At 60.1% G+C, this 55,842-nt stretch carries 59 protein-coding genes (2 of these 59 only partly in view); 33 read left to right on the forward strand and 26 right to left on the reverse strand.

The features are described from left to right. The 6 genes from QMK47_RS22200 to acs all read right to left on the reverse strand — a co-directional run. Positions 1-275 carry the beginning of a GlxA family transcriptional regulator gene (locus QMK47_RS22200; protein WP_018612661.1) on the reverse strand. The gene continues 706 nt to the left of window position 1, outside the view, so 275 of the gene's 981 nt are visible here — the first part of the coding sequence; it begins with the start codon at positions 273-275; the stop codon falls past the left edge of the window. A gap of 113 nt (positions 276-388) precedes the next feature. After that, on the reverse strand, positions 389-1,153 hold the full coding sequence (locus QMK47_RS22205) for an ABC transporter ATP-binding protein (RefSeq protein WP_018612663.1): 765 nt from the start codon (positions 1,151-1,153) through the stop codon (positions 389-391). Positions 1,154-1,209: 56 nt separating this feature from the next. After that, a complete protein-coding gene (locus tag QMK47_RS22210) occupies positions 1,210-1,908 on the reverse strand; it encodes an ABC transporter permease (protein WP_014339810.1) in 699 nt (232 codons plus the stop codon). Next, the gene (locus QMK47_RS22215; protein WP_003204800.1) at positions 1,905-2,594 is read right to left on the reverse strand and encodes an ABC transporter permease; all 690 of its coding nucleotides are present in this window, start codon (positions 2,592-2,594) and stop codon (positions 1,905-1,907) included. The genes QMK47_RS22210 and QMK47_RS22215 overlap by 4 nt, the downstream gene beginning before the upstream one ends. Before the next feature lie 90 nt (positions 2,595-2,684). After that, complete coding sequence (locus QMK47_RS22220) at positions 2,685-3,458, reverse strand: ABC transporter substrate-binding protein (RefSeq protein WP_003204802.1); 774 nt, start codon at positions 3,456-3,458, stop codon at positions 2,685-2,687. A gap of 752 nt (positions 3,459-4,210) precedes the next feature. Then, entirely contained in the window at positions 4,211-6,166 is a 1,956-nt protein-coding gene (gene acs, locus QMK47_RS22225) for an acetate--CoA ligase (RefSeq protein ID WP_003204805.1), read from the reverse strand. A gap of 443 nt (positions 6,167-6,609) precedes the next feature. Between acs and QMK47_RS22230 the strand changes: the two genes are divergently transcribed. The 6 genes from QMK47_RS22230 (at position 6,610) to QMK47_RS22255 (ending at position 10,725) form a co-directional block, all read left to right on the forward strand. After that, positions 6,610-6,873 carry a DUF2790 domain-containing protein gene (locus QMK47_RS22230; RefSeq protein WP_253477339.1) on the forward strand — a complete coding sequence of 88 codons (264 nt, stop codon included), beginning with the start codon at positions 6,610-6,612 and terminating at the stop codon, positions 6,871-6,873. Positions 6,874-6,902: 29 nt separating this feature from the next. After that, positions 6,903-7,118 carry a hypothetical protein gene (locus QMK47_RS22235; protein WP_253477341.1) on the forward strand — a complete coding sequence of 72 codons (216 nt, stop codon included), beginning with the start codon at positions 6,903-6,905 and terminating at the stop codon, positions 7,116-7,118. Between the two features lie 491 nt (positions 7,119-7,609). Further along, positions 7,610-8,860 (forward strand): ribonucleotide-diphosphate reductase subunit beta, encoded by a 1,251-nt coding sequence (locus tag QMK47_RS22240; RefSeq protein ID WP_018612669.1) that lies wholly within the window; start codon positions 7,610-7,612, stop codon positions 8,858-8,860. Positions 8,861-9,252: 392 nt separating this feature from the next. Further along, positions 9,253-9,762 (forward strand): Bro-N domain-containing protein, encoded by a 510-nt coding sequence (locus QMK47_RS22245; RefSeq protein ID WP_320389332.1) that lies wholly within the window; start codon positions 9,253-9,255, stop codon positions 9,760-9,762. A gap of 293 nt (positions 9,763-10,055) precedes the next feature. Then, positions 10,056-10,427, forward strand: coding sequence for a type II toxin-antitoxin system RelE/ParE family toxin (locus QMK47_RS22250; RefSeq protein ID WP_253477345.1), 372 nt, complete (start codon positions 10,056-10,058; stop codon positions 10,425-10,427). Continuing rightward, positions 10,405-10,725 carry a helix-turn-helix domain-containing protein gene (locus tag QMK47_RS22255; protein ID WP_046062559.1) on the forward strand — a complete coding sequence of 107 codons (321 nt, stop codon included), beginning with the start codon at positions 10,405-10,407 and terminating at the stop codon, positions 10,723-10,725. Before QMK47_RS22250 ends, QMK47_RS22255 begins: the two co-directional genes overlap by 23 nt. A 168-nt stretch (positions 10,726-10,893) precedes the next feature. Here QMK47_RS22255 and QMK47_RS22260 read toward each other — a convergent pair whose 3' ends face one another. Then, positions 10,894-11,262 carry a helix-turn-helix transcriptional regulator gene (locus QMK47_RS22260; protein ID WP_320389333.1) on the reverse strand — a complete coding sequence of 123 codons (369 nt, stop codon included), beginning with the start codon at positions 11,260-11,262 and terminating at the stop codon, positions 10,894-10,896. Between the two features lie 317 nt (positions 11,263-11,579). Here QMK47_RS22260 and QMK47_RS22265 point away from each other — a divergent pair, with 317 nt between their 5' ends. Then, positions 11,580-12,572: a hypothetical protein gene (locus tag QMK47_RS22265; protein ID WP_320389334.1), complete on the forward strand. Its 993-nt coding sequence runs from the start codon at positions 11,580-11,582 to the stop codon at positions 12,570-12,572. Here the strand turns inward: QMK47_RS22265 and QMK47_RS22270 are convergent. Then, complete coding sequence (locus QMK47_RS22270) at positions 12,569-13,765, reverse strand: RsiV family protein (RefSeq protein WP_320389335.1); 1,197 nt, start codon at positions 13,763-13,765, stop codon at positions 12,569-12,571. The two genes, QMK47_RS22265 and QMK47_RS22270, sit on opposite strands and share 4 nt — an antisense overlap. Positions 13,766-13,890: 125 nt before the next feature. After that, positions 13,891-14,706 carry a sulfite exporter TauE/SafE family protein gene (locus tag QMK47_RS22275; protein WP_253477355.1) on the reverse strand — a complete coding sequence of 272 codons (816 nt, stop codon included), beginning with the start codon at positions 14,704-14,706 and terminating at the stop codon, positions 13,891-13,893. Between the two features lie 111 nt (positions 14,707-14,817). Between QMK47_RS22275 and QMK47_RS22280 the strand changes: the two genes are divergently transcribed. After that, on the forward strand, positions 14,818-15,594 hold the full coding sequence (locus QMK47_RS22280) for an AraC family transcriptional regulator (RefSeq protein WP_253477358.1): 777 nt from the start codon (positions 14,818-14,820) through the stop codon (positions 15,592-15,594). Between the two features lie 82 nt (positions 15,595-15,676). Beyond that, on the forward strand, positions 15,677-15,994 hold the full coding sequence (locus QMK47_RS22285; RefSeq protein WP_003204826.1) for a helix-turn-helix domain-containing protein: 318 nt from the start codon (positions 15,677-15,679) through the stop codon (positions 15,992-15,994). A gap of 17 nt (positions 15,995-16,011) precedes the next feature. Here QMK47_RS22285 and QMK47_RS22290 read toward each other — a convergent pair whose 3' ends face one another. Next, complete coding sequence (locus QMK47_RS22290; RefSeq protein WP_320389336.1) at positions 16,012-17,070, reverse strand: MBL fold metallo-hydrolase; 1,059 nt, start codon at positions 17,068-17,070, stop codon at positions 16,012-16,014. Between the two features lie 189 nt (positions 17,071-17,259). On the opposite strand from QMK47_RS22290, the gene QMK47_RS22295 reads away from it, so the two are divergent. Beyond that, positions 17,260-17,868, forward strand: a complete 609-nt coding sequence (locus tag QMK47_RS22295; protein ID WP_320389337.1) for a TetR/AcrR family transcriptional regulator — start codon at positions 17,260-17,262, stop codon at positions 17,866-17,868. 23 nt (positions 17,869-17,891) lie between these two features. Here the strand turns inward: QMK47_RS22295 and QMK47_RS22300 are convergent, their stop codons facing one another. Both QMK47_RS22300 and QMK47_RS22305 read right to left on the reverse strand, forming a co-directional pair. After that, on the reverse strand, positions 17,892-18,425 hold the full coding sequence (locus QMK47_RS22300; protein ID WP_320389338.1) for a DUF1003 domain-containing protein: 534 nt from the start codon (positions 18,423-18,425) through the stop codon (positions 17,892-17,894). 93 nt (positions 18,426-18,518) lie between these two features. Continuing rightward, entirely contained in the window at positions 18,519-19,466 is a 948-nt protein-coding gene (locus QMK47_RS22305) for a LysR family transcriptional regulator (protein ID WP_320389339.1), read from the reverse strand. A 14-nt stretch (positions 19,467-19,480) separates the two neighbouring features. Here QMK47_RS22305 and QMK47_RS22310 point away from each other — a divergent pair, with 14 nt between their 5' ends. Continuing rightward, the gene (locus QMK47_RS22310) at positions 19,481-20,191 is read left to right on the forward strand and encodes a CTP synthase (protein WP_320389340.1); all 711 of its coding nucleotides are present in this window, start codon (positions 19,481-19,483) and stop codon (positions 20,189-20,191) included. After that, complete coding sequence (locus tag QMK47_RS22315) at positions 20,188-20,502, forward strand: antibiotic biosynthesis monooxygenase (protein ID WP_320389341.1); 315 nt, start codon at positions 20,188-20,190, stop codon at positions 20,500-20,502. The genes QMK47_RS22310 and QMK47_RS22315 overlap by 4 nt, the downstream gene beginning before the upstream one ends. A gap of 214 nt (positions 20,503-20,716) precedes the next feature. Here QMK47_RS22315 and QMK47_RS22320 read toward each other — a convergent pair whose 3' ends face one another. After that, complete coding sequence (locus QMK47_RS22320) at positions 20,717-21,043, reverse strand: DUF2025 family protein (RefSeq protein WP_135846825.1); 327 nt, start codon at positions 21,041-21,043, stop codon at positions 20,717-20,719. 245 nt (positions 21,044-21,288) lie between these two features. Here QMK47_RS22320 and QMK47_RS22325 point away from each other — a divergent pair, with 245 nt between their 5' ends. Next, positions 21,289-22,416: a glycerophosphodiester phosphodiesterase gene (locus tag QMK47_RS22325; RefSeq protein ID WP_214509480.1), complete on the forward strand. Its 1,128-nt coding sequence runs from the start codon at positions 21,289-21,291 to the stop codon at positions 22,414-22,416. Positions 22,417-22,538: 122 nt separating this feature from the next. After that, entirely contained in the window at positions 22,539-22,844 is a 306-nt protein-coding gene (locus tag QMK47_RS22330) for a PepSY domain-containing protein (RefSeq protein ID WP_018604552.1), read from the forward strand. Positions 22,845-22,923: 79 nt separating this feature from the next. On the opposite strand, the gene QMK47_RS22335 is transcribed toward QMK47_RS22330, so the two are convergent. Further along, on the reverse strand, positions 22,924-24,549 hold the full coding sequence (locus tag QMK47_RS22335) for a methyl-accepting chemotaxis protein (RefSeq protein ID WP_320389342.1): 1,626 nt from the start codon (positions 24,547-24,549) through the stop codon (positions 22,924-22,926). A gap of 258 nt (positions 24,550-24,807) precedes the next feature. On the opposite strand from QMK47_RS22335, the gene QMK47_RS22340 reads away from it, so the two are divergent. The 4 genes from QMK47_RS22340 to QMK47_RS22355 all read left to right on the forward strand — a co-directional run bounded on the left by QMK47_RS22340 (position 24,808) and on the right by QMK47_RS22355 (position 27,695). Beyond that, a complete protein-coding gene (locus QMK47_RS22340; protein ID WP_018604547.1) occupies positions 24,808-25,830 on the forward strand; it encodes a transporter in 1,023 nt (340 codons plus the stop codon). Positions 25,831-25,972: 142 nt separating this feature from the next. Further along, positions 25,973-26,116, forward strand: coding sequence for a hypothetical protein (locus tag QMK47_RS22345; RefSeq protein WP_003204853.1), 144 nt, complete (start codon positions 25,973-25,975; stop codon positions 26,114-26,116). A 37-nt stretch (positions 26,117-26,153) separates the two neighbouring features. Next, on the forward strand, positions 26,154-26,384 hold the full coding sequence (locus QMK47_RS22350) for a hypothetical protein (protein ID WP_320389343.1): 231 nt from the start codon (positions 26,154-26,156) through the stop codon (positions 26,382-26,384). Positions 26,385-26,486: 102 nt separating this feature from the next. Next, positions 26,487-27,695 (forward strand): MFS transporter, encoded by a 1,209-nt coding sequence (locus tag QMK47_RS22355; protein WP_320389344.1) that lies wholly within the window; start codon positions 26,487-26,489, stop codon positions 27,693-27,695. Here QMK47_RS22355 and arfB read toward each other — a convergent pair. Further along, positions 27,692-28,105, reverse strand: a complete 414-nt coding sequence (arfB, locus tag QMK47_RS22360) for an alternative ribosome rescue aminoacyl-tRNA hydrolase ArfB (protein WP_013694088.1) — start codon at positions 28,103-28,105, stop codon at positions 27,692-27,694. The genes QMK47_RS22355 and arfB overlap by 4 nt on opposite strands. A gap of 266 nt (positions 28,106-28,371) precedes the next feature. After that, positions 28,372-29,793, reverse strand: coding sequence for an amino acid permease (locus QMK47_RS22365; RefSeq protein ID WP_320389345.1), 1,422 nt, complete (start codon positions 29,791-29,793; stop codon positions 28,372-28,374). A 658-nt stretch (positions 29,794-30,451) separates the two neighbouring features. Between QMK47_RS22365 and QMK47_RS22370 the strand changes: the two genes are divergently transcribed. Both QMK47_RS22370 and QMK47_RS22375 read left to right on the forward strand, forming a co-directional pair. Beyond that, positions 30,452-30,589 carry a hypothetical protein gene (locus QMK47_RS22370; RefSeq protein ID WP_003178782.1) on the forward strand — a complete coding sequence of 46 codons (138 nt, stop codon included), beginning with the start codon at positions 30,452-30,454 and terminating at the stop codon, positions 30,587-30,589. Positions 30,590-30,681: 92 nt separating this feature from the next. Next, positions 30,682-31,647: a leucyl aminopeptidase gene (locus tag QMK47_RS22375; RefSeq protein ID WP_214509475.1), complete on the forward strand. Its 966-nt coding sequence runs from the start codon at positions 30,682-30,684 to the stop codon at positions 31,645-31,647. Between the two features lie 254 nt (positions 31,648-31,901). On the opposite strand, the gene rluB is transcribed toward QMK47_RS22375, so the two are convergent. The 5 genes from rluB to QMK47_RS22400 form a co-directional block, all read right to left on the reverse strand. After that, entirely contained in the window at positions 31,902-33,137 is a 1,236-nt protein-coding gene (gene rluB, locus QMK47_RS22380) for a 23S rRNA pseudouridine(2605) synthase RluB (protein ID WP_214509474.1), read from the reverse strand. Between the two features lie 324 nt (positions 33,138-33,461). Then, positions 33,462-34,391, reverse strand: coding sequence for an SMC-Scp complex subunit ScpB (gene scpB, locus QMK47_RS22385; protein WP_320389346.1), 930 nt, complete (start codon positions 34,389-34,391; stop codon positions 33,462-33,464). 11 nt (positions 34,392-34,402) lie between these two features. Further along, complete coding sequence (locus QMK47_RS22390) at positions 34,403-35,101, reverse strand: segregation and condensation protein A (protein ID WP_214509807.1); 699 nt, start codon at positions 35,099-35,101, stop codon at positions 34,403-34,405. Positions 35,102-35,233: 132 nt separating this feature from the next. Continuing rightward, entirely contained in the window at positions 35,234-35,863 is a 630-nt protein-coding gene (locus QMK47_RS22395) for an L-threonylcarbamoyladenylate synthase (protein WP_014339843.1), read from the reverse strand. Between the two features lie 13 nt (positions 35,864-35,876). Then, on the reverse strand, positions 35,877-36,740 hold the full coding sequence (locus QMK47_RS22400; protein ID WP_018605009.1) for a PHP domain-containing protein: 864 nt from the start codon (positions 36,738-36,740) through the stop codon (positions 35,877-35,879). 87 nt (positions 36,741-36,827) lie between these two features. On the opposite strand from QMK47_RS22400, the gene QMK47_RS22405 reads away from it, so the two are divergent. From QMK47_RS22405 to QMK47_RS22455, 11 genes are all read left to right on the forward strand, one after another. Further along, on the forward strand, positions 36,828-37,424 hold the full coding sequence (locus QMK47_RS22405; RefSeq protein ID WP_253477401.1) for a septation protein A: 597 nt from the start codon (positions 36,828-36,830) through the stop codon (positions 37,422-37,424). A gap of 1 nt (position 37,425) precedes the next feature. Further along, positions 37,426-37,725, forward strand: a complete 300-nt coding sequence (locus QMK47_RS22410) for a YciI family protein (RefSeq protein ID WP_258689174.1) — start codon at positions 37,426-37,428, stop codon at positions 37,723-37,725. A 107-nt stretch (positions 37,726-37,832) separates the two neighbouring features. Continuing rightward, positions 37,833-38,243, forward strand: coding sequence for a translation initiation factor 2 (locus QMK47_RS22415; protein ID WP_214509469.1), 411 nt, complete (start codon positions 37,833-37,835; stop codon positions 38,241-38,243). Between the two features lie 7 nt (positions 38,244-38,250). After that, a complete protein-coding gene (locus QMK47_RS22420; protein ID WP_003204879.1) occupies positions 38,251-38,928 on the forward strand; it encodes a response regulator transcription factor in 678 nt (225 codons plus the stop codon). Positions 38,929-39,257: 329 nt separating this feature from the next. Further along, the gene (locus tag QMK47_RS22425; protein ID WP_214509468.1) at positions 39,258-39,695 is read left to right on the forward strand and encodes a Spy/CpxP family protein refolding chaperone; all 438 of its coding nucleotides are present in this window, start codon (positions 39,258-39,260) and stop codon (positions 39,693-39,695) included. A gap of 65 nt (positions 39,696-39,760) precedes the next feature. Beyond that, positions 39,761-41,101, forward strand: a complete 1,341-nt coding sequence (locus tag QMK47_RS22430; protein ID WP_320389347.1) for a HAMP domain-containing sensor histidine kinase — start codon at positions 39,761-39,763, stop codon at positions 41,099-41,101. Between the two features lie 284 nt (positions 41,102-41,385). Further along, complete coding sequence (locus QMK47_RS22435; RefSeq protein WP_320389348.1) at positions 41,386-42,813, forward strand: di-heme oxidoredictase family protein; 1,428 nt, start codon at positions 41,386-41,388, stop codon at positions 42,811-42,813. Between the two features lie 28 nt (positions 42,814-42,841). Continuing rightward, positions 42,842-43,906, forward strand: a complete 1,065-nt coding sequence (locus QMK47_RS22440; protein ID WP_320389349.1) for an imelysin family protein — start codon at positions 42,842-42,844, stop codon at positions 43,904-43,906. A gap of 2 nt (positions 43,907-43,908) precedes the next feature. Beyond that, on the forward strand, positions 43,909-45,006 hold the full coding sequence (locus QMK47_RS22445) for a DUF1513 domain-containing protein (protein ID WP_320389350.1): 1,098 nt from the start codon (positions 43,909-43,911) through the stop codon (positions 45,004-45,006). A 155-nt stretch (positions 45,007-45,161) separates the two neighbouring features. After that, positions 45,162-46,310: an efflux RND transporter periplasmic adaptor subunit gene (locus tag QMK47_RS22450; protein WP_258689177.1), complete on the forward strand. Its 1,149-nt coding sequence runs from the start codon at positions 45,162-45,164 to the stop codon at positions 46,308-46,310. Positions 46,311-46,323: 13 nt separating this feature from the next. Beyond that, positions 46,324-49,350: a multidrug efflux RND transporter permease subunit gene (locus QMK47_RS22455; protein WP_320389351.1), complete on the forward strand. Its 3,027-nt coding sequence runs from the start codon at positions 46,324-46,326 to the stop codon at positions 49,348-49,350. A gap of 196 nt (positions 49,351-49,546) precedes the next feature. Here QMK47_RS22455 and QMK47_RS22460 read toward each other — a convergent pair whose 3' ends face one another. The 5 genes from QMK47_RS22460 to colR all read right to left on the reverse strand — a co-directional run bounded on the left by QMK47_RS22460 (position 49,547) and on the right by colR (position 53,239). Further along, a complete protein-coding gene (locus QMK47_RS22460; protein WP_214509462.1) occupies positions 49,547-49,774 on the reverse strand; it encodes a hypothetical protein in 228 nt (75 codons plus the stop codon). 2 nt (positions 49,775-49,776) lie between these two features. Next, positions 49,777-50,487 carry a lipopolysaccharide kinase InaA family protein gene (locus QMK47_RS22465; protein WP_214509461.1) on the reverse strand — a complete coding sequence of 237 codons (711 nt, stop codon included), beginning with the start codon at positions 50,485-50,487 and terminating at the stop codon, positions 49,777-49,779. 4 nt (positions 50,488-50,491) lie between these two features. Further along, positions 50,492-51,160: a class I SAM-dependent methyltransferase gene (locus QMK47_RS22470; RefSeq protein WP_258689178.1), complete on the reverse strand. Its 669-nt coding sequence runs from the start codon at positions 51,158-51,160 to the stop codon at positions 50,492-50,494. A gap of 128 nt (positions 51,161-51,288) precedes the next feature. Continuing rightward, the gene (locus QMK47_RS22475) at positions 51,289-52,566 is read right to left on the reverse strand and encodes a sensor histidine kinase (protein WP_214509459.1); all 1,278 of its coding nucleotides are present in this window, start codon (positions 52,564-52,566) and stop codon (positions 51,289-51,291) included. Then, on the reverse strand, positions 52,556-53,239 hold the full coding sequence (colR, locus tag QMK47_RS22480; RefSeq protein ID WP_320389352.1) for a two-component system response regulator ColR: 684 nt from the start codon (positions 53,237-53,239) through the stop codon (positions 52,556-52,558). The genes QMK47_RS22475 and colR overlap by 11 nt, the downstream gene beginning before the upstream one ends. Positions 53,240-53,447: 208 nt before the next feature. On the opposite strand from colR, the gene QMK47_RS22485 reads away from it, so the two are divergent. Next, positions 53,448-55,397, forward strand: coding sequence for an LTA synthase family protein (locus QMK47_RS22485; RefSeq protein ID WP_320389353.1), 1,950 nt, complete (start codon positions 53,448-53,450; stop codon positions 55,395-55,397). 53 nt (positions 55,398-55,450) lie between these two features. After that, positions 55,451-55,842, forward strand: partial view of a phosphatase PAP2 family protein gene (locus QMK47_RS22490; protein ID WP_320389354.1) — the 5' portion only. Its footprint extends 352 nt past the window's final position; only the first 392 of its 744 coding nucleotides appear in the window; the start codon lies at positions 55,451-55,453; the stop codon falls past the right edge of the window.

Genomic DNA, 55,842 nt, shown 5'->3' on the forward strand with positions numbered 1-55,842 from the left:
AGTTGCTTGAGGGCGCTGCTCAGGGGTGAGGCCAACGCAGTCGGCGGCTCATCGGCCAGCAGGAACAGCTTCTGGAAGCCTTCGAGCTTACCGGCCCAAGGCTCGCCCGGCAGTTGCCAGGCGCCGTCGGCCGGCGGTTCGGCCTGCAAGAACGACAGTTCGTAGACCACATCCGGATGCACCCGCTGAGCAACACGCAAGGCCTCCTCGGCCAGCGCCAGCGTCAAGGCTTTAGTGCTGGGCCAAATCAGGAAACCTATTCGATGGGCAGTCATGGCGAGCAATCCGAAGCGAAAACAGTGTTAAAGCCAAAAGCGGCTGCAACCAAATTAGACCATCTGGCGCGCGGTGCGCAGCATGACCCAAATCAGGTGCGTAACGGGAGCGATTACTTGAGGCTGCCCGAAAGAAATTGTTGCAAGCGCTCGGATTGCGGATTGACCAGCACTTCGCGCGGGTTGCCGCTTTCTTCGACGATGCCTTTGTGCAGGAACACCAGTTGGTTCGACACTTCACGGGCAAAGCCCATTTCGTGGGTCACCACCACCATGGTCCGGCCTTCCAGGGCCAGGGCCTGCATCACCTTGAGCACGTCGCCTACCAGCTCCGGGTCGAGGGCCGAGGTCGGCTCGTCGAACAGCATCACCTCCGGCTCCATCGCCAGCGCACGGGCAATCGCCACACGCTGCTGCTCGCCGCCGGACATATGGCCCGGGTAGGCGTCCTTGCGATGGGCCACGCCAACCTTGTTCAGGTAGTGCTCGGCCTTCTCCCGCGCTTCAGCCTTGGCCACGCCCAGTACATGCACCGGCGCTTCCATGATGTTTTCCAGCGCAGTCATGTGGGACCACAGGTTGAAATGCTGGAACACCATCGACAACCGCGAACGCATGCGTTGCAGTTGCTTGGGGTCCGCGGCCTTCAACGCGCCGTCCTTGCCGGCGACCAGCTTCAACTCTTCGTTGTTGAGCAGGATCTTGCCGGCATGGGGTTGCTCAAGCAGGTTGATGCAACGCAGGAAAGTACTCTTGCCGGAGCCACTGGAGCCGATGATGCTGATCACATCGCCAGCGGCGGCTTTCAGGGACACCCCCTTGAGCACTTCGTGACTGCCATAGCGTTTATGCAGGTCTTGGACTTCAAGCTTGTACATGCGGTCGGTTCTCACAAAACGTCAGTCGTTGAGCAGTCGATCGGATCGATGCGTTATCAGTGCTTGCGCGGGGCCAGGTAACCCAGCCAGCGGCGCTCGGCCAGTTTGAACAGGCGCACCAGGATGAAGGTCAGGCACAGGTAGAAAACGCCGGCCGTGATGTAGGCCTCGAACGGCAAGTAGTACTGCGCGTTCACCGTGCGCGCGGCACCGGTGATGTCGATCAGGGTCACGATGGATGCCAGGCTGGTGGTCTGCAACATCATGATCACTTCGTTGCTGTATTGCGGCAGCGCCCGACGCAAGGCCGATGGCAGCAGGATCCGGCGATACAGCTTGTAGCGCGACATGCCCATGGCCTTGGCCGCTTCGATCTCACCGTTGGGCGTGGCCCGCAGGCTGCCGGCGATGATTTCGGCGGTGTAGGCGCTGGTGTTGATGGCGAACGCCAGGCACGCACAGAAGGTCGCACTGGACAGCCACGGCCAGAGGAAGCTTTCGCGAACGATCGCGAACTGCGCCAGCCCGTAGTAGATCAGGAACAGCTGGACCAGCATCGGCGTGCCGCGGATCACGTAGGTGTAGAGCCAGGCCGTCATGTTGACCGCCGGCTGCTTGGACACCCGCATCAGCCCCAGGGGCAACGCCGCCAGCAGGCCGAAGAACAGCGACAGGGCCAGCAACTTCAGGGTGGTCAACAAGCCACTGAAATACAGCGGCAAGGCTTCATAGATGACGTTGTAGTCGAAGATCATAGATCAGCCGCCCTTACGCCTACCGAGTAGCGCTTCTCAAGGTGACGCAATGCCAGTAACGAGACACTGGTGATCACCAGGTACATCGCCGCCACTGCGAGGAAGAAGGTGAAAGGCTCGCGCGTGGCATCTGCCGCCTGCTTGGCCTTGAACATCATGTCTTGCAGGCCCACCACCGAAATCAGCGCGGTGGCCTTGGTCAGCACCAGCCAGTTGTTGGTGAAGCCCGGGATCGCCAGGCGAATCATCTGCGGCACCAGCACCCGGAAAAACACCTGGAACCCGTTCATGCCGTACGCCATGCCCGCCTCGGCCTGACCCTTGGGGATCGCCATGAAGGCACCGCGGAAGGTTTCCGACAGGTAGGCACCGAAGATGAAGCCCAGGGTGCCGATACCGGCCGCCAGCGGGTTCAGGTCGATGTAATCGTCGTAGCCGAGCATCGGCGCCACGCGGTTGAGCAGGTCCTGGCCGCCGTAGAAAATCAGCAGGATCAGCACCAGGTCGGGAATACCGCGAATGACCGTGGCATACAGGTCGCCCAGCCACGCCAGCCAGCGCACCGGAGAGAGGCGCAACGCAACGCCGATCAACCCCAGGACGATGGCCAGGGCCATGGACGACAAGGCGAGCTCAAGCGTCAACCATGCGCCATCGAGGATGACAGCCCCGTAGCCTTTCAACATGATTCAGGTCCTCGAAAGTGGGATGAAAAAATGGCGCAAACCGCAGAGATCCTGTTGCTTGCGCCATTTCGCACGAGTGGCGGGACGTCGTTACTTGCCGTAGATGTCAAAAGCGAAGTATTTGTCCTGGATTTGCTTGTACTTGCCGTTCTCGCGAATGGCCGCGATCGCGCCATTGATCTTGTCCTTCAACGCGTCGCCCTTGCGCACCGCGATGCCGACGCCGTCGCCGAAGTACTTGACGTCGGTAAAGGCCGGGCCGACGAACGCGAAGCCCTTGCCGGCATCGGTCTTGAGGAAGCCGTCATCCAACAGCGTAGCGTCTGCCACGGTGCCGTCGAGACGACCAGCGGACACGTCCAGGTAGATCTCGTTCTGCGAACCGTATGGCTTGATCTCGGCACCCAGCGGGGCCAGGACTTCACGGGCGAAACGCTCGTGGATCGAACCACGCTGCACGCCGATGTTCTTGCCCTTGAGCTCGGCCAGGCCGTCGCTGACCTGGGTACCGGCCTTCATCACCAGACGGGCCGGGGTGTTGTAGTACTTGTTGGTGAAATCAACCGACTTCTTGCGATCTTCGGTGATCGACATGGACGACAGGATCGCGTCGATCTTGCGGACCTTGAGCGCCGGGATCAGGCCGTCGAACTCTTGCTCGACCCACACGCACTTGACCTTCATCTCTTCGCACAGCGCATTGCCGATGTCGTAGTCGAAACCGACGATGCTGCCATCCGGGGCTTTCGAGGCGAACGGAGGGTAAGCCGCTTCGATACCAATCTTCAGGGGCTTCTCATCAGCGAAGGTCGGCAGGGACAGCACGGACAGTGCCAGGGCGCCAAGCAGCACAAGTTTCTTCATCTTGGGACTCCATCGGTAAAGGGCAAAAACGGCAGAGTGAGCAACAGCCCAATATGCGAATGGGTGAAACGAACTTTGGTGCTGCGTCCTAGGAAGCTCACGTTTTATTCAACACGAGCCACGACGAGCGAGTGATCGGCATTCTAACGACAGGCCCGAAGCCGATATTTCTTCAATGCGACAACAAATTACAGAAGCACCGAGAAAGCTGTTCGAGCGCATTGACAGCCCCGCAAATTCATGCAAGAGCAAAAGAAGGGAAACCGATCTATGCTGCAAATAGCGGGCCCATTATTCGCAAACCCTTCTAATCCGGCAAGCACAGCGTGTCGGCTTATTTTTGGAGAGGCCTGCAAGCGCCCTGTATCGGGGCTTGGCGTTTCACATCGCCCCGTTGTGGCGCCTTTTGTTACACATTTCGAAACACCGGTAACGTTCAGACACTTCCTAGTTTAAACGCCGATATTTATTCATTCGCCAAACCTGTGGCGAGGGAGCTTGCTCCCGCTGGGGGTAGGAGCTGCCGAAGGCTGCGATCTTTTGATCTTGATCTTTCGCTTGGGACTCAATTGTCTGGGGCAAGATCGCAGCCTCGTTGCACTCGACAGCTCCTACACAGCTCCTACAGGCGCAGCCGAGCGGGAGCAAGCTCCCTCGCCACAAAGGCACCACACTTCAAGCCCTCCCAGCGCGCCCATAAAAAAGCCCCGCTCGGCACTGCCGGGCGGGGCTTTCGGTTTTACGGGTTACCGTCAGGCGACGTTCATGGTCTTGTGCGTCTCGATCAGATGCGCCACCACACCCGGATCGGCCAGGGTGGAGATATCACCCAACCCGTCGTACTCCGCCGTGGCGATCTTGCGCAGGATGCGGCGCATGATCTTGCCGGAGCGGGTTTTTGGCAGCCCCGGCGCCCACTGGATCACATCCGGCGAAGCAATCGGACCGATCTCCTTGCGCACCCAGTTCTTCAGTTCCAGGCGCAGGGCCTCGCTGGTTTCTTCGCCGGCATTGAGGGTGACATAGACATAGATGCCCTGCCCCTTGATGTCGTGCGGCACACCGACCACCGCCGCTTCGGCGACTTTCGGGTGGGCGACCATGGCGCTCTCGATCTCGGCCGTGCCCATGCGGTGGCCGGACACGTTGAGCACGTCATCCACCCGACCGGTGATCCAGTAGTAACCATCCTCGTCACGACGAGCGCCGTCGCCGGTGAAGTACATGCCGCTGAAAGTCTTGAAGTAAGTGTCGACAAAACGGTCATGGTCGCCGTACAGCGTACGCGCCTGGCCTGGCCACGAATCGAGGATCACCAGGTTGCCTTCGGCGGCGCCTTCGATCAGGTTGCCGAGGTTGTCCACCAACGCCGGCACCACACCGAAGAACGGACGCGTGGCCGAACCTGGCTTCAATGCCGTAGCGCCTGGCAGCGGGCTGATCAGCACGCCACCGGTTTCGGTCTGCCACCAGGTGTCGACGATCGGGCAGCGTTCCTTGCCGACATTCTTGTAGTACCAGTCCCAGGCCTCCGGGTTGATCGGCTCACCCACCGAGCCCAACAGGCGCAGGCTGCTGCCATCGGCGCCTTCGACAGCGGCGGTGCCCGAGGCCATCATCGCGCGGATGGCGGTCGGTGCGGTGTAGAGGATGCTGACCTTGTGCTTGTCGATGACCTTGGCCACCCGGGTGATGTCCGGGTAGTTCGGCACGCCTTCGAACAGCAGCGTGGTCGCGCCATTGGCCAGCGGGCCGTAGACGATATAGCTGTGGCCCGTGACCCAACCCACGTCGGCGGTGCACCAGTACACCTCGCCCGGTTTGTAGTCGAACACTCGCTCATGGGTCAGCGCCGCGTACAGCAAGTAGCCGGCCGTGGTGTGCTGCACGCCCTTAGGCTTACCGGTAGAACCGGAGGTGTAGAGGATGAACAGCGCTTCCTCGGCACCCATTTCCTTCGGCGCGCAAACGGTGCCGGCCACTTTCATCAGGTCTTCGTACCAGATGTCGCGGTGCTGGTTCCACTTGATGCCGCCACCGGTGCGCTTGCACACGATGACCTTCTGGATGCTGCTGGTTTCCGGGTTGGTCAACGCATCATCGACGTTGGCCTTGAGCGGGATCTTCTTGCCGGCGCGAACGCCTTCGTCGGCGGTGATCACCACTTTGGATTTGCAGTCGATGATCCGGCCGGCCAGTGCTTCAGGGGAGAAACCGCCGAACACCACCGAGTGAATCGCACCGATCCGGGCACAGGCCAGCATCGCGACCACGGCTTCAGGGATCATCGGCATGTAGATGGTCACCACGTCGCCGCGGTGCACGTCCTGGCCGCGCAGGGCGTTGGCGAACTTGCAGACTTCTTCATGCAGCTCGCGATAGGTGATGTTGCGGCTCTCGGCAGGGTCATCGCCCTCCCAGATAATCGCAATCTGATCGCCGCGCTCGGCCAGATGACGGTCGAGGCAGTTGTAGGAAACGTTCAGGGTACCGTCGGCGAACCACTTGATGTCGACGTGGTGATCGTCGAAGGACGTCTGCTTCACCGTGGTGAAAGGCTTGATCCAATCGAGGCGCTTGGCCTGCTCGCGCCAGAAGCCGTCCGGGTTGACGACCGACTGCTGGTACATGGCCTTGTAGGTCGCCTCGTCAGTCAGCGTATTGGCCGCAACCTCGGGACGAACGGGATACACAGAAGCCGCACTCATCTTTCTTACCTCGGTGAATAGTTGTTTTTGTATGATCCCGTTGTAGCCCGGGGCGGGCCTATAGAACCATTCGACGATGGTAGTAACAAGTCCCTACAAAATGTCGGTACTAACGTGCAAGCCCTGCCTACCGCCATTTTCCTGTGGGAACCGAGCCTGTGGGAGCCGAGCTTGCTCGCGATAGCGCCCGCCCATCCAACATCAGTCCACCAGACAGCCACCGACTCCCAGCCGATTATTACCAGATCAACCAACAGTGTTTATCAAAACCGAGTCTGTTTACCCCCACCCTCACCTTCTAAAATCCACCTCGCCAACCGGCAAACACGATTAACGCAACACAGCCCCCACGAAGGCCGTTAATCCAACTTCCAACACTTGCTCCACACGCAACCCCAAAAAGGTTGCGTGACCCTACTCGACTTCAAAAAGGTGAAATACAGATGAAAGCTTTATGGGTTCTGGTCCTCGGCAGCCTTTGCGCCACCGCGATGGCAGACGAGCTCCCGACCGATGCTGCACAGCAAAAACCGGCCATTGAGGAGTACACCTACTCCACCCACCTGGACATCGCCAAAGTCATCTCCATGAGCGCCATCCCGAACGTCTGCGAAGTGGTCCCGGCGAAGATGGAATACGACGACTCCAAGGGCCAACGCCACATCCTGCGCTACAGCGTCATGGGCAACGGCTGCTCCAACGGCTGATCAACGTCATCGAACCAGGAACAACCACCATGAAAAGCAGATTGATCTTCGCCCTTGCCCTGTCCGTGCTGGCCGCCAATACTTTCGCCGCCGACGGTTTTGATCGCACCGGTTCCGCAGCCGCGATCAAGGGTTACGACCAGGCGGATTGCGCCACGATCGCCAGTGACGATCACGCCACCACTGACCCCACCGCGGTGGCTAGCGACGGCAGCGATCACACCGGTTCAGCCCATACCGATTGATCATTACTGACATTTTCCACGGCCCGGTTTCGATCGGGCCTGGTTGTGTCTAGAACCGCCTAAACCCCTCCGCAAACACAACATGTAGTGCAAACCTTCAAAAAGCGCTCGTTTTTTGATCAAAAAAAACCGCGATACGATCCATGCAAAAAAAATCTTCAGCGGCCAAAGCCTTGTAAACCCTCGCTCCCACGCGGATATCCCACCCGCCGCTCCTTCTGTGAGCTATTTCGCCGCAGCACGTAGGCAAAAAAGTCCTTATAATGCCGCCTTAAACGGGCCTGCAATATTCCCTTACAGGGGATCACGCCAGCCTGGAGCCCACGCAGAGGCCAAATCGCCTCCTCGCGTTCACAGCCGCTCCGGAATGACCCGTACATTTTTCTGTTTATTGCCTGCGTCAGCTGCTGCAACAAACGATTTTTCCAAGATCCACCGCGGCCAGTAGGCCCTCATCGGGCATCTGGCCCTCACGCAGGAGACGACACGTCATGCTGAGCTGGGACGAATTCGACAAAGAAGACAGCGGCGAAGTCGCTGTAAAAGGCGCCAACGCCGGCCACGCTTCTGAAGCCAACATGGACCGCCTCGACAGCGCTGGCGGTGCCGCCGCCCTCGAAGCGCGGGCCGTGACAGCCAGCGACTCGGCCGCGATCATTCGCGCCAAGGCCGCCCTCGACAAACTCGACGTCGCCGAAGGCCTCGCCGAACTCGAAGGCGCCGCCGCCCGTGTCGCCGTCGATGAAAAGCGCATGATCAACTGCCGCGCCGACCTCAACCAGCTCGTGCCGTTCAAATATGACTGGGCCTGGCAGAAGTACCTGGACGGCTGCGCAAACCACTGGATGCCGCAAGAAGTCAACATGACCGCCGACATCGCCCTCTGGAAAGACCCGGAAGGCCTGACCGACGACGAGCGCCGCATCGTGATGCGCAACCTGGGCTTCTTCTCCACCGCCGACTCCCTGGTTGCCAACAACCTGGTCCTGGCCGTGTACCGCCTGATCACCAACCCGGAATGCCGCCAGTACATCCTGCGCCAGGCGTTCGAAGAGGCGATCCACACCCACGCCTACCAGTACTGCATCGAATCGCTGGCCATGGATGAAGGCGAGATCTTCAACATGTACCACGAGATCCCATCGGTCGCGAAAAAAGCCGCCTGGGGCCTGAAATACACCCGTTCGATCTCCGATCCGAAGTTCGAAACCGGCACCCCGGACACCGACAAAGAGCTGCTGCGCAACCTGATCGCTTACTACTGCGTCCTGGAAGGCATCTTCTTCTACTGCGGCTTCACCCAGATCCTCTCCATGGGCCGCCGCAACAAAATGACCGGCGTCGCCGAGCAGTTCCAGTACATCCTGCGCGACGAATCCATGCACCTTAACTTCGGTATCGATGTGATCAACCAGATCAAAATCGAAAACCCACACCTGTGGGATGCCGAGATGAAGGAAGAAGCAACCCAGATGATCCTGCAAGGGACCCAACTGGAGATCGAATACGCCCGCGACACCATGCCTCGCGGCGTGTTGGGCATGAACGCGGCGATGATGGAGGACTACCTCAAGTTCATTGCTAACCGTCGTTTGTCGCAGATTGGTCTTAAGGAAGAATATCCAGGAACGACTAACCCGTTCCCTTGGATGAGCGAGATCATGGACTTGAAGAAAGAGAAGAATTTCTTTGAGACGCGCGTGATTGAGTATCAGACGGGTGGGGCTTTGAGCTGGGATTGATTTGAAAGAAAAATCCTAGGCTCCACGCGTAACTAAAAACCCCGTGAAAACGGGGTTTTTGTGTTTCTACAGGACCATAACTGCGTTTAACTCGGGGACCGGCACACTACCTTTACCCTACGAAAAACTCAGAATCTTTCCGCATTGACGCCGTATCGTCTCGCTACCTATCTTAGTCGCAGGTGCCTAAGAAACGCCCAACGTAGTAGCTAATCGCCGAACATAGAACCGCGTACTGTCTAAGGACATTTGCAATTCTGTGTGGAGAAGATAGCTAGTTGGGATTTTTCTTGCATCCTCTACGTCGGGCTCGCGCCGCTAACCTTCGAACGTAGAGGTCGTTATGCCCACAAAAATTTCACCCCGCTCTCCGTATACCTCGGAGACCCATCATGCCTGATGCTTATATTCCGACCGTTTTCACCCGTCACAACCTCCAACTACATACCCTCTTGGTTGAAAACCAAGCCTGGTTCAGCGCCTCGGATTTGGGGCGGTTGATGAGTAAGCACCTCGATGAGCGCATGACACGCAAGCTTGACCCCGACCAGCGTCGGATGATGCTCGTGCATGTCCACGGTTTGACTGAAGAGCGTCTGATGCTGAGCGAGTCAGGCGTCTATGCATTGCTGGTTTATCACTACTGCCCTGAGTATCGATTGTTGCGTGAGTGGATCACGCATCAGGTGGTGCCAACCCTGCGGGATGAGCGCCACTCGCATAAGGTGGAACGGCCTACGCTGAGCGTGTTGGATTGGCCGAAGATGTCACTCTGCATGCTGCACTGGCAGGATGAGCCGTGGATTCGCTTGCGGGATATGCCGGCGGTGCTGGTGGATGATCCGTTTAGTCAGCATGAATCCTGGTGGCGGAGAGCTTCTCGGATTTTGCGAGGGTTTTGAGAATCAATCAGAGGCCGTCGTCCGTTGTTCGGGCGGCGGTTTTTTGTTGGTGATATGGAATTGGGACTGCTACGCGCCCAGCGGGGGCAAGCTCCCTCGCCACTGGTGTTTGGTGTTGAGGCTCGATTGCTGCTCGCTCGCACAGATTTTGCGATCTGTTGAAACAATATCAGAGCCCCGCTCCCCTCACGGCCGTGTCCCCCGTCCCCATACTAGATGGCGCTATCTGCAAGATTCAGGTTTTTGACACATATACCACTGAGTGGTAGCTTTACACATCAAAGGGAAAGCATATGCCAATGAGGGTATTCAAAACGAAGACCTTTGCTGCTGCAGCAAAGAAGGCAACGATCACAGATGCTGATCTCTGCAAGGCGGTGCAGGAGGTAGTGAACGGACAAGCCGATGATTTGGGCGGAGGCGTCTGGAAAAAACGCCTCAATGAAAATCGTCACCGCTCGATCATCCTTGCCAAGGGTCGTAGCTATTGGGTTTATCAGTTTCTGTTTGCTAAGAAAGACCAAGACAACATCACTGAAAAAGAGCTGGCCGCGTTTAAGAAGCTTGCTGATGCCTATAAAGGTTTGAGCAAGGAGCAAGTCCAGCATCTGCTGGACGGAAAAGAATTTGTGGAGATATGTAATGGCGAAAAAATTCAAAAGTGAGGCTTTCGAGTCGATTCATAGCTCGGCTGAGGCACTGCTAAAAATCGGCGCTATCGACAAGGCCACCATGCGGGAATTCGATGAGACCTGCATTGCTGAGGTGCCTGCTGAGATCCCACCTGCCCAGATCAAGAAAATTCGTCTGCGCAGTCACGTCAGTCAGCCGGTTTTTGCCCGCTACCTGAACACAAGCGCATCGACAGTTAAGCAGTGGGAAGCCGGCGACAAACGTCCAGGAGGGATGGCCCTTAAGCTGCTCAGTATCGTGGAAAAACACGGTATCGAAATACTGGCCTAGCAGGCACGGAGCCGGAGACGAACTGACGACCGAAGGTGTATCACTGGGCAACAATCAAAAACCACTGCAAGACCAGACTGAGCCCCCTGACGGGGGCTTTTTCATGAATGAACCTGCCCACATCCTAGTCAACAGCGCTGTCTTTCCCAGTAGCTCGTAGAGCGGCAACTATACCGAGCTATCTCGCAACTTACGTTTCGGGTTGGCGCCACGAACGGGCACTTCGGAGACCGGCTTTTGTTGCACAAGCGGTGGCGAGTAAAGGTTTGTCGCGGCCTTGGTCAGCCCCAGTCGCAGCCCGAACTTTCTCAGAATAGCTTCGAGGGTGTTGATGGTCGGGTTACCCTTGTCCTTCTCGATCTGGTACAGGGCCTTGGTCGACATCTTGCACATGGCAGCAAAGGTTTCCTGATCCAGGCCGGTCACCTCAAGCCGTAACCGGTGAATAGCGGTTCCCAGGGTCTCGATCCCCGTGACATGCTGCATGACGATGTCGTCAATGATTTCCCTGCGCCGCTCACCGGTGTTCTCTTTCATCGAAGTTTCTTATTCGCTGTTTCCGGCAATATATTGCCGGTTATCTGAAAGGTCGGGTTATAACCGGCATTATGATACCGACTCATACAAGTTTGGGGCCGTAAAACCGGGGCCGCTTCGCAGCCCAGCGGGGATAAATCCCCTCGCCACAGGTTGGTGTCAGGGCGCAGGTGGGTGGCAGGCTTGATGGTTGGGTTGGGTTTGGGAATCGCGAGCAAGCTCGCTCCCACAGGGGGTTTGTGGTGTGTTGAAACTTTGGGTGCAGCCCGCCGCGTCCTTCGGTATTAATACACTTCCTCTCATGGACCCGAGCCCCGATGAAATTCGATACCGCCTACTGCCTCAGCCTCGATGCCAAGCTTTCGATCTATGACGTTCGGGATCTGAATTTCGACGAGACCATGGCCTTCGATTCGGCCAAGGAGCGCTTTCAGTGCCCCAATGATGCCTGTCGGGCGGCGTTTGATGAGGACAATCGGCTGACGACGTTCAACGCCAAGAACGTCAATTACATCCGCACGCCACATTTCAAGAATCAACCGACTACCCAGCATATCGAGGGCTGCCCTTATGTCAGTCCGAAAACGCCGGGGTTGGGTGCGGAGAGTGTTGAGGCACAAACGGATGACGACCGTGAGGAGCATTTTCCGTCGGAGCTGTTGCTGACTCGGCGTCAGTACGTACGCAAGCCGTCCGATCCGTCGAAGGACGTTGAAGCAGCGACTCGGCCTACGTCGCCCACCCTATCGTCCCACGGTGATGACGCTCATTCCGCCCAGGATTCAACACCCGACAAGACCAGTGTCTTCGCCCACCCGGTGGAGTGTTTTGTGTCGAACTTCGCGGACAAGGACCTGCTCAAGCGCAAGCTGTTGAAGATTGGCGAGCACACGGCGCCCTATGGATCGTTCTTCAAGAAGATCGAGTATTTGCAGGACAACAAGGGCTTGATTTACTGGGGCAAGATCAAGGAGATCAAGGATTACACGCAAAGCTTTCGCATCGATTTCGAACCCAAGGTCTGGTTCAAGCAACCGGACGAGGCGAAGAAGAAGCCTTACTCGGTCAACGTTTACCTGAGCAAGAAGCTGATCGATAACTACCGCAAGCGCAAAGCGTTCCTGGAAGAGATCAAGCATGCCGTCGACAGTGACGCGCCGTTGTATTGCTTCTTTTATGGCGTGACGCCGGAGTTGAAACAGGTACCGAGCAAGAAGAACCCCGAACAGACGTTCGGGGTGTTCAGTGCCAATATCGAGAACCTGGATCACTTCGTTATTCGGGAAGCGCCCGGTTTGGCTGAGGGTTAGTCACCAGTCCCGGGCAATTGAAGTTTGACCGCACCGGGGTGTTGTTTTACGACTGCGTACGGCAGCACCGACCAGCCGGGGTCATCACAAACGCGTTGCGCGCGGACGAAGAACGGTCCCAGGTACAAACCTTTTTCAGTGAAGTACCAATTGGAATATCCCCAGACGCCTTCATCGGTGTAGTCGCAGCTGTCTTCATCCGCTGGCTTCAGCATCTCGTCGGGGTACAGCGTGGTGAGTTGCTTGATCAGCCATGGCGCGAATACCTCGCGTTGGTAAGTGTATCGCGCCTGGCTCTCTTCATCGGTCAACGGAGCATCACCCGCGTCGTTGTGGCCGGCGTACAGCGGTGGCTTACCTGTGCCAACCCAGAGCACATCTTCCAGCGACAAACTGTGGCCGGTGTGAGCATCGAGATTGAGCGGCGAATTGCCAAAATCAGGATGCACGCCGCCGCAGTAGTAACTTGTGGAAATGTTCAGGCTGATCACATCGGGCGATAGGAATTTGGGCGCGACGCCTTGGTCGAACTCGGCATTATCCGCGCCCTGCAACAGACAGCCGTGGTAGCTGATGACTTCGGTCCAGAGCCGCCCCAACAATTGCCGATTGACCCGTTGTAGTTCGTCTTTCGAGTAGCCGGACTCGACGCTGAACATGGAAATACCGGATTGTGGCTCCGTCCACCATTGCAAGTCATGGCCCATGAAAGATTCTTTCTTGCCCGGTTTGAGTTTCAAGCCCAGCAGACGGAGATACTCATAAGGGTCACTTTTTCGCAGCTCGGCGATAACGGGGGGAAGATCAGCTCCGGGTGCAGGGAGCGTGGCTTCGGTCAACTGCACGGGCAGAACCTTGCCCTTGAGACTTTTCCATTCACCCTGCCAGCCGTTGGCCGTTTTTTGCAGCGTCAGGGTTGGCAGCGATTGGCCGTCGTCGTAGCGGGTACCGCCCTCGACCAGCGTCAGGGTCTTTCCTTGCAGCGAGCCGCTCAATCCCAAGTCACGATGGTATTTCTCATAGAAATAACGACCGATGACCTCGTCCTCTTGAGCAGTGTTGAGTCCCAGCACAATCGGCATCTTGCCCAAGGTGCCGGTAAAGACGCCACTACCACCATCGGCACTGGCTGTCGAACAGAGCGCGATCAGGCACACGGCGCTGGATGCGAGGAGCAACAGTCCTTTGAACATGGAATCTTCCTGGAAAAAGCGAGCGTCAGCTCACGAAATGAGTGGCGCGAAGTATGACGAATCAGCCTCATAGAATCGATATGCCACCCTCTCCCACAAAATGTTGAGCAATGCCATGCAGCAACTTACTGCACCGATATGCCCAACATCACCACGATCAACAATCCGATATAGACCCCGGCGTGAAAACGATCCGGTATCCCCCCGATCCATGGCGTAGCTAATCGAATCCCCACTAACGAGCCCAGTGTCAAAACCGCAAACGCCTGCAAATCCACATACCCAACAAACCACGGCCCCAAATCAAACTCGGTAAACCCGGCCATGGCCATGTAAGTCAGCGTCCCGGCCACCGCAACCGGCAAACTCAGCGGGTTAGCCATGGACGTCGCGCGCGACATGTTCAGCCCGCAACGACGCAATAACGGCACGGTCATGACGCTGCCACCCACGCCCAGAAAAGTGGCGATGACGCCGATGCTGATTCCGCCTGCCGATACCTCTGCCCTGCCCAATCGCCGTGGGACTACAGCGTCAGACTGGGTCAGAAAACCGCGTCTGAACAAGCAGTCCAGAATGGTCACGCCCAGATAAACGATGAAGGCATAGCGAATGACTTCGCTACTCGCACACATCGCGGCAACGGCTCCGACGATAGCGCCCAGGCCGATGAAGCCACCCAACGGCCACACGTAGTGGCGAATGAGGTTACCGGCGCGGTGATGCTTGGCGGTGGCGATCAGCGCGTTGACGATCATCACGCAGGTCGAGGTGGCCACGGCAATATGCATCGCCGATTGGCCGATAGGGTCGTCAGCGCCGTGGCTGGCGGTGAGCATGCGGTATAGCAAGGGCACCACGACGAATCCGCCGCCGAAGCCGAACAACACGGCGGTGACGCCAGTCATGCAGCCGAAGAGTGCCAACAAGAGGTAGAACATCGCGCAGCATCCGTTAATTGAGAGAGGCCACGATAGAGCGATGGGGCTTGGCCTGCTTCAGCAAGTAAGCCAATAATGTTTGCGTTTACGCCAATCGTTGGATACCGCTCGATGCGCAATGTTTCGATTGACCTGCTGGACGACACGCCACGGCCAGTGGTGGCTATCGGCACGGATTACCCTGACGGTCATCGGTTGCCGCGCCATACCCATCGGCGCGCGCAGTTGCTCTACGGCGCCACCGGAGTCATGCAGGTCAGCACGGCAGACGGCAACTGGGTGGTGCCGCCGCAACGGGCAGTGTGGATCCCGCCCGGGGTTGCCCATGAGGTGCTGATGCTGGGCGTCAGCACGCGAAGTTTGTATATCGAACCGGCTGCGGTAACGGCCATGGACGCCCGTTGCCAGGTCATCAGCGTGTCGCCGCTTATGCGTCAGTTGCTGATGGAAGCCGTGGAGCTTGCGCTGGACTACGACGAGGCTGGACGCGATGGTGCGCTGATCGATCTGCTACTGCACGAGCTGCTGCGCAGCGCCCATCTGCCACTGCACCTTCCACTGCCCCAAGACCCGCGCCTGCTCGGCCTGTGCCAGGCTTTTCTGAAACGCCCGGACGCCCACGTCTCGCCCGTGCAATGGGCGGCGCAATTGCCTATCAGCTTGCGTTCGTTCAATCGCCTGTTCAGCCAGCAAACCGGGTTAAGTTTCAGCCAATGGCGACAACAAGCCTGCGTGATGTCGGCATTGTCCCGGTTGGCCGTCGGCCATTCAGTGACCCGAATCGCCCTGGACCTGGGCTACGACAGCCCCGCGGCATTCTCCACGATGTTTCGTCGCATACTGGGTCACGCCCCGAGCGCCTGGCTGGAGAAGACCGCCGGTCATTGATCAAAAAAATGAGATTGATCGGGATTCAAAACAACTGTACAAAAACACAGTATTTTTTAATCCCACAGCTTTGGAGCCCCCCATGGCCTCTCTCGCAATCAAAACCACCCTGGAACGCATCGCTGTCTATCAATTCACCCCTGCTCACAGTGCACAGGCGCGAGCCATGCTGGGTTGGAGTGTCGAGGAGCTGTCCCGCCAATCCGGCGTCTCGGTCCAGGCCATCCGCCGCTTCGAGGCCGGCGGCGAGTTGCTCGATGTGACTCGCCTGGCACTGGCCTTTCGCCTGGAGGCCGAGGGCCTGGTGTTCTTCCCCGGTTTCGCACCGGGGCGCGGCATGAACATCAAGGGTGCGACACCGGACCCGATGGGGCGCTCCGATTACGCAATGATTGAATAACGCCAATCCTGTGAGTGCTAGGCGATACCGGCCTGGTCCTGGTACGCCGAAGGCTCCACGTCCAGCCACCAGGCGCGGCCACGTTGCGGCTGCGTCAGGGTGAATGCTTCGCCCATTTGCGGCGTGGCAATGTAGACATTGCGCTCCCAGGCCAGGGCCAGGATGCGATCGAAGGGTTCATACCAGGCATGCATCGCCAGGTCGAACGTACCGTTGTGGATCGGCAGCAGCCAACGGCCCTTGAGATCGATATGAGCCTGTAGGGTCTGCTCTGGCTGCATGTGAACGTGGGGCCAATCGACGTCATAGGCGCCGGTTTCCATCAGTGTCAGGTCAAAGGGGCCATATCGCTCGCCGATGCGTTTGAAACCCTCGAAGTAGCCAGTGTCGCCGCTGAAGAAAATTCGCGTAGCGCCGTCGATCATCACCCACGAGGCCCACAAGGTGCTGTTGCTGTCGAACAGGCCGCGCCCGGAAAAGTGCTGGGAGGGCGTGGCAACGAACTCGATACCGTCCACCTCGGTACCTTGCCACCAGTCCAGCTGACGCACCTTGCTGGCGTCGACACCCCATTTGATCAGGATGTCGCCCACACCAAGGGGGGCCAGGAAGTGGCGGGTCTTCGCCGCCAGCTTGAGGATGGCATGATGATCGAGGTGGTCATAATGATTGTGGGAAAGAATCACCGCTTCGATCGGCGGCAACTCTTCCAGGCTGATGGGCGGCTGGTGAAAACGCTTCGGGCCGGCCCATTGCACGGGTGAGGCGCGCTCGGCGAACACCGGGTCTGTCAGCCAGAATTTATCCCGCAGCTTGAGCAATAGGGTGGAATGGCCGAGACGGAATACGCTGTTGTTCGGCGCCGCCAGCAGCGCGGCGCGCGTCAGCGCTTGAACCTCAATGGCGCCCGAAGGCCGAGTGGTGCGCGGCTTGTGGAAGATCATGTTCCAGATGATGCGCAGGGTCGTGCCAAAACCTTCCCGAGGCGTGAAGGCATGATTGCGATACTTGCCCTGTTCATGCCGGGATGCGTCATGGGCGGACGGATTGTCGGTCGAAAGAGAGGGAATGGTCATGGTGCGATAACTCCAAGGGCGTCGGCGCAATTGCGCTTCGCCGTTGTGGGACGCTGGATGGCCGTTGCATGCACGCTCAGCCGCTTGACTCAAAACTACACCACTCGGTGTAGTTTCTAGATTGCATGAATCCCGGGAGCAAGTAAACTGCCGAGTGTAAGTTCTCTCATCTCAACCGACGAATTGCCCATGACCGTACCGCAGCGCCTTACCGAGCGAAAACGCGAAGCCATCCTCCAGGCCGCGATTGCTGAATTCCGTAGCAGCGGTTTCGAGATAACCAGCATGGACAAGATCGCGGCGACTGCCGGCGTATCGAAGCGCACGGTGTATAACCATTTTCCGAGCAAGGAAGAATTGTTTGCCGAAATTCTGAATCGGTTATGGAACAGCATTACCGCAGAGCAGGACATGCCCTACAGCCCGCAAAAGCCGCTACGGGAGCAGCTTCAAACGTTGCTGCAAGCCAAACTGCACTTGCTGGCGGACGAGAACTTCCTCGACCTGGCGCGCATCGCCATCGCCGCAACCATTCATTCCCCCGAGCGGGCCCAAGACATGGTGTCGCGCATGGGCCAGCGTGAAGAAGGCCTGACGGCCTGGATTCGCCAAGCCCAGGCCGATGGCCGCTTGAAACCCGTGGAACCGGCATTTGCCGCCCAGCAAATGCATGGGCTGCTCAAGACGTTCGCCTTCTGGCCGCAGGTTTCGATGGGGCAACCCAGCCTGACCCAGGATGAGCAGGCCCAGGTGATCGAATCGGCCCTCGACATGTTCCTGAGCCGTTACCAGGCTTGATCAAGAAGTCCTGGCGTGAAGGGCTACTGCAGCGATGGGTTGTGCACGACCTTCTGGTGCATTTCAGTGGTCAAGTTGTCGATACGCTCGGTCAATGCCTTGGTCATTTCCGTCAGGCGGGTGTTCTGCTCCAATAACTCCAGCAACTGCGCCGTATTCAGCGCGGCCTGAGCCTGGCGCTCGCTGTTGGCGATGGCCAAGGCTTCACGATGCTGGGCATCGGCTTCCGCCTGGGCTTTGTCCCGAGCGGCCTGGCGGGTTTGCGCCAGCAAAATCAGCGGCGCGGCATAGGCCGATTGCAGGCTGAATGCCAAGTTCAGCAAGATGAATGGGTAAGCATCGAAATGAAAGACCCCCACCAGGTTCAGGCTGACCCATAGCAGCACGATCAAGGTTTGCGCGCCGAGGAACATCGGCGTCCCGAAAAAACGCGCGAACGCCTCCGCTCTCAGCGCAAAGCGGTCATTGCCAAAGGTCGGCGCCAGATGCGCGTGGGGGCGATGAAAACGCAAGTGGTCAACGGGTGCGGCGGGAGTGGGTAGGGAAGATTTCGTCATCGTGATGTTCTCTGCCAGGGGCTGGTGCTCGAGGCACTATAACCGTTGGGGGGCCGTCATCCATTGAGTCATGCACACCCTACTCGTTAAAAGTCAGCGCCAGCGCAGATTGCGCCCCAGCTCATCGAACAAGCTCACCACCGAGCGCAAGGCCCGGCAGTCGGGGCGAGTCAGGAGCCACAGGGCTGTGTCATACCCCTCCAGCGGTTCGCCAAGGGGTATCAGGCCCAGGTGTTCATCGATCAGAAAGTCCGGCAGCGCCGCCACACCCAAGCCGGCTCGCACCAGTTCGGTGACCGAGAGCATGCTGTTGCAGCGATAGGCGGGCACCACGCCGGGGAGATGCTGGCGGCGCCAGGCTACGGTGGGGTGATCCGGGAGGAAATCGTCCGGTGCGATCCAGGTCATGGAAGCCAGGTCATTCGCATCCGCCGAGCGCAGATACGTGGCACTGGCACATACCCGGTAAGCCACGTTGCCCAGGTTTCGACCAACCAGGTGTTCCGGCGGCGTACGGGTCAGGCGTAACGCAATGTCGGCATCGCGGCGGCTCAGGTTGGCGAAGTCGTTCGAGGTGCTCAGCTCAAGGGTCAACGCCGGGTAAGCGGGCATGAAGCGCGCCAGCGCAGGCAGCAGCAACGCTTGCAGGACTGAGTCGCTGCACGTCAGGCGTACCGTCCCGCTGATGACCGCGCCGCCCTGCTCCACCCCCACCCGCGCCGCCTCCAAGGCCTGTTCGGCGCGCTCGGCTTGCTCGGCCAGCGCCTGGGCCAGGCTTGTGGGCAAGTACCCGGAACGGCTTTTTTCGAACAAGGGCTGGCCCAGGGCCGCCTCCAGCCGACGTACCGAACGGAACACCGTGGACACGTCCACCTGCAGCAATCGAGCGGCCCGGGCCAGTGAGCCGCCACGGACCAGTGCGAGGATCAGGGACAGGTCGGGATAGTCCAGACGATAGTGCGCTGCTGCATTGATCACTTGGATAAACGCCAATATTGATTGCGTGAACGCCAATCTATAGTGGCGACCAAGAATCAACAAGCGGCGAGTCTCTCATGGCAAAACAGCGTCCTTTACACATCGCCCTGGTCGGCGACCACGACCCACACATCACCGCTCACCGGGCGATTCCCATTGCACTTGAGCTGGCCGGCAGGCAAACCGGCCATGACATTCGCGTCCAATGGCTGGCAACGTCGCTCATCGTCGACAACGCAGTGCTGGAGGACTTCGACGGTATCTGGTGCGTACCAGGCAGCCCCTACCAAAACGAAGCCGGCGCCTTGCAGGCGATTCGTTTTGCCCGCGAACAGCGTCGCCCTTTCCTGGGCACCTGCGGTGGTTTTCAACATGCCGTGCTGGAATACGCCCGCAACGTGATGGGTTGGGCCGACGCCGCCCATGGCGAAACCGACCCCGAGGCTGAGCGCGCGCTGCTGACGCCGCTGAGCTGTGCCTTGATCGAAACCATCGACTGCCTTCAGCTCGATTCGGACTCGTTGACTGCCAAGGCTTATGGTCGCCAGAGGGTATTCGAGGGCTACCATTGCCGCTTCGGGGTCAACCCGGACTTTGAAGAAGACTTGCTCAATCAGCGCCTGCACCCCGTGGCCCGGGACTCGGCCGGCAGCCTGCGAGCGGTGGAACTGCAGGACCATCCGTTCTTTGTCGCCACGCTGTTCCAGCCCGAACGTGCCGCACTGGAAGGGCGCGTGCCGCCGCTGGTCAGCGCGTTTGTCGAAGCCTGCGCCAGGACAACGCCATGAGCCCCCACTACTACGCGGTGATATTCACCTCCCTGCGCACCGAAGGGGACCAAGGCTACGCCGAAGCCGCCGAACGCATGCTGGCCTTGGCTCGAGAGCAGCCGGGGTTTCTCGGTGTCGAATCGGCGCGCGGAGACGATGGTTTGGGGATTACCGTGTCCTATTGGCGCGATGAAGCTGCAATCCTGGCCTGGAAGCAGCATCCTGAACACAGCGCGATCCGCGAGCGCGGCCGCTCCACCTGGTATACCCATTGCCATACAAGGGTGTGCAAGGTCGAACGCGACTACGCCTTCCAACACCCAATCTAGTGTCACAGTGTTTACCGTTGATCAATCTGTAGCGTGATAGCTGGGAAGCTTTTGTGGCGAGGGAGCTTGCTCCCGCTTGAGTGCGCAGCGCTCATCGCTTTTTTGGGGGCCGCTGCGCGACCCAGCGGGAGCAAGCTCCCTCGCCACAGGACCGTGCCATTCCAAAAATCCTTGTGGGCCCCCACAGGATCTCTGTTCGATTCAAGATTGAGGCTCAGCCTGTCACCAACTGCCGCACCGCCATGATTTCCGGCAGGTCGCTGCGGGCCATATACACCCGCAAAGGTTCGGAGAGATTGATCCGGTCGTCGATGTGCTGGTCCAGCAATAACTGGATCCGCTCGCGCTTGAGGGCCATGGTGCCGTCCGCCACGGGGGCCCAGACAAATTCGCAGGTGGGGATGATGCCGTCGTCGGCCACGTCCATGCCGAAAGCGTCTTCGCTGAAACGCACGATGTACTGGCCAGTCTTGCGGTTCAAGCCGACAAAACCCTTGAGCTGGTCGGCGGCCTGGCAGATGAATGTCGAAGTGGTGCGCATGGTAAACCTCATGGATGCGTCCCTCAGGACGTCTGATCAATGGTTTACACGCAGGGCAAGCGGACACAGGATTTAAGGTTTCCCTCTGCCGGGGAAACTGATGCGGCAAGGGTACTGCAAAGCGGCCTGGAAATGCGTGGGAAAAATCTTCTTTGCACAGGATTATGTCGGTATGGCGATAGCGCCGACAGCGTTCAATTGTTAAAAGATAGTTTTTTGCATACACCTACGAAAGGATTTCGAGCATGCCTGTCACCTTCACCCGCACCGCCTTGATGCTGAGCCTGTTGCTCGGCTTCGGCCAGACCCAAGCGTCCGAGGCCCCGAGCCCCAAGGCCTTGGCAGCCCTCCAGGGCATTCCGCACCCCGCCGTGATCGCCCACCGCGGCGCCTCGTTCGACGCGCCGGAATCCACCGCTGCCGCCTACAAGCTGGCCCGCGACCTGGGCGCCGACTACCTGGAACTGGATCTGCAACGCAGCAAGGACGGCGTGTTGTTCGTCCTGCATGACGACAGCCTGCTGCGCACCACGGATGTCGCGGTCAAATTCCCCGAGCGCAAGGGCAGCACCGCCAACGAATTCACCATGGCGGAGCTCAAAACCCTCGATGCCGGCAGTTGGTTCAACACCGCTTACCCGGACCGCGCGCGCCCTTCGTTCGCCGGCCTGAAAATCCTGACCCTCGATGAAGTGATCAATATCGCCGAGGGCAACCCGCAGCAAAAACCCGGGCTGTACATCGAAACCAAGGCGCCGAAGCTGTTCCCCGGCATCGAGCGCGACCTGAAGGACAAACTGCAGGACCGCGGTTGGCTGAGCCCGGCCGGGTCGAAACTGGCCAAGCGGGCCACGGGGGTCGGCCAGGGCAAAGGCAAAGTGGTCTTGCAGACCTTTGAAAAGAGCAGCCTCGAACTGCTGCACAAAGAGATGCCGAAGGTGCCGAAGATCCTGCTGTTGTGGGTGGGCGAAGGCAACATCGAGCCAAAATCCAAGGTGCCTTTTGCCGAGTCCGGCGAAACGGACAAGGCCGCCTATTACGCCAAGCAGGAACCCAAGGACAAGGCTGAATTCGAGAAATGGATTCAGTACGCCAAGGCCCAGGGCGCCATTGGTACCGGGCCATCCGCGGCGTTGACCCATGGCGGCAGCCAGAGTTACGCGGACCTGGTGCAGCCGTGGATGAACCAGTACACCCATGACCAGGGTCTGCTGGTGCATGTCTACACTGTTGATGAGCCGGTGGACTTCAAGAAAGTGATGGATGCCGGCGTGGATGGCATTTTCACCAATCGGGCCAGTGAGTTGCTCAAGTACTTCAAGCGTCCCGAAACAGGCAGTGTGGCGCAACTATTGGAGAAGAACGGTTACTGAAACATCAGGACCGGGTCGGTGCAGTCGCTGCAAGTTTTCCGAATTAAGGGTGAATTAAGTTGCCACAGATAATCTGAGCCCACTTAAACGAATCACCCTTTAACGACACCAAGGAAAGACCTATGAAAACTTTGACTGCCCTGTTTACCGCCGCTGCCCTGACCCTGACTGCTGGCCTGGCCCAGGCAGATGTTCGCGTCGATCAGATTCCTCAACTGGTCAAGGAAGGCAAGATCAAGTCCCTTGAATCGATGAACGAAGAAGCCCTGAAGTTGCACCCGGGCGCGACCATCACCGACACCGACCTGGATAACCACTTCAACGGTTATGAATATGAAGTTGAATTGAAAACCGCCGACGGCAAAGAGTTTGATGTTGATTTCGATGCCACGACCGGCAAAGTCTTGAGCAACAAGCAAGACACTTGATCCATCAGAAAAAAAGAGCCGCGCAACCTTAGGGTTGCGCGGCTCTTTTGCGTTTATCAATACCTGTCGCGAACGACCGTCAGGCACTCAACCGCGCCGTCACTTCATTCAACTGTCCTGACAAGCCGTGCAGATCCCGACTGGCGGCTTCGGTGCGCTGCACATTGTCCATGTTGGTGCTGGCAATGCAGGTGATTTCCGTCAGGTTGCGGGAAATGTCTTCGGCCACGGAAGTCTGCTCTTCGGCTGCAGTGGCGATCTGGCGGTTCATGTCGCGAATCGCTTCGACAGCCTGGGTGATGCGTTCGAGCATCACACCGGCCTGGGTCACTTGCTCCACACTTTCTTCGCTGCGCGACTGCCCACTCTCAATGGCATGGGCCGCGTCCACCGCACCCGTTTGTACAGTCTGGATGATCTGGTTGATCTCGATGATTGACGAGGCCGTGCGTTGGGCCAGGCTGCGGACCTCATCGGCGACCACCGCGAAACCGCGCCCCGCCTCCCCGGCTCGCGCGGCTTCGATGGCAGCATTGAGGGCCAGCAGGTTGGTCTGTTCGGCGATCCCGCGGATCACCTCCAGCACCTTGCCGATGCGCCCGCTGTCGGTTTCCAACTGACGGATGACCGCAGCCGTGTTGGCGATCTCGCCGCGCATCCGGGTGATGGTGTGGATGGTCCCCTGCATGACCTTGCCGCCCTGTTGCGCCGATTGATCGGCATCATCGGCCGCCTGCGCCGCGTCGGCGGCATGGCGGGCCACTTCCTGGGCCGTGGCGGACATTTCGTTCATCGCCGTCGCCACCTGATCGGTGCGTTCGAATTGCTCGCCGGTGCCCTGGCTCATCAGGCTGGCGATGGCATTGAGCTCACCGCTGGCACTGTCCAGCTCCGTGGCACTGCGTTGCAGGCGGGTAAAGGTTTCGGCAAGGAAATCGCGCAATGTGTTGGCCGCTACCGCCAGGTTGCCCAGCTCGTCCTGACGGTTGCTCGTCACACGCTCGGCGAACCGCCCATGACTGAGTCGGGTCACGTAGTCGATCAGGCTACGAATCGGTTGAACCAGGTTGCGATTGACCAGCCACAGGCTGAACAGCCCAATCAGCACACCCGACACCAGCATGATCACGGTGCCCAGCATGATCGTGCGATCGGCACCGACACTGATCAGTGTCGATTCCTCGGTGCCCAGCTTGCGCAACTCCACCACCAGCGCACTCATTTGCTCGCTGGCCGCACGGTCCACGCCCTTGACTGCCGCATCGCCCGCCGCCGAATCGCCACCGGAGGCGACAAATGCGTCACGGCCCTTTTGGTAGGCAGCACCCAACTGACGATGTTCATCGCGCAGGGCTACGATGCGGGTCTTGATGGGCGCCGGCACACCTTCACGCCCGCTCAATTGGCCAAGGATGTCTTGGACCTCACGCTGACGTTCCTCGAACTGCTTCCAGTATTTATCCAGGTCCGCCGGCTGTTTGCCGCGCAGCAGGACGTTTTTCCATTCCTGCACCTGCACCTTGAACTGCAGGTTGGCCTCGTCGATCAATTGCGAGGCACGCAACGGTCCATCGATCAGGTTGCGATAGTTCTGGACACCATTGGAGAGGAAATGAAAGGACGCCAGGGCGATCAGCAACATCGCCAGCAGGCTGCCGCCCAACAGGGCGAGAATCTGAGCTCGAAGGGATTTTTGTAGAATCATGGGCAGCAATCTCTAAGCAAGGAGAACAGGAACGACGTCCCGACCTCCATGTCCGCAACACACCGCGTCGCAACCCGAATACGGGGGGATATGCACATACCATCGGCCTGCGCGGGGCATTCTTGAACCTTGGCGACGGTCGGTAGCGCCAGCTTGGCGGTGCGAATGGAACTGTCACAAAACCATCAAGAAAGCTTGCGAAGATGGCGTTCAAGTGAACCTGTAGCCGCCACAGGCACTTCCCGCCAGCGAGACTTCATGAACCACAGCATTGATCAAAGCCACCGTGATCCGGACCTGTTCGGCCTGCTTTACGGGTTCCGTTTCCGCCCCGGCGAACGCGGGCAGGAGATCGATTCGGCCCAGGCCTTACGGAGCCTGCAACACCCGCAAGACTCGGATGAGTTCCTCTGGCTGCACCTGAACCTGGCCCACGCTGCGTGCGAGCGCTGGATGAAAGGTCACCTGGCCCTGCCCCAGGAGTTTTTCGAAGCCTTGCACGAAGGCTCGCGCTCGACCCGCATCGAGCATGTCGACTCGGCGTTGCTGGCCGTGGTGAACGATGTCGTGTTCAACCTCAGCAACATGGTGTCCTCGGATGTCTCCACATTGTGGGTTTGCGTGCACAGTCGATTGATCGTCAGCGCGCGCCTGCAACCCTTGCACTCGGTCGACAAGCTGCGCTCGTCGGTGAAGGCCGGCGAGTGCTTTCGTTCACCAGTGGAATTACTCGTGCACTTGCTGCGCGACCAGGGCGAAGTGCTGACCCAGATCGTGCGCAAGACCAGCCTGAGCGTCGATCAGGTCGAAGATCAGTTGCTGTCCTCGCGGCTGTCCACCAACCGCGCCGAGCTGGGCAGCAACCGCCGGGTGCTGGTGCGCTTGCAGCGCTTGCTGGCCCTGGAGCCGGGCTCATTGCTACGTCTGCTCAACCGCCCGCCGCAATGGTTGCAGAAAGAGGACGTCAAGGAGCTGCGCAAATCCACCGAGGAGTTCGCCCTGATCATCAACGACCTCACCGCGTTGAGCGAACGGATCAAGCTGCTCCAGGAAGAAATCGCCGCCAACCTCAACGAACAAAGCAACCGCACCCTGTTCACCCTGACGGTGGTCACGGTATTGGCCTTGCCCATCAACATCATTGCCGGTTTCTTTGGCATGAACGTTGGCGGCGTGCCGCTTGCCGGCGATCCCGAAGGCTTCTGGATCCTGGTGGCGCTGGTGGCAACCTTCACGCTGATTGCCGGCCGCTGGGCATTTCGCAAGCGACGTGACTATTGAACATGACGTGTCTAGACAATCCCTTTTGTCGGCCCGAGGGGATTTAACAGTCTTTTTGTCATTTCTCCTGCTGTATCCTGCCCAGGCTTTGTAAAAGCGCGGATCTACCAGATCTATCCACAGACCTTGCGAGGAGCGCGATATGCACGAGATCCCTAATCTCCCCTTCCCAAGCCTGCACGACACTGAGCAGACGACCACGCTGCAAGCCGGGGGGCAAGCAGACGCCCAGCAACCCGAGCCAAAAGAAGCCACTGAACGCCGCCAGGCCGACAGCGAAGACTGATTGACCCGCTCCACCAGACCGTGTGGAAAGCGCTAAGATGCGCTTTCCACACCGCCTGAATCCCGAGCCCTCCATGACCGATGACACCCCTCCCTTCAGCGAAGCCCAGGCCAGCGTGCTGATCGGCACTGCCGAAAAAATGGTCGAGATCTGGACCCGCCTTCCTGCCGAAAAACAAGCGGCCCTGCTGGCGCGCTTTGGCAGCGAAGAAAACGCCATCGCCGCACTGGTCACCACACGCCTGGTCAGCAGTGAGAACGGCAGCTGAACCACCGTTGGGCAAATAGTTTTACTTTCCCCCGCCCTGAGCCCACGGTCGCCGTTATCATAAGCAGCCTATCTATCCTGCTGCTCCGTGGACCTTTACCCCATGTCAGATTCCCAGCGCCCCCTGGCGGTCACGCTGCAAGTCGTTTCCATCGTCCTGTTCACGTTCATCGGCTACCTGAATATCGGCATTCCCCTGGCCGTGCTGCCCGGGTTCGTCCACGGCGAACTGGGCTTCGGCGCGGTGATCGCCGGGTTGGTGATCAGCGTGCAATACCTGGCCACCCTGCTCAGTCGTCCTTACGCCGGGCGAATCATCGATAACCTGGGGAGCAAGCGCGCGGTGATGTTCGGCCTCGCCGGCTGCGGGCTGAGCGGTGTGTTCATGCTGGTGTCTGCCTGGACGCCCCACCTGCCCACGTTCAGCCTGATCAGCCTGATCAGCCTGCTGATCGGTCGCCTGGTGCTCGGCAGCGCGGAAAGCCTGGTGGGCTCCGGTTCGATTGGCTGGGGCATCGGCCGAGTCGGCGCGGCGAATACCGCCAAAGTGATTTCCTGGAACGGTATCGCCAGTTACGGCGCGCTGGCGATCGGCGCTCCGTTGGGGGTGTGGCTGGTCAATGCGCTGGGGCTGTGGAGCATGGGCGTAAGCATTATCTTGCTCGGTTTGCTGGGGTTGGCATTGGCCTGGCGCAAAACCGCCGCGCCCATCGTCACTGGCGAACGCCTGCCGTTCATGCACGTATTGGGACGTGTGCTGCCACACGGCTGCGGCCTGGCCCTGGGTTCCATCGGGTTCGGCACCATCGCGACCTTCATCACCCTGTACTACGCCACCCAGCACTGGGACAACGCCGTGCTGTGCCTGAGCCTGTTCGGCGCCAGCTTCATCGGCGCGCGCCTGCTGTTCGGCAACCTGATCAACCGTCTGGGCGGCTTTCGCGTGGCGATTGCCTGCCTGTCGGTGGAAACCCTGGGCCTGTTGCTGTTGTGGCTCGCACCGGATGCCCACTGGGCCCTGGCGGGCGCGGCGTTGAGCGGTTTCGGCTTTTCCCTGGTGTTTCCGGCGCTGGGCGTGGAAGCGGTCAACCTGGTGCCGGCCTCCAGCCGCGGGGCGGCGGTGGGCGCTTATTCACTGTTCATTGATTTGTCGCTGGGGATCACCGGACCGCTGGCCGGTGCGATTGCCGCGGGCTTCGGCTTTGCCTCGATCTTTCTGTTCGCCGCACTGGCGGCCCTGGGCGGGTTGGCATTGAGCGTCTACCTGTACCGACAGGCGCCGAGGCATCGCCAGGAACGGGAGAAAAGCTAGAAGTCCACCTTGCCGCGCCCGGCCTTGATCGAGCCGCGCTTGGTCTTGGATTCCAGGCGACGCTTTTTCGAACCCAGGGTCGGTTTGGTCGGACGGCGCTTCTTCTCGACCTTGGTGGCGCTGAGGATCAGTTCAGTCAGGCGCTCCAGGGCATCGGCCCGGTTCTGTTCCTGCGTGCGGTATTGCTGGGCCTTGATGATCAATACACCGTCGCTGGTAATGCGACTGTCGCGCAGGGCCAGCAGCCGCTCCTTGTAGAACTCGGGCAGCGACGAGGCCGGAATGTCGAAGCGCAAGTGCACGGCGCTGGAGACCTTGTTGACGTTCTGCCCCCCTGCCCCCTGGGCGCGGATGGCCGTCAGCTCGATCTCGGCGTCCGGGATGTGCACGGTGTTGGAAATCGCCAGCATGGAAAGTGTCCGGTATCAGGACCCACAGGATACCGCGAATCCCCCAGACAACACCTGCCCCCTGCGGGAGCGGTGGTGACCACACACGCTGTGAACACTGAAGATCCAATGTGGGAGCGAGCTTGCTCGCGATGGCGGTGTGTCAGTTGTGAAGATATTGGCTGTCGTGCCGTCATCGCGAGCAAGCTCGCTCCCACAGGGGATTTGTGTCTTGCCTGAAACGACAAACCCGGCGCTTGGCCGGGTTTGTTGTATTTCAGGCTGGCTTACTTGGTGGCAGCCGCCACCGCCAGTTCATGCCGGGCACTGCGCTTGTTCTTGATCACGTAGCACACCCACATGAACACCACCCACACCGGAATCGCATAGACCGATACCTGGATGCCCGGGATCAGCAGCATCACGCCCAGGATGAACACCACGAACGCCAGGCAGATGTAGTTGCCGTACGGGTACCACAGCGCCTTGAACAGCGGCGTCTGGCGGGTCTGGTTCATGTGCTGGCGGAACTTGAAGTGCGAGTAGCTGATCATCGCCCAGTTGATCACCAGGGTCGCGACCACCAGCGACATCAGCAACTCCAGCGCATGTTGCGGGATCAGGTAATTCAACAGCACCGCCACCAGCGTGACCGCCGCCGAGGCGAGGATCGAACGCACCGGCACGCCGCGCTTGTCGATCTTGGACAAGACCTTGGGCGCATCGCCCTGCTCGGCCATGCCCAGCAACATGCGGCTGTTGCAGTAGGTGCCGCTGTTGTACACCGACAGCGCGGCGGTCAGCACCACGAAGTTGAGGATATGCGCCGCGGTGTTGCTGCCGAGCATCGAGAACACCTGCACGAACGGGCTGCCGCTGTAGGCATCGCCGGAAGCGTTGAGCGTGGTCAGCAGGCTGTCCCAAGGGGTCAGGGACAACAGCACCACGAGCGCACCGATGTAGAAAATCAGGATCCGGTAGATCACCTGGTTGATGGCCTTGGGAATCACGGTTTTCGGTTTGTCGGCCTCAGCGGCAGTGAAACCGAGCATTTCCAGGCCACCAAAGGAGAACATGATGATCGCCATGGCCATCACCAGGCCGCTGATGCCGTTGGGGAAAAACCCACCGTGGGACCACAGGTTGGTCACCGACGCTTGCGGCCCGCCGTTGCCACTGACCAGCAAATAGCTGCCCAGGGCAATCATGCCGACAATCGCCACGACCTTGATGATCGCGAACCAGAACTCGGCCTCGCCAAAGACTTTGACGTTGGCCAGGTTGATAACGTTGATCAGGATGAAAAACGCCGCCGCCGACACCCAGGTCGGAATGTCCGGGGCCCAGTAATGGATGTACTTGCCGACTGCAGTCAGTTCGGACATGCCCACCAGGATGTAGAGAATCCAGCAGTTCCAACCCGACAGGAACCCGGCGAAACCGCCCCAGTACTTATGGGCAAAGTGGCTGAAGGAACCGGCCACCGGCTCTTCGACGATCATTTCACCCAACTGGCGCATGATCATGAAGGCGATGAAGCCGCAGATGGCGTAGCCCAGGATCATCGACGGGCCGGCTGATTTCAGCACCCCCGCCGAGCCGAGGAACAGGCCGGTACCGATCGCGCCACCGAGGGCGATCAGTTGAATGTGGCGATTTTTCAGGCCGCGTTTCAGCTCGCCCGAATGCGTATTTTCTACAACGGTCATGCGTCACCTATTTGTTTTTATCTGTGACGAAATCGAACCCGACACGCTTATGGCATGGCGGAGTGAACAAGGCGGATAACCTTGAAAATGCGTGGGTACGCGAAGGGTCACAGTAAAACGCCGCGCATTGTACACTGCGGCCCTCCTCCTGCCAGACACCACCGGATCAGCGTCTCCCCCCGCACTTCAGGTATGGCGCGCATCTGACCCTTCCCGTTGGCCTGAAACAAGCGCTGCGAAGTATCAAAAAACGCGTCAAACCGGTGCCCTCGGCAGCTTTTTCTTACAGCCACCCTAAACGCCGATAGAGGCCCGTTCACAAGGCAAAAATTGTCAGTATTCCTTTACGGTGCGTAACGCAAACTTTCCAAAGAGGAAATTTCCGTAGGCTGACTGCAAATTGACGGTAGGTAGCTACCTATTTAAAAAAGCACCCAGGCGGCTGTTTTTGAATGACTAATACCGCCGCTGAAAATGGAACAAAAAGTTCAAACAAAAAAAATGAAATTATTTTTTTGCAATCCAAAAATCCCTCGACTAGGTTTTCAGCGACTTGCCAAGGCATCGTGCCGACAAGTTCTGCGGTGCCGTTGCCGGCCTGCTTCCATTCGCCGAATCGAGCCGCTTATTTCCGTAAAAGTCATCTAGGAGATTCACTATGCAAGCACTGGACAAAGACTTGGAAACCGAACTGCAACTGGACGAATGGTTTGAAGCCCCAACCCATGAAGCCGCCGTTGAAATGATGCAGGCCGACGCCGTCGTTCCATTCGGCACGGCGATGTGGCCTCTGTAGGCACCGCCCGGCGGAGGCGATCCGGCCGGTCGACTCCGCCACTTTTGCCGGTTGCCAGGGACGTTTAATGAACTTGTCAGGGAAGAATAAGCATGGACACACAACGAGCCATCTCACATTTCCTTTACTACCTCGAACACCATCCCGCCCTGGTCGGCATCCAGCCCGCCAAGGTGTTGCTCGGCCATACCGCTGACTACGAAGCGCTGACCGGCGCCATTGCCGAACAAGCGGGCAGCGGCTCGCCCTTCCGGTTCAGTGCCATGCGCCTGGACCTTGAACCCACGGAGCGCCTGTCCAAGGCCATCGCCGACAGCGATCTGTACATTTTCTTCTACGACTCCTCCACCCTGCCCAACCCTCGTCCCGACGGCCCGGACTTTGTCCGCGCACTGCAAGGCGTGATGGCCGACAACTGGAGGAAATCGCTGCTGTTCAAGGACTACGGCGACTACTTCTACGACACCTTCAGCGTGATTCCCCAGCGTATCGCCGGGCTCAACAGTCACCTGATCCGGCGCATGTCCCAGGCGACGACCCTGAGCTTCCAGGATGACCACGGTTCGTATTTCGACACCGCCCTGGGCAGTGTGAAGAAATGGACCGACATCAACGGCCTCGGCAACTACGACCTGGCCCCCGGCGAAATCGCCACCCACAGCGACACCATCAATGGCCGAGTGAATTTCGTCGGCACCTTCCTGAGCACCATCCCGTTCGCGCGCAAATACGGCGTGCTGCAATCGCCGCTGGAGCTGTGGATCGAAGACTCCACCATCCAGAAAATCGCCACCGACGTACCGGGCCTGGAGCACGACTTCAACAAATACCTGGACGCCAACCCGTCCAACCGCCGCATCGAGGAACTGGGGATTGGCACCAACGAAGGGGTCAAGAGCCTGTACGCTCGCAATGCCGGTTTCGAGGAGCGCCATTGCGGCCTGCACCTGGGACTCGGCGGCGGGGCCAAGGGCAGCCATCACCTGGATCTGATTTTCGAGAAGGGGATGTTGGCGCTGGATAATGAGCCGATGTTTGATGGGCGGTTTGTGCTTTAGAGGTATCTGTGAGGCTACTGGCCTCTTCGCGAGCAGGCTCGCTCCCACACGCCATCCCATTGTGGGAGCGAGCTTGCTCGCGATAGCGGCCTGCTTGAAAAGGTGATGTTGACTGGACCGCCGCCATCGCGAGCAAGCTCGCTCCCACAGAAGATCTGAGCCAAATGCCGAATCTGTGAACCTCCCCCTTCAACTAAAGCCAGGCAAAAAAAAGCCAACTCGAAAGTTGGCTTTTTTTCATGGACGCTCGCCGATCACTCCGGCTTACGACGCCCAAACCCCGGACGCTGTCCCGAACCTGCCGGTGCACCACGGCGCTTGCCCGATGGCGTGTCACGGTCGGCCAGGATGATACCCGGGCGTTTTTTCGGTGCCGGCTTGGCCGGACGCTTGGTGTCGGCCGGGCGATCGGCAACTGGCGTACCGCGGCCAGCCGGGGCACCGCGACCTTCGCCGCGCTCAGTGCGACCATTGGCCGGACGCGGCGTGCGTGGACCACGCTCGCCGTCCTGACGCGGAGCAGGCTTGCGGGCCGGGCGTTCGCCTTCGATCTGCGGCTCGCGGGAAGGACGCGGCCCCGTCGGCGCGCCTTCGGCAGCCGGACGCAGCGTACGCACGCGCTCGGTCTTGCCCATCGGGCGCGAGGATTTACGCTGCATCCGCTCCAGCTTGTCCTTGCTCTTGGCGGTCATCTGCGGCATTGCCACCGGCTTGAGGCCCACTTCGGCCGCCAGGATGTCGACTTCGTACTGGCTCATTTCGCGCCAGCGGCCCATCGGCAGGTCGGAATTGAGGAACACCGGACCGAAACGCACGCGCTTGAGGCGGCTGACCACCAGCCCCTGGGATTCCCACAGACGCCGCACTTCACGGTTGCGGCCTTCCATCACCACGCAGTGGTACCAGTGGTTGAAGCCTTCGCCGCCGGGCGCCTGCTTGATGTCGGTGAAACGCGCCGGGCCGTCTTCCAGCACGACGCCGGCCTTGAGGCGCTCGATCATCTCGTCATCGACTTCGCCACGCACACGCACAGCGTATTCGCGGTCCATCTCGTAGGACGGGTGCATCAAGCGGTTGGCCAGTTCACCGTCGGTGGTGAACATCAGCAAACCGGTGGTGTTGATGTCCAGGCGGCCGATGTTGATCCAGCGGCCTTCTTTGGGACGCGGCATCTTGTCGAACACCGTCGGACGGCCTTCCGGGTCGTCACGGGTGCAGATTTCGCCGTCGGGTTTGTTGTACATGATCACGCGGCGCACCGTTTCGGCGGCCTCTTCGCGCTTGATCACCTTGCCATCGATGGTGATGGCGTCGTGCATGTCGACACGCAGGCCCAAGGTGGCATCTTTGCCATTGACCTTGATCCGGCCCTGGGTGATCCAGGCCTCCACGTCGCGGCGCGAGCCGACGCCGATACGGGCGAGGACTTTTTGCAGCTTCTCGCCTGCTGGGCCGATTTCCTGGCTGTCGTTCTGGTCTTGGTCTTTCATTCTGGGCACCTCCCGGTGTGGTCGAGCCAGGCTTGGCCTGACGCTTTGAAAACGGGTCTTCGACGAAGGGATCGCCAAAGGGTCGCGAATCATACGCTCGTTGAGGCGATTGCGCATCAGAGACTAGCTGATCGACGCACGCCCGGCGCTTTTTCCGCCGACCGGTGGCACCCGGCTTAATGAAGGCCCCTGTGGGAGCCGAGCTTGCTCGCGATGACGGTGGGTCAGCCTGCATTGATGCTGAATGTTCCTCCGTCATCGCGAGCAAGCTCGGCTCCCACAGGGGACGGCGGTGGATCAGCCAGTGTTTGCAAACCAGTTGAATCAGTCGTCGAACTGGCGCCGTTCGTTTTCGATCGCTTCGGCCAGGGCGCGGGCTTCGGCTTCTTCGTCGCTCAGCTCGGGTTCCGACGGTTGGAGAGCGGCGACGGCGGCCAGCAGTTTTTCCCGGGCTTGCGCAACGCCGAGGATGTCTTCTTCCGGTTCTAGTTCTGGTTCTGGCTCTGGCTCAGGTTCCGACTCGCTGTCAGGCCCCGGCCCCTCACGCAGCAGGTCGTCGAAATCGGTCTTCAAGCCCTCCTCCATGGTGTCCAGCTCCAGCAACAACGAGTGGAAACTGGTCTCTTCCTTCGGTTCCTCAGGCTCGGCACTGGCATCGGCCAATTCCTGCAGGCCCTGGGGCACCGGGGCGTCGTCGAACTCCAGCATCGGCTCGGGTTCCAGCTCCCGCAGTTCGGCCAGCGGCGGCAGGTCATCCAGGTTCTTCAGGTTGAAGTGATCGAGAAAGGCCTTGGTGGTGGCGAACATCGCCGGTTTGCCGGGCACATCGCGATAGCCAACGACACGGATCCACTCGCGCTCCAACAGCGTCTTGACGATATGGCTGTTGACCGCCACGCCGCGCACATCTTCGATCTCGCCGCGGGTGATCGGTTGGCGATAGGCAATCAATGCCATGGTTTCGAGCATGGCGCGGGAGTAGCGCTGCGGCCGCTCCTCCCACAGGCGCCCGACCCATGGCGCGAACTTCTCGCGGATCTGCAGGCGATAACCGGACGCCACTTCCTTGAGTTCGAAGGCCCGCCCCTCGCAGGATTTGCCCAACAGCGTCAGGGCTTTCTTGAATACGGCCGGCTCAGGTCGCTCGCCTTCTTCGAAGAGTTCGAACAGGCGCTCCATCGATTGCGGCTTTCCCGAGGCCAACAGGAAAGCTTCAAGCAAGGGGGCCAGCTCGCGGGGTTCAGTCAGATTCATTGATTTGCTCGTTATTCGGCTCGTGCCCGCACATGGATCGCTGCGAACGGCTCATTCTGCACCAGCTCGACCAAGGATTCCTTGACCAATTCCAGGACCGCCATAAACGTCACGACAACCCCCAAGCGCCCTTCCTCGGCGGTGAACAGCTCGACGAACGGCACGAAACCGCCGCCCTTGAGCCGCTCCAGCACATCGCTCATGCGCTCGCGGGTGGACAACGCTTCGCGGCTGACCTGGTGACTTTCAAACATATCGCCCCGGCGCAGGACCTCGGCCATGGACATCAGCAACTCTTCCAGGCTCACATCCGGCAGCAACTTGCGCGCCCGCGCCTCGGGGGCATCGAGCTTGGGCACCACCACGTCGCGCCCGACCCGCTTCAAACCATCGAGGCCTTCGGCTGCGGCCTTGAAGCGTTCGTACTCCTGCAAGCGGCGGATCAGCTCGGCCCGCGGATCGTCTTCTTCCGCTTCGACCTCTGCCGAGCGCGGCAGCAGCATTCGCGACTTGATCTCGGCCAGCATGGCCGCCATCACCAGGTACTCGGCCGCCAGTTCCAGGCGCACCGACTGCATCAACTCGACGTAGCCCATGTACTGGCGGGTGATTTCCGCCACGGGGATGTCGAGGATGTTGATGTTCTGTTTGCGAATCAGGTACAGCAGCAGGTCAAGCGGGCCCTCGAAGGCTTCGAGGAACACTTCCAGCGCATCCGGCGGAATGTACAGGTCCAGGGGCATTTCCATGACCGCCTGGCCATAGACCATGGCGAACGGCAGCTCCTGCTGCGCGCCGGCCTGGCTATCTGCACTGTCCACTGCGGTTTCCACGGCGGACATTCAGGCCTCGACCATGAACGGCGTCGGATCGCCACAACCGACGCGCACCACCTGGGGCTCGCCATCGGCCAGGTTGATCACCGTGGACGCCGACATGCCGCCGAAACCGCCGTCGATGATCAGGTCCACCTGATGCTCGAGGATCTGGCGCATTTCATAGGGATCGGTCAGCGGATCGGTCTCGCCGGGCATAATCAGCGTCACGCTCATCAGCGGCTCACCCAGTTCCGCCAGCAGCGCCAGGGCAATGGGATGGCTCGGCACCCGCAGGCCGATGGTGCGCTTTTTCGGGTGCAGCAACAGCCGCGGGACTTCCCGCGTGGCATTGAGAATAAAGGTATATGGCCCCGGCAAATGCGCCTTGAGCAGGCGGAAGGTGCCGGTGTCGATCTTGGCGAACAGCCCCAACTGCGACAGGTCGCTGCAGATGAGCGCGAAGTTGTGCTTGTCGTCCAGTTGACGCAGGCGTCTTACCCGCTCCACGGCATTCTTGTCGCCGATCTGGCAACCGATGGCGTAGGACGAGTCGGTGGGATAGACCACCACGCCACCGCCACGAATGATTTCCACGGCCTGTTTGATCAGGCGCGCTTGCGGGTTTTCCGGATGAATCTGGAAAAATTGACTCACGTGTTCTACCTGTTCAGACGGCGGCGGTAACGGGATCATGTTTGAATCTACACCAGAGTGGTGGCAGATCTTCCGGCAATGGGCGGTATTCGCCAATCTCGGACCAGCCCCCAGGGCCATGGAAATCACTGCCGGCGGTGACCAGCAGGCCGAACTCACGGGCCAGGATCGCCAGGCTGCCAACCTGCTCGGCAGGCTGATGGCCGTTGACCACCTCAATGGCATGGCCCCCCGCTTGAATATAGTCGGCGACCAGGCGGCGGCGCTTGCTGCGAGTGAAGTCATAGTGCCATGGATGTGCCAGACTGACCCAGGCGCCAGCGGCCCGCAGGGTCCCGACGGTTTCTTCCAGCGTCGGCCAGTGCTGCTTGACGTCCCCCAGCTTGCCGGCCCCCAGCCATTTGCGGAACGCTTCGGCGCGGTCCTTGACGAACCCTTCGCGCACCATCCAGTCGGCAAAGTGTGGTCGGGCCGGTGCGTTGCCACTGTCGCCCAGCGCCTGCTGGATCTGCCGGGCGCCGTCCAGCGCACCGGGCATGCCCTTGAGGGCCAGCTTGCGGCTGATCTCTTCGGAACGCAGCCAGCGCCCGTCGCGCAATTGGGCGATGGCCTGGACCAACGCCGGCGCATTCACATCGAAACCATAGCCCAGCACATGGATCGTCGCCCCACCCCAGGTACAGGACAGCTCGACCCCATTGACCAGCTGCATGCCCAGTGCCGTGGCGGCACTGCGGGCCTCGTCGAGGCCTTCGAGGGTGTCGTGATCGGTCAGGGCCAGGACTCGCACGCCGTGCTCGAACGCCCGCGCCACCAGAACCGCAGGCGCCAGGGCGCCATCGGAGGCCGTGCTATGGCAGTGCAAATCAACATTCACGAGAGTTTGTTACCTCAAATCAGCTGGCCCTATCGCGGCCAAGGATGTTTGTTATTATGCCGCCACATCCTGCTTCTGGCTGCCACTGTGAAACAATTCATCGACTTCATCCCGCTCCTGCTGTTTTTCATCGTCTACAAACTTGATCCCCGGGCCGTCGACTTCGCCGGTCATTCCTTGACTGTAGGCGGTATTTACAGCGCCACCGCAGTGCTGATCATCAGCTCCCTGGTGGTCTACGGCGCACTGTTCGTGTCCCAGCGCAAGCTGGAGAAGAGCCAGTGGCTGACCCTGGTCGCCTGCCTCGTGTTCGGCAGCCTGACCCTGGCGTTCCACAGCGAAACCTTCCTCAAGTGGAAGGCCCCGGTGGTCAACTGGCTGTTTGCCCTGGCCTTCATCGGCAGCCACTTCATCGGTGACCGCTTGCTGATCAAGCGCATCATGGGCCATGCCATCAACCTGCCGGAACTGATCTGGACCCGGTTGAACATCGCCTGGATCGCGTTCTTCCTGTTCTGCGGCGCCGCCAACCTGTTCGTTGCGTTCACGTTCCAGGAGTACTGGGTCGACTTCAAGGTCTTCGGTAGCCTGGGCATGACGCTGTTGTTCCTGATTGGCCAGGGTATCTACCTGTCCCGTCACCTGCATGATGCCGACCCCACCACGCCAAAAACCGAGGACTGACATGCTCTACGCAATCATTGCTACCGACGTCGCCAACTCCCTGGAAAAACGCCAGGCCGCTCGTCCCGCGCACCTGGAGCGCCTGCAAAAACTCCAGAACGAAGGCCGCGTAGTGCTGGCCGGCCCGCATCCGGCGGTGGACAGCAATGATCCGGGCGCCGCAGGTTTCAGTGGCAGCCTGATGGTGGTCGAATTCGACTCCCTGTCCGCTGCGCAGCAATGGGCCGAGGCCGACCCGTTCGTTGCGGCCGGCGTCTATGCCAATGTCGTGGTCAAGCCATTCAAGCAATCCATGCCGTAAATGCCCCTGGCGCGATGAGCCTTCGCGGCTCATTGCGTTCAATTGCTCATTGTTCTCGTTTGCCTGCCGACAACCTGTCTAATCTCGATTGGAATTCAGGAGTTGCAATGCGCAAAGGTCCGTTGTGCCTGTTATTGGTCACGTTGGCGATCGGGGCACCCGCCCATGGCGAGGAGAGCACCGAGGGCAGTCATTCGACGCCTTTGTCCCTGAGTGCTGGCAGCCAGATCGCCGAACTGCAGCAACGCTTGAAAGACAGCGAACGCCAGCGCGAAGAACTGAGCAAGCAATTGCAAAGCGCCGACAGCGAACGCGAGAGCGCATTGCTGGGCCGGTTGCGCCAGGAGAACCAACGCCTGAAGCTGCAACTCAAGGAAGCCCAGGCCAGCCCCCTGCCACGCCTGTTGACCGATCAACAGCAATGGTTTGTCATCGGTGCCGGGGTAGCGCTATTGGCCCTGCTCTGCGGTATCTTTGCCAGCGGTGGACGTAGACAACGTCGGCAATGGCTAAATTGAGTGAGTCATGAGCGAGCTGTTACTGATAGACGATGACCAGGAGCTGTGCGAGCTCCTTGTCAGCTGGTTGAGCCAGGAAGGTTTTCAGGTCCGGGCCTGTCACGATGGCCAAAGTGCCCGCAAGGCCCTGGCCGAAACCGCCCCGGCAGCCGTGGTACTGGACGTGATGCTGCCCGACGGCAGTGGCCTGGAACTGCTCAAGCAATTGCGCAGCGATCATCCGGAGTTGCCGGTGCTGATGTTGTCGGCCCGGGGTGAACCCCTGGACCGGATCCTCGGCCTGGAACTGGGCGCCGATGACTACCTGGCCAAGCCCTGCGACCCACGCGAACTGACCGCCCGCCTGCGCGCCGTGCTGCGCCGCAGCCACCCGACAGCCGTGTCCAGCCAGATCGAACTGGGTGACCTGACTTTCAGCCCGGTACGTGGCGTGGTCAGCATCGATGAACAGGAACAGACCCTCACCGTTTCCGAAAGCCGCCTGCTCGAAGCGTTGCTCAAGCAGCCGGGCGAGCCGCTGGACAAGCAGGAACTGGCGCAGATCGCCCTGGGCCGCAAGCTGACCCTGTACGACCGCAGCCTCGATATGCACGTGAGCAACCTGCGCAAGAAAATCGGCCCCCACCCCGACGGCCGCCCGCGCATCGTGGCGCTGCGTAGCCGTGGTTACTACTACAGCCTCTAGAGGCTTTGGCTGCTATTCCTGCCCAAGAGGCTTTTTGTGGCGAGGGAGCTTGCTCCCGCTCGGTTGCGCAGCAACCGCAGAATCTTGGGGCTACTTCGTAGCCCAGCGGGAGCAAGCTCCCTCGCCACAGCAAGCTCCCTCGCCACAAAAGCGCCCTCACCACAGCAAGTACCCCCATCACAGGGCTTTGTGTTCGGCCCTGCAGATTTGTCAGGTCCGCACCAAACCGTCTTTACCCAAGCTTTACTCACCCCTGACCGCCGCTGACCTTGATCTCCGTAATCTGCACTCATCCGGAACTGACCGGGAATGAGACAAGGAGACACACCATGCGCAAGACCCTTATCGCTCTGATGTTCGCTGCCGCCCTGCCGACCGTCGCCATGGCCATGCCCGAAGGCGCCGGCCCGATGGGACCAATGGACGGCCCACGCCACGGCGGCCAGATGCACGACAAAGGTCCGTACAGCCAACTGGACCTGAGCCACGAACAGCGCCAGCAGATTCGCCGGATCATGGGCGAACAGCGCCACGAACAACGCGAACTGGTAGACAAGTACCTGGCCAAGCTGTCGCCAGCCGACCAGAAAGCCATGCAGGACGAAATGCAAGCCCGGCATCAGAAGATCGATGCCCAGATCCGCGGGCTGTTGAAGCCTGAGCAGCAGAAAGAGTTCGACGCGATCCAGAAGAAACAGGCCGAGCGTCGCGCCGAGTGGGCTGAGTTCAAGGCCTGGAAAGCGCAACAGCCGCAAAAAGCGCAATAATGCACTGAAGCCCCCTAGCCCAACGGCAATTGCCGTTGGGCTTTCTTTGTTTTCGAGGATCTACCGTGCGTTCATTGTTCTGGCGCATCCTGGCCAGTTTCTGGCTGGCCATCGCTCTGGTTGCAGGACTTTCGCTCCTGATGGGCCACATGCTCAATCAGGACGCCTGGATCCTCAGCCGCCATCCGGGTCTCAACACCCTGCCCGAAGAGTGGACACAAACCTACGAAAGCCAGGGTGAGGACGCCGCGCAGGACATCCTGCAACAGCGCAAGCGTCAGTATCACATCGACGTCCAAGTGTTCAATGAAAGCGGCGACCCGGTGGTGCGCGGCACCTTCCCCCATCGCGCCGAGGCCTTCGAGGCTCGGCAGAACAGCAACGAGCGACGCCTGCCCTGGCGGCGACTGACCGACGAATTCACCAGTGCCAAAACCGGTGACACGTATCTGTTCATCTACCGCATCCCCCATCCCGAACTGGACGCCTGGCACCGCGACAGCCTGCTCTGGCCCCTCAGTGCGCTGGGGATCGCGCTGGTGGTGCTGACCTTGTTCAGCCTGTTGGTGACGCTTTCCATCACTCGCCCGCTGAGTCGCCTGCGTGGTGCGGTGCATGACCTGGGCCAGGCCGCCTATCAGCAGAACAGCCTCGCCAAGCTGGCCAACCGGCGGGATGAGTTCGGCGTACTGGCCACTGACTTCAACCGCATGGGCGCGCGCCTGCAAAGCTTGATCACCAGCCAGCGACAACTGCTGCGCGACGTGTCCCACGAACTGCGCTCGCCCCTGGCCCGGCTGCGCATTGCCTTGGCCTTGGCTGAACGGGCCAGCCCCGAGGAACGTGAAAGACTCTGGCCACGCCTGACCCGCGAATGCGATCGCCTGGAAGCGCTGATCAGTGAAATCCTGGTGTTGGCCCGGGTCGATGCCGACAACGCCAGCGCCGAAGAGGTGGAACTCAACGGCTTGCTGGTCACCCTGCAAAAAGATGCGCAACTGGCCTCACCGGAACAAACCGTGCAGCTCGAAACCGAGGCGGACCTGACCCTCAAGGGCTGGCCGACCATGATCGAGCGAGCGCTGGACAACCTGCTGCGCAACGCCCAACGCTTCAATCCAGCCGGGCAATCGATCGAGATGCGCGCGGCGCGCCAGGGCGAACGGATCCTGATCAGCGTGCGCGACCACGGGCCAGGCGTGGAGGCCGAACACCTGGGACAATTGGGCGAGCCGTTCTACCGCGCCCCCGGCCAGACCGCCGCCGGTCATGGCCTGGGCCTGGCCATCGCACGCCGCGCCGCCGAACGCCATGGCGGCACGCTGGTACTGGGCAATCATCCCGACGGCGGGTTCATCGCAACGCTGGAGTTGCCGTTGGTGCCGGGGGCTGTCGTCCAGCCCTGAGCGCCTTAGGTGAACCTGTGGCGAGGGAGCTTGCTCCCGCTCGGCTCTGTAGGAGCTGTCGAGTGCAACGAGGCTGCGATCTTTCCCCTGACTGTTGAGTCTCAAGCGAAAGATCAAAAGATCGCAGCCTTCGGCAGCTCCTACAGAGCCCAGCGGGAACAAGCTCCCTCGCCACAGTGAAGCAAGCGCGATCTCATTAAACCAAACGATAATTCCTCTTATTCAAACTGCCCCGCCCTGTTAGACTTTGCGCCCTCGTTTTCACTCATCTCCCAGGACGCCCGATGCCGTCGTTGCCTCTTCGTTTATGTGCGCTGTTCATGGCCCTGGGCCTGAGCGCCTGCGATGATGCCCCGCGTTTTACCCAGGCCGAACCGGGTGAAGCCCGTTCCGGTGGCGCCGCGACGGTACGCAAGACAGACCAGAACGCCTTTTCCCTGCCCTCGGCCAACCTGCCGCCCTCACGGCGCGTGGATTTCAGCGTCGGCAACAGTTTCTTCCGCAGCCCCTGGGTGATCGCACCCTCGACCACCACCGCTCGCGATGGCCTCGGGCCCTTGTTCAACACCAACGCCTGCCAGAACTGCCACATCAAGGACGGCCGCGGCCACCCACCCGCGCCGGACGCGACCACCGCAGTATCGATGCTGGTACGCCTGTCGATCCCCGACGCGCCGCCTTACGCCAAGGTCATCGAACAATTGGGAGTCGTGCCGGAACCGGTTTACGGCGGGCAGTTGCAGGACATGTCCGTGCCTGGCGTCGCCCCTGAAGGCAAGGTGCGGGTCGATTACACGCCGGTCCCGGTGCGTTTCAAGGACGGCACCGTGGTGGAACTGCGCAAGCCCGACCTGCAGATCACCCAACTGGCCTACGGGCCGATGCACCCGGACACGCGCTTTTCCGCCCGCGTCGCCCCGCCGATGATCGGCCTGGGGCTGCTCGAGGCGATCCCCGACGAAGCCATCCTGGCAAACGCCGAAGCCCAGGCCCGGGAGAAAAACGGCATCGCCGGGCGTCCCAACCAGGTCTGGGACGATGCCCAGCAAAAAACCGTCCTGGGGAGGTTCGGCTGGAAGGCCGGACAGCCCAACCTCAACCAGCAGAACGTCCACGCTTTCTCCGGCGACATGGGCCTGACGACAAGCCTGCGGCCCTTCGACGACTGCACCCAGACCCAGGTCGACTGCAAGCATGCGCCCAGCGGCAACGGCCCCGATGGCGAACCGGAAGTCAGCGACAACATCCTGCGACTGGTGCTGTTCTATAGCCGCAACCTCGCCGTACCGGCCCGGCGCGAGGTGAATTCACCCCAGGTGCTGGCGGGCAAGAATCTGTTCTTCCAGGCCGGTTGCCAGTCCTGCCACACACCGAAATACACCACCGCCGCCAACGCTGCCGAACCGGAGTTGGCGAACCAGGTCATCCGCCCTTACACCGACCTGCTGTTGCACGACATGGGCGAAGGCCTGGCGGACAACCGCAGCGAATTCAAGGCCAGCGGCCGTGACTGGCGAACCCCGCCTCTGTGGGGCATCGGCCTGACCGAAACCGTCAACGGCCACACCCAGTTCCTGCATGACGGCCGGGCCCGCAATCTGCTCGAAGCCGTGCTGTGGCATGGCGGCGAAGCACAAGCGGCGCAGCGCCAGGTTTTAGCGTTCAATGCCGAGCAGCGCACTGCGTTGCTGGCCTTCCTGAATTCCCTTTAAACGCCTTTTCCAGAAGTGGGAGCACGACATGTTCCGTCCCAAGCTGTTGTTCACCAGCCTCGCCGCCATCGCCCTCGGTGCCTGCTCGCCCCAGGATCCACAAGCCGTCACCTCGGCCGCCATCGCCAAGCAAGTGATCCTGCCGACCTACAGCCGCTGGGTCGATGCCGACCGGCAACTGGCGAGCAGCGCCCTGGCGTTCTGCCAAGGCAAGGAAAACCTGGAAACCGCCCGCGCCGATTTCCTCAAGGCGCAAAAAGCCTGGGCCGAGTTGCAACCGCTGCTGATCGGTCCGCTGGCCGAAGGCAACCGCGCCTGGCAGGTGCAGTTCTGGCCGGACAAGAAAAACCTGGTGGGCCGTCAGGTCGAGCAATTGGTCAACAGCGAGCCACAGATCGACGCCGCTGGCCTGGCCAAGTCCAGCGTCGTGGTCCAAGGCCTCTCGGCCTATGAATACCTGCTGTTCGACGCCAAGATCGACATGGCCGACAGTACGCAAAAAGCCAAGTATTGCCCGCTGCTCACCGCCATTGGTGAACGCCAGAAACAACTGGCCGAAGAGATCCTGTCGCGCTGGAACACCAACGACGGCATGCTCGCCCAGATGAGCAAATTCCCCAACCAGCGCTACGCCGACTCCCACGAGGCCATCGCTGACCTGCTGCGTGTCCAGGTCACCGCCCTGGACACGCTGAAGAAAAAGCTCGGCACACCGATGGGCCGCCAGAGCAAAGGCGTGCCTCAGCCGTTCCAGGCCGATGCCTGGCGCAGCCAGTCGTCGCTGCAAGGCCTGGAGGCCAGCCTGAGCGCGGCCAGGACCGTCTGGGCAGGCGTGGACAACAAGGGCCTGCGCGGCCTGTTGCCAAGCGACCAGAAGCCACTGGCCGACAAGATCGATGCCGCCTACGATGCCTCCTTGAAGCTGTTCGCCAGCAGCCAGCGTTCGCTGACCGAAATGCTCAACGACGATGCCGGGCGCCAGCAACTCAACGATTTGTATGACAGCCTCAACGTCGTCCATCGCCTGCACGAAGGCGAACTGGCCAAGGCGCTGGGCATTCAACTGGGCTTCAATGCCAACGACGGTGACTGATCATGTTTCGACGTCAGGTTCTGGCACTGGGCAGCTTGCTGCTCGGCGCCGTCACCCTGGGCGGCTGGACGCTGTTCAAGCAAAAGGACAAGCACCCACTCTTGCTTTCGGCACGGGACGACGGCGACGGCAAGCACTACGCCGTCGGCTATCGACTGGACGGCACCCGGGTGTTCGCCACCCAGGTCGGCCAGCGCTGCCATGACATCATCAATCATCCGACACAGCCGATTGCGCTGTTCGTCGCCCGCCGTCCAGGTACCGAAAGCTACCTGATCGACCTGCGCGACGGGACGCTGCTGCAAACCATCACTTCGTTGCCGAACCGGCATTTCTACGGCCATGCGGTGATCCACAAAAGCGGCGAATGGCTGTATGCCACCGAGAACGACACCACCGACCCGGGGCGCGGCCTGTTGGGCGTGTACCGTTTCGAAGGCGAGCGGCTGGTGCACAGCGGCGAGATCTCCACCCATGGCATCGGTCCGCACCAGGTCTCATGGATGCCTGATGGCGAAACCCTGGTGGTGGCCAATGGCGGCATTCGCACCGAGGCCGAAAGCCGGGTCGAAATGAACCTCGACGCCATGGAGCCGAGCCTGGTGCTGATGCAACGCGATGGCACCCTGCTGAGCAAGGAAACCCTCGCCCAGTCGATGAATAGCGTGCGCCACCTGGGCATCGCCAGCGACGGCACCATCGTCTCCGGCCAGCAGTTCATGGGCGCTGCCCACGAGTCGTCGCAACTGCTGGCGATCAAGCGGCCGGGCCAGCCGTTCCAGGCGTTCCCAGTGCCTGAAGAGCAATTGCAGGCCATGGGGCACTACACTGCCAGCGTCGCCGTGCACAGCGACCTGCGCCTGGTGGCCCTGACCGCTCCTCGTGGCAACCGCTTCTTCATCTGGGACCTGGACAGTGGCGAAGTACGCCTGGATGCGCCGCTGCCGGACTGTGCCGGCGTGGGCGCGGTGGCCGACGGGTTTGTCGTGACGTCGGGCCAAGGGCGTTGCCGCTATTACGATTGCCGGCAGACACAACTGGTTGCAAAACCATTGGATCTGCCGGCAGGCCTCTGGGACAACCATTTGCATCTGGCCTGAGCCAGGGAGCGAAGCACCTCGGTGCCGAGCTCCCTGATTTTTCGGAAGAATCCCACGCATCACCGGCCCGCCAACATCTGGAATAGCCCGCACACTCAGAGTAATGTGCCCGCCTATCTGTATTTTCTCTCAGCTCTTTTCCAAGGAAGTGGAACATGCTGCGACGCCGCATGCTGATCATGTTGGGTGTTGTCCTGCTGGTGGTGCTGCTGCTCGCCGGCTACAAGGCCTTCTCCGTCTACCAGCAGATCCAGATGTTTTCTGCACCCAAACCACCGGTCAGCGTGGCCGTGGCCACGGCCGCCCAGCAACCCTGGCAAGCTCGCCTGCCCACCGTTGGCAGCCTCAAGGCGCTGCAAGGCGTGGACCTGAGCCTGGAAATCGCCGGGACCGTGCAGAAGGTGCAATTCCAGTCCGGGCAGAAGGTCAAGGCCGGCCAACCGCTGCTGCAACTGGACAGTGAAGTCGAAAGCGCCCTGCTGGAAACCGCCGAGGCCGACCTTGGCCTGGCGCAACTGGATTTCGGTCGCGGCCGACAACTGGTGGGCAGCCAGGCGATCTCCAAGGGCGAATTCGACCGGCTCTCGGCGCAACTGAAGAAGAACCAGGCCACGGTCAACCAGCTCAAGGCTTCGCTGGCCAAAAAACAGATTCTGACGCCATTCAGCGGCACCATCGGTATTCGCCAGGTGGACGTTGGCGACTACCTGGCCAGCGGCACGGTGATCGCCACCCTGCAGGACCTCAGCAGCCTTTACGTGGACTTCTACGTCCCCGAGCAAACCGTGCCCAGGCTCGCCGTTGCCCAGTCGGTCAACGTCAGTGTCTCGGCCTATCCCGGGCAAAACTTCGTCGCCACCATCAGCGCGATCAACCCCAAGGTCGAGGACAGCACCCGAAACGTGCTGGTGCGCGCCACCCTGGCCAACCCCGACGGCAAGCTGCTGCCCGGCATGTTCGCCAACCTGCAGGTGATCCTGCCGGACGTGGCCGCCGGAATCGTCGTGCCGGAAAGCGCCGTGACCTACACCCTCTACGGCAACTCCATGTACGTGGTGACCCAGAAGAAAACCGCCGACGGCAATGTCGAGAAAGACGACAAGGGCCAGCCGGTCCTGATCGCTGAACGGCGTTTCGTGGAAACCGGCGAACGACGCGACGGGCAGGTGCTGGTTACCAAAGGCGTGCAGAGCGGCGAGCAAGTCGTGATTGCCGGCCAGCTCAAGCTCGATAACGGTACGCCGATCGCCATCAGCGACGACAAGACCCTGACCGAACAGAACAGCCCGCCGCGCGCGGACTGATCAAGGAACCCCCATGGCTTTTACCGATCCGTTCATCCGCCGTCCGGTGCTCGCCACCGTGGTCAGCCTGTTGATCGTGCTACTGGGCTTCCAGGCCTGGAGCAAGTTGCCCCTGCGTCAGTATCCACAAATGGAGAACGCCCTGATCACGGTGACCACCGCCTACCCCGGGGCCAATGCCGAGACTATCCAGGGCTACATCACCCAGCCGATGCAGCAGAGCCTGGCCAGTGCCGAGGGCATCGACTACATGACCTCGGTCAGCCGCCAGAATTTCTCGGTGATTTCGGTCTATGCCCGCATCGGCTCCAACAGCGACCGGCTCTTTACCGAACTGCTGGCCAAGGCCAACGAGGTCAAGAACCAACTGCCCCAGGATGCCGAGGACCCAGTGCTCAGCCGCGAGGCCGCCGATGCCTCGGCACTGATGTACATCAGCTTCTTCAGCAAGGAACTGAACAACCCACAGATTACCGACTACCTGTCACGGGTGATCCAGCCCAAACTGGCGACCCTGCCAGGCATGGCCGAGGCGGAAATCCTCGGCAACCAGGTCTTCGCCATGCGCCTGTGGCTGGACCCGGTCAAACTCGCCGGCTTCGGCCTGACTGCCGCCGACGTGACCAATGCCGTGCGCCAGCACAACTTCCTCTCCGCTGCTGGTGAAGTGAAGGGCGAGTATGTGGTCACCAGCATCAACGCCAACACCGAACTCAAGTCCGCCGAGGCCTTCGGCGCAATCCCGCTCAAGACCGACGGCGACAGCCGCGTGTTGCTACGGGACGTGGCCCGCGTGGAAATGGGGGCCGAGAACTACGACTCCATCAGTTCCTTTGGTGGCACGCCCTCGGTGTACATCGGGATCAAGGCCACGCCGGGTGCGAACCCGCTGGATGTGATCAAGGAAGTACGCAAGATCATGCCGGACATGGAGGCCCAGCTCCCGGCCAACCTCAAGGCCGAGATCGCCTACGACGCCACCCTGTTCATCCAGGCTTCCATCGACGAAGTGGTGAAAACCCTGTTCGAGGCGGTGCTGATCGTCATCGTCGTGGTGTTCCTGTTCCTCGGCGCCCTGCGTTCGGTGGTCATCCCGGTGGTGACCATCCCGCTGTCGATGATCGGCGTGATGTTCTTCATGCAGTTGATGGGCTACTCGATGAACCTCCTGACCCTGCTGGCCATGGTGCTCGCCATCGGTCTGGTGGTGGACGACGCCATCGTGGTGGTGGAGAACATTCACCGGCACATCGAGGAAGGCAAGACCCCATTCGACGCCGCGATAGAAGGTGCCCGGGAAATCGCCATGCCGGTGGTCTCGATGACCATCACCCTGGCGGCGGTGTACGCGCCGATCGGCCTGCTCCAGGGCCTGACGGGCGCTTTGTTCAAGGAGTTCGCATTGACCCTGGCCGGGGCGGTGGTGATCTCCGGGATCGTCGCCCTGACCTTGTCACCGATGATGTGCGCCATGCTCCTGCGCCACGATGAGAACCCCTCGGGGCTGGCCCATCGGCTGGACATGGTTTTCGAACGTTTGAAGAGCCGTTACCAGCGCATGCTTCACGGCACGCTCAACACCCGGCCGGTGGTACTGGTGTTCGCCGTGATCGTCCTGCTGCTGATCCCGGTGCTGATCATGTTCACCAAGTCCGAACTGGCCCCCGACGAGGACCAGGGCATCATCTTCATGATGGCCAACGCCCCGCAACCCACCAACCTCGACTACCTGAACACCTACACCGATCACTTCATTACCATCTTCAAGGAGTTCCCGGAGTACTACTCCTCGTTCCAGATCAACGGCTATAACGGCGTACAGTCGGGCATCGGCGGCTTCCTGCTCAAGCCCTGGAACGAACGCAGCCGCACCCAGATGGAAATCCTGCCAGAGGTCCAGGCCAAGCTGGAAAACGTGCCTGGCTTGCAGATCTTCGGTTTCAACCTGCCCTCGCTGCCGGGCACCGGCGAAGGCTTGCCATTTGCCTTCGTCATCAACTCGCCGAAGGATTATGCGACGCTGCTGGAGATTGCCGACCGGGTCAAAAAGCGCGCATTGGAATCCGGCAAGTTCGCCTTCATGGACATTGACCTGGCGTTCGACAAACCCGAAGTCGTGGTGGATATCGATCGCGCCAAGGCCGCCCAGATGGGCGTCTCGATGCAGGACCTGGGCGGTACCCTGGCGACACTGCTGGGTGAAGCCGAGATCAACCGCTTCACTCTCGAGGGGCGCAGCTACAAGGTCATTGCCCAGGTCGAACGCCCCTTCCGGGACAACCCGGACTGGTTGAACAACTACTACGTGAAAAATGCCAAGGGTGAATCACTCCCGCTGTCGACCCTGATCAAGGTCAGCGACCGGGCGCGACCGCGACAACTGAACCAGTTCCAGCAGCTCAATGCGGTGACCATTTCGGGCTTTCCCATCGTGAGCATGGGCGAGGCGATCGAGACCGTCCGCCAGATCGCCCGGGAGGAAGCCCCGGTGGGGTTCGCCTTCGATTACGCCGGGGCGTCGCGCCAATTCGTACAGGAAGGCAGCGCGTTGTGGGCGACCTTTGCCCTGGCACTGGCAATCATCTTCCTGGTGTTGGCCGCGCAGTTCGAAAGTTTCCGGGACCCGCTGGTGATCCTGGTGACCGTGCCGCTGTCGATTTGCGGCGCCTTGATTCCGTTGTTCCTCGGCTGGTCAAGCATGAACATCTATACCCAGGTGGGGCTGGTGACGTTGATTGGCCTGATCAGCAAGCACGGGATCCTGATTGTCGAATTCGCCAACCAACTGCGCAGGGAACAGAACCTGACACCGCGCGAAGCCGTGGAACAAGCCGCGTCGATTCGTCTACGGCCAGTGCTGATGACCACCGCGGCAATGGTGTTCGGCATGGTGCCGCTCATCTTCGCCACAGGCGCCGGGGCGGTGAGCCGCTTCGACATCGGCACGGTGATCGCCACCGGGATGTCGATTGGCACCTTGTTCACGCTGTTCGTGTTGCCTTGCGTCTACACGCTGCTGGCCAAGCCGGACAAGGCCTGAAGTGAACACCTGTGGCGAGGGATACTGTGGGAGCAAGGCTTGCCCGCGATGAAGGTGATGCGGTCTTCCAGGAATCGGGGCGACTGTTTCGCGAGCAAGCTTTGCTCCCACAAAATCCCCTCGCCACAATGGTTTTTCTGCAGTCAAAAAATAAAGGCCTCGCACAAGCGAGGCCTTTATTTTGGCTTCATGTCTCTCAACTTTGCGGCCTCATCCCCTGGGACAGGCTGAACATGAACAGCAGCAGGTCATTATCCGGTCGGATCGTCTCGCTGACCTTTGCCACACGCGGCAAAGGACAATGCGCACCCGCATTGGAGGCACTGAGGATCTGCGAGCGTGGCTGCTCCCACACAGCCACCGCCATCGATGCAACTGCCAGGGCTCCGACTAAAAACAAACCTCTAGCAATTTCTAGTTTCATCGCTATAAACCTTTGATAGCGCTGCCAAACGCCGCCTCGTAAAAGTAGACCAGTTTTTTCCAGTCAGCCTCGCTGAACGACGAGTGGCGCCGCAACTGCTTCAGGTCATGGGATGCCGCACGTTGGGCGGTCAGACGCTGGCGACACTTTTCAAAATCGAGCAAAGCCACTTCGGCCTTGGCCGCCTCGCCCTCCCCGGTCACGCGCACAAAGACGTGCTTGATGTAGATACAGCCATGTTGCCAACGGCCCTTGTGCATGCGGGCCAGGTTTTCAGCCAGTGCCAGGAGGATTTGATCATGCACGGCTTCGCCATGGCGCTCGCGGCCACCGCCGGCATACCAGTGCTCGATCTCTTCAAAACCTTCCAGCGCCTGGGTTACCAGCAGCGCACGCCATTTGTGAACCGGGTCCCGTTGGGCGCCACAGAAAATGAGCTGGGGCACGCGAACACCCAGTCGGGTCAACGCCAGGAGTGCGTCTTGCTCGCGCAGCACGGTCGGTCTACCGAACGGGTGCAACCAGCTGCGATAAATATGTCCGGTCTGACGCTTGGCATAAAGCAGCTTGCCGTCCTTGCTCTTGATCCGCTGTACGCCGCTTTCACCGCCGCGACGCACATTAGGTTCTTCCACCCACTCACCCTGCTGACTCCAGAAATGTTCGAAGTCGTCGAGAAGAATCGTCGATGGTTCTGCTGCCTGTACACCCATGCCTTTACCTCTTGCGTAATACATAAACTCGCCACATGGCATAGAGCGGTAGAAAATCCAGTCGTTCCTGAATGCGAAACCCTGCCTGCCGAAACTCCTCCTCTACTGTAGCAACCGGTAACACAAATCGATTCTGGTAGTCTTTTTGCCCACGAGTGCGTTCCTGGCGCTTGCGTTTCCAGGCCTTGAAATTGCCATCGACCCATAACGAAACGAGCACGCTGTCGCGGCTGACACGGTGGAATTCCCTAAGAATCGCCAGTCGGTGCGCGGGTTCACCGATGTGATGCAACAGGCGCATGCAAAAAATGCTGTCGACGGCGTTATCAGGCAAGGCAATGTCGAACGCAGAAGTGTGCAAGGGTTGTACCCGTTTCACCACATCGGCCGGTTGAGCCTCCATTGCGGTCTTGAGCATGGCCTCGGAATTGTCCGCGCCGATGATGACCCGGTTCGGTTTTTCGGCCAACAAAGACCAGAATCGCCCGGCACCGCATGGCAAATCCAATACCAGGCCTGGATCACCCACCAGTGCCAATGCGCGGCGGGCCAGTTGCTGGTCTCGTAGGTTGGAAAGACGGCGACTCAAGCTGCCTCGATGCTTATGAAAATACTTCTTGGCGTGCTGCTCGTCGTATTTCTCGGAAAAATCGAGTTTGATCGGGTCGGGCATTGATGGGGGCCTCCATGTCTGAATAGCCCCCACCTTATGAATTGGTATGTCAGGGTCAGGTCATCACTCTGTGAAAAATTCGTCATGTAAATGACCAAATTTTTACAAGATTTTTCCAAGCTAAACGATCATACCTTCGGATTCAACTCCACCTCGAAATGGCAACCGTTGGGTTCCATCGTGCTGAGACTCACCGTCCAGCCCTGGTTCTCGCAAATCCGTTGCACCAGTGACAGTCCCAACCCCAACCCCTCGCCACGCTTTTCGTTGCCGCGCACGAATGGCTCGAACATCGCCTCGCGCTTCTCCTCCGGGATGCCCACGCCGCTGTCCTCGACCACGAAGCCGGTCGCAGACAACGAGAGACGGATGAACCCCTGGTCGGTGTAGTGCAAGGCATTTCGCAGCAGGTTGCCCATGACGGCGGTCAGGAACGTGGCGTTATACAGGGTGTCCAGGGTTTGCCCCGGTTCGAAGATCAGCGTCAGGCCTTTGGATTCGATGGAGCCGCGCCATACTCCGAGGAGATTTTCAGCCACCTGTGCAAGGTTCCGCCGAGGCGACATGCCGTTGTCTTCGCGCTGGGCCCTGGCGAGCATCAGGAAGGTCTGCACCAGTTCGCGCATCTCTTCACTGGCCCTGTTGATGCGCTCGACCTGGGTGCGACCACGCTGGTCCAATGCCGGATTTTCCAACAGCAATTCACAGGAGGTCGCCAAGACCATCAACGGTGTGCGCAATTCGTGGCTCACGTCGCTGGTGAACAATCGTTCACGGGTCAGGGCCTGGCGCAAGCGCCCCAGTGTTGCGTCGAACGCCACGGCCAGTTCACCCACTTCATCGGCGGCATAATCCGGAGCCAGCGGCGGAGCCAGGCCCAGGAGCTGGTCGCGGTGGCGCACTTGCCGGGCCAGGCGAACCACCGGCGCCATTACCCGGCGTGCCAGGACCCAGCCCAAAAATACCGCCAGTGCCAGGCTGAGCACAAAGCCCACCAGCACCACAGCGAACAGCACCCGTTCGCGCTCTTCGAAGTCGCTCTGGTCCTGCAGCAACACGTAGTGCCGGCCGTCAACGATCTCGACCATGGCGTGATAGGACAGCTGCTCGCGGAACACCTCGTGGAAACCGCGCTCCAGATGGCGCAAATCCTTGGGCAACTCGAAGTCCCCCGGGCCGCCGCTGAAATAAAACAACTGGTCGGGCTCTGGGCGATGGCTCCAGTCGGAAACACTGTCCATCAGCAACAGGCGTTGCAGGTCCCCGCCCAGTCCGGCGGAAATCAATTTCTCTTCAACCAGATGGACCGTCGCGATGATGCCCAGGGCAAAAGCACCCGCCACCAACGCGCTCATCAGTGCAAACGCGATGATGATCCGTTGGGCAAGGCTTTGCTTAAACTCCATCACGGCCCTCGGTCAAGCGGTAACCAACGCCGTGCACTGTATGCAGCAGCTGTTTTTCGAACGGTTTGTCGATGACCTGGCGCAGTTGGTGGACATGGCTGCGCAGGCTGTCGCTGTCCGGGCAATCATCGCCCCACAACGCTTCTTCGAGGATTTCGCGGCGCAGCACGTGAGGGCTTTTCTGCATCAGTACCGCCAGCAGCTTGAGGCCCACAGGGTTGAGCTTGAGCAGCTTGCCTTCACGCGTAACTTCCAGGGTGTCGAGGTCGTAGCTCAGGTCGCCGACCTGCAAGGCACGGCGACCACCACCCTGGGACCGACGCATGACGGCTTCGATCCGCGCCGCCAGCTCCGACAAGGCAAAGGGCTTGACCAGGTAATCGTCAGCCCCGGACTTGAAACCCTGCAAGCGATCATCCAACTGGTCTCGCGCGGTGAGCATGATCACCGGCGTATCGATCCGGGCGTCTTCGCGCAGGCGTTTGCACAAGGTGTAGCCGTCGATGCCCGGCAGCATGATGTCGAGCACGATCAGGTCGTAGTGCTCGGTCGCGGCCAGGTGCAACCCCGACAAACCGTCCTGGGCACAATCGACGGTGTAGCCCTTGAGCCCCAGGTAGTCGGCCAGGTTGGCCAGGATATCGCGGTTGTCTTCGACCAATAGAATTCGCATGGGCACCTCTGTGTACACAGTTAACGGCCATCTTGGCCCGCGCAGCTTACGGCCAATGCCGATTCAGGGCTAGGGCTGGAGGCGGCGGAAAATTGACACCTGCCGTACGTCAGTTTTTAATGGTTTTTTCACTATCGATTCACAACCTGACTACAGTGAGGGAGCAAGACTCTCGCGCTATCGGATTGATATATAAGGAAAGTAGTAAATGGACTTTATCAAAGCGGCGCCCATGCGCTTTCTGCTGCTGGTCACCAGCGTCTGGCTGGCAGTGTTTATCCTGACCCGAACCGTTCTGCTGCTCACCCACTTGGATGAGGCCGGAGGCATCGCGTTTTCCGTGTTTGGCACCGGCCTGCTGTATGACCTGGGGTTCCTCGCCTATGCCATCCTGCCGATGGGGCTGTATCTGCTGCTTTGCCCTCCAGCCCTATGGCACCGTCGCGGTCACCGCTGGTTTCTTCGCGGGCTGCTGACGGTCAGCGTGTTCGTCATGCTGTTCACCTCGGTCGCCGAATGGCTGTTCTGGGACGAGTTCGGCGTACGTTTCAATTTCATCGCTGTCGACTACCTGGTCTATTCCGATGAAGTGCTGAACAACGTGCTGGAATCGTATCCAATCGGCACTCTGTTGACGACTCTTGCGGTACTGGCCGTGGGCTTGAGCCTGGCGTTGGGTAAACCGTTCAATGCCGCGTTGGCCGCCCCATTGCCGCCCTTGCGCGGACGCCTGCTCAATGCATTAGGCCTGTTGGCTGTCGCGGGCCTGAGCCTGCAATTGCTCAGCCAGGATGCACCACGTGCCCAGGGCGGCAATGCCTACCAGAACGAACTGGCAAGCAACGGCCCATATCAGTTTTTCGCGGCGTTTCGTAATAACGAACTGGACTACGGACAGTTCTACAGCAGCTTGCCCCCAGCGACCGTCGCCCAGCAGATACGTGCTGAACTGAGCGAGCCCAATGCACGCTTCGTCGGTGAGGACCCACAAGATATCCGCCGAATGATCGACAGCCCCGGCACCGCCCGTAAACCGAACATCGTGCTGGTGACCATCGAAAGCCTCAGCGCCAAATACCTGGGCAGCAACGGTGATCAACGCAACTTGACGCCCAATCTGGACGCCTTGCGCAAACAGAGCCTGTATTTCAATAACTTCTACGCCACAGGCACTCGCACCGATCGAGGCCTGGAAGCCATCACCCTGGCTATTCCGCCTACCCCGGGACGCTCGATCGTCAAGCGCATTGGCCGGGAAAGCGGCTTCGCCAGCCTTGGCCAGCAGTTGAACGCGGTCGGCTACGACAGCGTGTTTGTCTATGGCGGGCGCGGTTACTTCGATAACATGAACGCGTTTTTCAGCGGCAATGGCTATCGGGTCGTCGATCAAACCAGCGTCGATGAATCCGAGATCCACTTCAAGAATGCCTGGGGCATGGCCGATGAGGACCTGTACAAACAGACGTTGAAATTGGCCGATGCCAATCATGCCCAGCAACAGCCATTTTTATTGCAGTTGATGACCACCTCCAACCATCGCCCTTATACCTACCCGGATAACCGGATCGACATCAAGTCCGGCAATGGCCGTGATGGCGCGGTAAAGTACACCGACTATGCCATCGGTCAGTTCCTGGAGCAGGCGCGGCAAAAACCGTGGTTCGATAACACGATCTTCGTCTTCGTCGCCGACCACACCGCCGGCAGCGCTGGCAAGGAAGACCTGCCGATCAGCAATTATCAGATCCCGTTGTTCATCTACGCGCCGAAGCTGATCGAACCGCGAGAAGACGGCCAACTCGCCAGTCAGATTGACCTCGCACCCACCTTGCTCGGCTTGCTGAACATGGATTACGAGTCGACGTTCTTTGGTCGCGACCTGTTGCAGGACAACCCGTTGCCACCCCGCGTCGTCGTAGGCAATTACCAGCACCTGGGCCTGTTCGACGGCAAGGACCTGGCAATCCTCAGTCCACGCCAGGGCCTGCGACGGCATGACGATGCGCTGACCGAAAGTCGCGAATCCCGGGCGGACAGCGCAGACCCGCTGATCAGCCGCGCCATCACGTATTACCAAACCGCCAGTTATGGCTTCAAACAACAGCTGCTTGGCTGGAAAGCACCCAAGGAGGGTGCCGAGCAAGTCAGCGAACGTTAATCGAACTGCCCCAGGCTGATGCCCTGGGGCGTTTTCTTTGTTCAGGACCTGTCATGTCATCAAGCGTTCTACGCCCTGTCCCTCGCCCGCTGAATTTCTGGTTGTGCCTCGGAGCTCCAATCTTGATAGCGCTCCTTCTGGTACCGCTGGAGTGGACCGACCTGGATATGCAGCTGGCCAAACTGTTTTATGACCCTACCGCCGGCAACTTCATCGGGCGTCATAGTTACTTTCTGGAAAACATCCTTCATGACCGAGCGAAACAGGTGGTTATCGCCTTTTCGGTGTTTGCCATCCTCGGGTTCATCGGTACGTTTTTCATCGCCCGCCTCAAACCATTCAAACGCGAACTGGGCTGCCTGGTGTTGTCCCTGGCACTGGCGACGTCCTTCGTCACGCCGATGAAAGCGGTGACGGCGGTGCAATGCCCCTGGAGCCTGAAGGA

This window comes from Pseudomonas sp. P9_35 (assembly GCF_034008205.1).
GTDB lineage: Bacteria > Pseudomonadota > Gammaproteobacteria > Pseudomonadales > Pseudomonadaceae > Aquipseudomonas > Aquipseudomonas kilonensis.

Excerpts from the sequence above, each read along its gene's own strand:
- QMK47_RS22205 (WP_018612663.1), bottom strand. The coding sequence starts at position 1,153 with ATGTACAAGCTTGAAGTCCAAGACCTGCATAAACGCTATGGCAGTCAC.
- QMK47_RS22210 (WP_014339810.1), bottom strand. The coding sequence starts at position 1,908 with ATGATCTTCGACTACAACGTCATCTATGAAGCCTTGCCGCTGTATTTC.
- QMK47_RS22215 (WP_003204800.1), bottom strand. The coding sequence starts at position 2,594 with ATGTTGAAAGGCTACGGGGCTGTCATCCTCGATGGCGCATGGTTGACG.
- QMK47_RS22220 (WP_003204802.1), bottom strand. The coding sequence starts at position 3,458 with ATGAAGAAACTTGTGCTGCTTGGCGCCCTGGCACTGTCCGTGCTGTCC.
- acs (WP_003204805.1), bottom strand. The coding sequence starts at position 6,166 with ATGAGTGCGGCTTCTGTGTATCCCGTTCGTCCCGAGGTTGCGGCCAAT.
- QMK47_RS22230 (WP_253477339.1), top strand. The coding sequence starts at position 6,610 with ATGAAAGCTTTATGGGTTCTGGTCCTCGGCAGCCTTTGCGCCACCGCG.
- QMK47_RS22235 (WP_253477341.1), top strand. The coding sequence starts at position 6,903 with ATGAAAAGCAGATTGATCTTCGCCCTTGCCCTGTCCGTGCTGGCCGCC.
- QMK47_RS22240 (WP_018612669.1), top strand. The coding sequence starts at position 7,610 with ATGCTGAGCTGGGACGAATTCGACAAAGAAGACAGCGGCGAAGTCGCT.
- QMK47_RS22245 (WP_320389332.1), top strand. The coding sequence starts at position 9,253 with ATGCCTGATGCTTATATTCCGACCGTTTTCACCCGTCACAACCTCCAA.
- QMK47_RS22250 (WP_253477345.1), top strand. The coding sequence starts at position 10,056 with ATGCCAATGAGGGTATTCAAAACGAAGACCTTTGCTGCTGCAGCAAAG.
- QMK47_RS22255 (WP_046062559.1), top strand. The coding sequence starts at position 10,405 with ATGGCGAAAAAATTCAAAAGTGAGGCTTTCGAGTCGATTCATAGCTCG.
- QMK47_RS22260 (WP_320389333.1), bottom strand. The coding sequence starts at position 11,262 with ATGAAAGAGAACACCGGTGAGCGGCGCAGGGAAATCATTGACGACATC.
- QMK47_RS22265 (WP_320389334.1), top strand. The coding sequence starts at position 11,580 with ATGAAATTCGATACCGCCTACTGCCTCAGCCTCGATGCCAAGCTTTCG.
- QMK47_RS22270 (WP_320389335.1), bottom strand. The coding sequence starts at position 13,765 with ATGTTCAAAGGACTGTTGCTCCTCGCATCCAGCGCCGTGTGCCTGATC.
- QMK47_RS22275 (WP_253477355.1), bottom strand. The coding sequence starts at position 14,706 with ATGTTCTACCTCTTGTTGGCACTCTTCGGCTGCATGACTGGCGTCACC.
- QMK47_RS22280 (WP_253477358.1), top strand. The coding sequence starts at position 14,818 with ATGCGCAATGTTTCGATTGACCTGCTGGACGACACGCCACGGCCAGTG.
- QMK47_RS22285 (WP_003204826.1), top strand. The coding sequence starts at position 15,677 with ATGGCCTCTCTCGCAATCAAAACCACCCTGGAACGCATCGCTGTCTAT.
- QMK47_RS22290 (WP_320389336.1), bottom strand. The coding sequence starts at position 17,070 with ATGACCATTCCCTCTCTTTCGACCGACAATCCGTCCGCCCATGACGCA.
- QMK47_RS22295 (WP_320389337.1), top strand. The coding sequence starts at position 17,260 with ATGACCGTACCGCAGCGCCTTACCGAGCGAAAACGCGAAGCCATCCTC.
- QMK47_RS22300 (WP_320389338.1), bottom strand. The coding sequence starts at position 18,425 with ATGACGAAATCTTCCCTACCCACTCCCGCCGCACCCGTTGACCACTTG.
- QMK47_RS22310 (WP_320389340.1), top strand. The coding sequence starts at position 19,481 with ATGGCAAAACAGCGTCCTTTACACATCGCCCTGGTCGGCGACCACGAC.
- QMK47_RS22315 (WP_320389341.1), top strand. The coding sequence starts at position 20,188 with ATGAGCCCCCACTACTACGCGGTGATATTCACCTCCCTGCGCACCGAA.
- QMK47_RS22320 (WP_135846825.1), bottom strand. The coding sequence starts at position 21,043 with ATGCGCACCACTTCGACATTCATCTGCCAGGCCGCCGACCAGCTCAAG.
- QMK47_RS22325 (WP_214509480.1), top strand. The coding sequence starts at position 21,289 with ATGCCTGTCACCTTCACCCGCACCGCCTTGATGCTGAGCCTGTTGCTC.
- QMK47_RS22330 (WP_018604552.1), top strand. The coding sequence starts at position 22,539 with ATGAAAACTTTGACTGCCCTGTTTACCGCCGCTGCCCTGACCCTGACT.
- QMK47_RS22335 (WP_320389342.1), bottom strand. The coding sequence starts at position 24,549 with ATGATTCTACAAAAATCCCTTCGAGCTCAGATTCTCGCCCTGTTGGGC.
- QMK47_RS22340 (WP_018604547.1), top strand. The coding sequence starts at position 24,808 with ATGAACCACAGCATTGATCAAAGCCACCGTGATCCGGACCTGTTCGGC.
- QMK47_RS22345 (WP_003204853.1), top strand. The coding sequence starts at position 25,973 with ATGCACGAGATCCCTAATCTCCCCTTCCCAAGCCTGCACGACACTGAG.
- QMK47_RS22350 (WP_320389343.1), top strand. The coding sequence starts at position 26,154 with ATGCGCTTTCCACACCGCCTGAATCCCGAGCCCTCCATGACCGATGAC.
- QMK47_RS22355 (WP_320389344.1), top strand. The coding sequence starts at position 26,487 with ATGTCAGATTCCCAGCGCCCCCTGGCGGTCACGCTGCAAGTCGTTTCC.
- arfB (WP_013694088.1), bottom strand. The coding sequence starts at position 28,105 with ATGCTGGCGATTTCCAACACCGTGCACATCCCGGACGCCGAGATCGAG.
- QMK47_RS22365 (WP_320389345.1), bottom strand. The coding sequence starts at position 29,793 with ATGACCGTTGTAGAAAATACGCATTCGGGCGAGCTGAAACGCGGCCTG.
- QMK47_RS22370 (WP_003178782.1), top strand. The coding sequence starts at position 30,452 with ATGCAAGCACTGGACAAAGACTTGGAAACCGAACTGCAACTGGACGAA.
- QMK47_RS22375 (WP_214509475.1), top strand. The coding sequence starts at position 30,682 with ATGGACACACAACGAGCCATCTCACATTTCCTTTACTACCTCGAACAC.
- rluB (WP_214509474.1), bottom strand. The coding sequence starts at position 33,137 with ATGAAAGACCAAGACCAGAACGACAGCCAGGAAATCGGCCCAGCAGGC.
- scpB (WP_320389346.1), bottom strand. The coding sequence starts at position 34,391 with ATGAATCTGACTGAACCCCGCGAGCTGGCCCCCTTGCTTGAAGCTTTC.
- QMK47_RS22410 (WP_258689174.1), top strand. The coding sequence starts at position 37,426 with ATGCTCTACGCAATCATTGCTACCGACGTCGCCAACTCCCTGGAAAAA.
- QMK47_RS22415 (WP_214509469.1), top strand. The coding sequence starts at position 37,833 with ATGCGCAAAGGTCCGTTGTGCCTGTTATTGGTCACGTTGGCGATCGGG.
- QMK47_RS22420 (WP_003204879.1), top strand. The coding sequence starts at position 38,251 with ATGAGCGAGCTGTTACTGATAGACGATGACCAGGAGCTGTGCGAGCTC.
- QMK47_RS22425 (WP_214509468.1), top strand. The coding sequence starts at position 39,258 with ATGCGCAAGACCCTTATCGCTCTGATGTTCGCTGCCGCCCTGCCGACC.
- QMK47_RS22435 (WP_320389348.1), top strand. The coding sequence starts at position 41,386 with ATGCCGTCGTTGCCTCTTCGTTTATGTGCGCTGTTCATGGCCCTGGGC.
- QMK47_RS22440 (WP_320389349.1), top strand. The coding sequence starts at position 42,842 with ATGTTCCGTCCCAAGCTGTTGTTCACCAGCCTCGCCGCCATCGCCCTC.
- QMK47_RS22445 (WP_320389350.1), top strand. The coding sequence starts at position 43,909 with ATGTTTCGACGTCAGGTTCTGGCACTGGGCAGCTTGCTGCTCGGCGCC.
- QMK47_RS22450 (WP_258689177.1), top strand. The coding sequence starts at position 45,162 with ATGCTGCGACGCCGCATGCTGATCATGTTGGGTGTTGTCCTGCTGGTG.
- QMK47_RS22455 (WP_320389351.1), top strand. The coding sequence starts at position 46,324 with ATGGCTTTTACCGATCCGTTCATCCGCCGTCCGGTGCTCGCCACCGTG.
- QMK47_RS22460 (WP_214509462.1), bottom strand. The coding sequence starts at position 49,774 with ATGAAACTAGAAATTGCTAGAGGTTTGTTTTTAGTCGGAGCCCTGGCA.
- QMK47_RS22465 (WP_214509461.1), bottom strand. The coding sequence starts at position 50,487 with ATGGGTGTACAGGCAGCAGAACCATCGACGATTCTTCTCGACGACTTC.
- QMK47_RS22470 (WP_258689178.1), bottom strand. The coding sequence starts at position 51,160 with ATGCCCGACCCGATCAAACTCGATTTTTCCGAGAAATACGACGAGCAG.
- QMK47_RS22475 (WP_214509459.1), bottom strand. The coding sequence starts at position 52,566 with ATGGAGTTTAAGCAAAGCCTTGCCCAACGGATCATCATCGCGTTTGCA.
- colR (WP_320389352.1), bottom strand. The coding sequence starts at position 53,239 with ATGCGAATTCTATTGGTCGAAGACAACCGCGATATCCTGGCCAACCTG.
- QMK47_RS22485 (WP_320389353.1), top strand. The coding sequence starts at position 53,448 with ATGGACTTTATCAAAGCGGCGCCCATGCGCTTTCTGCTGCTGGTCACC.